The following is a 57671-nucleotide window of genomic DNA, read 5'->3' as shown; positions in this document are numbered from 1 at the left end:
TGTAAAATTAGTGAGATATATGAAGAATGTTTACCATCTCGAACGTGGTTTGAATAAACTGACTGACGGAAGAGTTAATCCAACTTATTGCACAGGTCAAGTAATTCTATATGGCGCTTAAGACATTGTTTAAAATTATAAGAGCACGTTGGGATATTGAGAATTCGATTTTTAATAACTTGAAAAGTGAATGTGGTTTAGAGCATTGCTTTGTGCATGGAGGGAAGGCAGTAGAAGCTGTGCTATATTTGATCTTCATTGCATCGAATATAATGCAATTATTTTTGATAGACGACTGAGAAAACATTTTACAACTCAACGAGAAATGGTAAGACTTTTATTAAAAGGGCTATATTTGATGAAGTATGAAGCCGAATTGGTTTTTAGCAGCTCGTAGAAATTAAACAATTCAATAAGAATATAATTGTGGGGTAGGGGAAGGTGTACCCATTTTTAATGAGAATAAGACAAATGGAAGGATAATTCGCAAAATAATTTAAATTTACAATAAGAGGCTGTAAAATTTAGACAGAGGCTAAATTGCTGCAGTATTCTCACTTGCTCACTTTATGAAAAACAGAAGCCCATTCGCCCGATTTTGAACGAATGGGCTTCTGTTTGTTTATACCTGTCTCTCCAAATATGATCAAAGTATATCCGTTCAAATTCGAACCCACAAATCTGATTGATTTTTCTCGCTTTGGAAGCGAGGAGGTTTTGCTGAGTTACTGTCTCTGATAGAGGATGATGTTGAAGCAGCCGATTAGTTTGAGGATACAGCTAACGGCGTAAGGGGAGATTTGATTTATGTGCAAGCAGTGCTTACTCGACCCAAATTATAGCTCCGGCGCCCTGAGTTAAGCCGCCACAAATAGCACAAGCCGCATAGCCACCACCATTTTCTTTGAGATTATAGGCAGCAGTCATCATTATACGTGCACCACTTGCTGTGTTTGGATGACCGATAGCGATCGCACTTCCGTTAGGATTGAGCTTTTCCTTAAGCTTTTGATATTGAGAATCATCATTATCCAAGATCGGTTGAGCTGAGGCTTCTTTGACCATCGCCCTGTAGTCACTCTTTAGGAATCGTTCATTGGATAAGAGTTTAAGTGAAACCAAGGGGACGCAGGCAAAGGCTTCATTGATTTCAATCAATTTGATGTCATCCATGGTCATTTTTGCGTCATCAAGACATTTCTTAATGGCGAAAGCAGGTGATACAGGCATAATTCTTGGTTGCAGTGCAATCGCAGAAATTGCAACCAAGGTATAAAGAATAGATAAACCCAATTTCTCTGCATTTTCTCTGGTTGTGATTATTTGAGCAGTAGCACCGTCATTCATTCCTGGGGAATTGCCTGCGGTACAGGTTGGGTTGCCGAAAATCGGTTTTAATTTCGCAAGTTTATCCCTACTGATATCAGGACGGAATTGCTCATCAATATCTAAGACTTTGGAAGAGAGGACATTTCCTCTCTTATCCTTTTGAGTTATTTCAAGGGGTCGCATTTCATTTTTGAAAAATCCGCGTTCCCAAGCTTTAATATATTTAACATGGCTGCCTAGAGCCAATTCATCTTGTTCTTCTCGCGATACACCATACTCAAGGGCTACGTTACCGGAATCTACAGCTACAGGTGCATAATCCTTATAGCCTAGGGGAATAATCGGATCTTCGATCATAAAGGAAGAATGCTTTTTTCCTTCCCAGCGAATGTCTCGGAGTAAAAAGGGAACAGTGCTGAAACTCGTTGCCCCCCCGGTCATGACAATTTCCGCTTCACCCAGTTTGATGCTTCGGGATCCATATTTAACGGTGCTCAGGGCAGAGGTGCAGGCTTGGTCATAGGCGATCGAAGGGGTCTCGGGTGAAATCCCAGCTTTTAGCATTGTTTGACGCGCGACAACGGGTGTAAACGGATCCTTTGTGCTACTGGTATCGCCATTACCCCACCATACTTCATCAATTAAAGCCGGATCAAGGTTGATCATTTCCATCGCGTTTTTCATGGCAATGGCCCCGAGATCGTAAATGTCAATATCTCTCATTGAACCACCGAATTTACCAAAAGGTGTTCTAACTGCACTAACACAAACGATATCGTCTTTACTTTTCTGGAAGCTCATGATAATTTCACCTCGTTAATTTATATAACTCGACCATACATTTCGCGGTATTGATGTTTTAGCTCAACTCTAAAGTTTGGATGGGCAATGCTGATAAGAGCTGCAGCTCTTTCTCTTTCAGATTTGCAGAATAAATTGACAGCTCCATATTCAGTAACAACCCAATGAACATCATTACGAGTTGTCGTTACAGGGGTTCCTGGTTTTAATTGACAGGAAATTCTTGAGATAGTCCCGTTTTTAGCTGTGGACTGTAGAACAATAATTGGTCGACCATTCTTGGAAGCTGCTGCGCCGCGGATAAAGTCTAATTGTCCGCCGATGCCACTGTATTGTTTTGTCCCAAGGGCTTCAGCACATACCTGACCACTTAAGTCAATTTCTAAGGCAGAATTGATGGCAACCATATTATCATTTTGAGCAATTACACAAGGGTTGTTGACGTAATCAACGGGATGAAATTGAAACATGGGATTTGTATTGATATATTCGTAAACCTTCTTAGTCCCTTCTGCAAAGGTTACGACAATTTTTCCGGGATTTAGGCTTTTTTTAGAGCAATTAACGATTCCAGCCTCAATAAGATTAATGAGACCATCGGAAAACATTTCGGTGTGAATACCCAGGTCTTTTTTATCCTTGAGGTAATGAAGTATGGCATCTGGAATAGTTCCAGCGCCCATTTGGAGTGTATCGCCATCTTTAATAAGCGCAGCTACATTTCGACCTATGGCTTGAGTAACTTCATCCATGGCTGCAAAACGAGTGAGTTCCAGAATAGGACCATCGTTTTCAACGATGTAATCAAGGTCACTGACATGAACAAAGGTGTCTCCATAGGTACGTGGGACATTTGGATTGACTTCAGCGATGACTGCCTTTGCACATTTAACTAACTCTTTCGAGTGATCGACTGACATTCCCAGACTGCAGTAGCCATGTTCATCAGGCGGGCTAACCATAGTGATAAAGACGTCAGATCCTAAATAACCTTCGCGAAAAGCCCGAGGGAACTCATGAAACATCAGCGGGAAGAACGTCCCACGGTTTTCCCAGATTGATTTTCGGGTATTTGTACCTACAAACATGGATTTTAAGATAAAATGACCTTCCATTTCAGGTTTACAGTAAGGCGAACTACCAAGGGCAACCCCTTGGATAAGGGTGACATTTTCCAATTCAAGGTAACGTTTGGCTAGAGCATTTACAAGTAGTTCTGATTCACTTGCCGCATGGCCTGGTATAACAAAATCACCTGATTTAACGACTTTTACTGCTTCGTCAGTAGTTGTTAAGCGGCTCTTATACTTTTCTCTCCAATCCATTGAGAAGATACTCCTTTCAAGATATAGAATTTTGGATTAACCCAAGCTACTGCAAAAATAATGCCAAATTGATATATGTGAATAAAAACAGAACCAACAGTAAAATTTCGTTATTTGGAATTATATTAATAGTCTTAATAATAGAATATATAGTAAATCCACAACACTTTTTGTTGTGGATTTACTATATAGGTGCACCACGCATGGTGTACCCAATTGAAAGATCGCGAACTACCTAGTTACAAAGGAAACCACCATCGACGAAAAGTGTTTGACCAGTTACATAATTTGAGGCTTCAGAACTGAGATAAATAATGGTACCCGCCAATTCTTCAGGATCAGCCATTCTTCCCAAAGGAATACGATTGAGAATGGATTCTGGGTCATTTAAAGAATCATTCATTCTTCCTTTGAAGTACCCAAGGCCTATGGCATTTACATTAATATTGTAAGGTGCCCATTCCAAAGCGAGGACTTTAGTAAATTGGATAACAGCTGCTTTGGAAGAGGAATAGGATCCTCGGGTTGGTAGTGCTTGAGACCCGATAACTGAGGTAATATTGATTACTTTACCTTGCTTATTTTTAATAAAAGTAGGTCCGACGGCCCGTGAACAAAGAAAAGTTCCTTTTAGGTTCACGCGAATAACATCGTCCCATTGCTCCTCAGTCATGTTGACACATAATTCCCGATGGTTAACCCCGGCGTTGTTGACGAGAATATCAATGGTACCGTATTCAGCTAAGGTTTGCTGTACCATGTTTTCAACGCTTTGAGCGTTACCAACGTCGACCTGAATAGAAATACTTGACCCACCTTCTCGTAGGATGGAGTCACGTACATCATTTGCTTTCGAAAGAGTTCTGCTTGCACAGACGACAGATGCTCCTGCATCGGAAAGGATTTGAGCCATGACCGCACCTAAACCTTGTCCTGCCCCTGTGACAAGAGCAACCTTTCCATTTAAGCTAAAGATATTCTTCATTCTAATTCCCTTTCGTTATTTTTTAAGGCTGCGGGATATAGAGTAGGGCCTCGCCATCTAATACGATTTCATGATTCTGATTAACACAACAGGTGTGGAGTTTGAGCATACGTTTTTCTTCAAGCTTTTCAATGATCGTTGATTCTGCCGAAACTGTATCATTCACATAAACGGGTTTCGTGAATCGAACATTTTGAGAAGCATAGATACTGCCTAGGATCTTTCCTAAAGTAGCTGATATAAATCCTAAGACATAGACCCCAGGTACAATAATGTCCTTGAATTGGGTTTTTTTGCTGTATTCACGATCGAGATGAATTGGGTTCATATCACCTGTGAGTCCGCACCACATTACAATATCCGCAGAGGTAATGGTTTTAGCATAATTAGTGGAATCACCAACTTTGAAATCTTCCCATTTTTTTATAACTGTTCCGTAATCCATCATTGTTCACCTCACAAAAATTTTTCAGGTATTTGAATACTGCAAATTTTGTACCAGAAACCGTAAGTAACTACATAAAAATGGTCTGGTCTCCTTCTGCTGTGGTGGTGGACAGAGCGTCACTGCATGGTTTGAGGCAAGATCAAGATATTTAAAAAGATGGAACAAAGCCAGTTGAGTTATACAAACACATTTTTTGTAAGTCAACTGGCTTTGTTATTTTTTGAGTATTGTAGAATCTTCTAAAAGTATATATACTTTAAATAATTTATAAATTATAATTTTTGTCAGTGAATCATTTAGCTTTTAATAATTAACAAAAGGGTGAAATGAATGATTGAGACAAAAAGGTGCCATTAAGAGTTACCCGCATTCCCTTGAAGAAGTTATGGATAATTCTTATGATTCAATTTTTGTTACCGATGCCATGGGTAATATTTTATTGGCAAATCCGACCTCAGAGCGACTTCTGAACTTACCAGCAACGGAAATGGTCGGTAAAAATATTAGAGAACTTATTGAAAAAGGTTATTGGGATAAATCAATTGCCTTGGAAGCAATTGAGAAGAGATCAACTGTGACCGGAGTACTCAAAACCCGGGATGGTGCATATCTGATGTGCACCAGTCGACCATTATTTGATGATAATGGAAATATTACGATGGTCATCAGTAATAGTCGAGATCAAGATACGCTGGTGAAATTAGCTCAAACTTTGGACAAAGAGCGAGAACTTGTTCAACGATATAAAGATGAAGTTCAATATTTGAGAAATCAAGGTCTTAAGAATAGGCATTTAGTGGCTGAGAGTCTAGCTATGAAGAATTTACTACTTAAAGCGAATAAGGTAGGACCTACAGATTCTTCTGTTCTATTATATGGTGAATCAGGTACGGGTAAAGAAGTATTGGCAAAGTATGTACATAGTATTAGTCGTCGATCTAAAGAAGCCTTTATCACGGTTAATTGTTCAGCGATTCCTGAAAACTTGATTGAAGCTGAGTTGTTTGGTTATGAAAAAGGATCCTTTACGGGCGCAGATGCTAAAGGAAAACCAGGATTATTTGAACTAGCCGATAAGGGGACGATCTTCCTTGACGAGATCGGTGAGATGCCACTTATACTTCAGGCAAAATTATTACGTGTCTTAGAAAACGGCGATGTTAGAAGAATAGGGAGCACAACTTCACGAAAAGTTGACTTTCGATTAGTTTGTGCTACAAATCGTGATTTAAAGATGATGATTGCCAATAAAACCTTTCGGGAAGATCTCTTTTACCGAATTAATGTCGTTCCTCTTCGCTTAACTCCTCTGCGCGAACGGTCTGAGGATATTATGGCAATGAGTGATATCTTCTTAGAAGAATTAAATAGAAAATATGGGTATGAAAAGGTATTTTCAGCAGAAACGCTCAAAGGATTTCTGAACTATAGGTGGCCAGGAAATGTCCGCGAACTTCGCAATTTGATTGAACGCTTAGTGATAACAACCGTGGGTCAGGTTATTGATTATCAAGTTGAGGAAATAACAAATGTACCACGAAATATTGTTACTAACCTTAATCATAACGAAAATGAGACCTTTGGTATCACTGTAAGTTCAAAAGCTCCACTTAAGAAAATAATGAATCAAGTCGAGAAGGAATATATTAAGAATATTTTACATGAATGTAATGGATGCGTAAGTGAAGCCGCGCGGATACTGCGTATTGACCGTTCAGCTATCTACAGAAAGGTTCATGTCGTCAATCTGAGGGATCAGGAATCGGAAAAATACGGATATTAATATTAGCCTCTTCAGTAGTTCTGAGGAGGCTTTGATTTAGTCCTTAATCTTATTTAGTCGAAAAAATAAGACATATTGCAAATTTGCAATATGAATTGTGGTAAATTTGCAATATGAGAAGATTTGTACAAAGTTGACTTATTTGAAAATTCTTAAAAACCATTTTGATTGTTTATTAAATAGAATATAGAAAGCTTGTTTAAAAACTGGCACATTTTTTGCAAGTTTAAAAGTATCAAGTGTCGAAAGTATATACAAAGAATCACTCGATTAATTTAATGAGGAGGAAAAATAATGGAAGATGTATCTCGCCGTAAATTTATGAAGCTTTCAGGAGCAGCTACATTAGCAGCTTTGGCTTTCCCAGCAGGCATTCTGGCAGGGTGTGGAAGTCCCCAAACTCAGTCTAGTAATAAGGAATCGGATAAAAAGGAATTTGTTATAGGGGTTATCGGTGCGATGACCGGAGCTAGTGCTCAATTAGGTAATAACGCGAAGTATGGTACTACGATTGCTGTAGAAGAGATCAATGCTAAAGGCGGGATAAATGGAGTTCCAATTCGTCTGGTTATACGCGATGATGAGGCTGATCCCACCAAATCGCTTAGTTTGGCGCGTGAACTTGTGACGAAGGAAAAAATTGATGCGTTTATTGGTCCTACAAATACAACTTGTGCCAAAGCTATTCAACCCTACCTGAATCAGAATAAAATAATCCACCTTAACGGTGGGTGTACCGGAGCGGCTCTTATCAACGAAAAGGAGTTCCCATATTCATTTAGAACCCATATCAATGACCGAGATCAGGCAATATTTATGGTCAAACGGGCTGTGAACAAGGGACGCCAAAAAATAGCCATGGTTCATGACACTTCGGCACTAGGAAGTGGAGCCAAAGCGGATATGGAAGCTGCTTTTAAACAGATGGGTAAACAGCCTGCTGTCGATTGTTCCTATAACGTAGGTGATGTTGATATGTTGCCTGTAGCGCGAAAAATTAAGGACGCTCAATGTGACTCAGCTTTGTTTTTTACCTTGGGGGTTGACGGAGCTCAAATTTCTAAAGCTTTAGAGAAACTTGATTATTTACCTCCCAAGATCGAACTTCATGGCTACACCAGTGTAGGTCAACCTGCTTACAGAGATCTCGCCGGAAGCGCTGCCAATGGAACGCTTGTTAATACACCAACTAAGTGTACGTATAAAGAAAATGAGCCACTTCCTGCCCGGCAGGCTGCGCTAGTAAAAGCTTTCGAAGATAAATTTGGTGCTAAGGTAACCAATGAGATAATTTTTGCTACGGCCGTTTCATTCTATGACTGCGCTTATATTATCAAAGAAGGCGTAGAGAAAAATAAAAGTTATGAAGCAGATAAGATAAAAGGGGCTATTGAATCAATCACAAACTACGATGGCGCGAACTCGAACTACAAATTTGGACCAGACAAACATGATGGCAATGATCCTTCCCAATTATCCGTTGGTTTGGTAACCAAGTACACTAAAGGAATGTTCCAGTTAGTTGAATAGAGATAGCATTTGGTGGAATAACTTGACGAGGTTATTCCACCAAAAAATCTAATAAGTTTTCAGCTGCCTCGAATTTTTTAAACTATAATCTAAGGAAGTGATGGGATGTTTCAAGCTTTAGAGAGTGGAATGGTCATGGGAAGTATCTATGCACTGCTGGCGCTAGCTATTAATATAATTTATTCCACGACGGGTATTATCAATTTTGCCCATGGTGAAATTGTTATGTTAGGAGCTATGTTTGCACTCACTTTTATAGTAACCAGTGGGATCCCGTTTCTTCTGGGTCTTATCCTAACGTGCATTACTGTTGCTATAGTAGCCGTTATCTTATATTACTGTACAGTACGACCTTTTGGAGACAAATTAGGCAATTCCCTAGGATGGTTAATGGCCACCCTAGGTGCAGGTATAGTGTTCACAAATATCGCCATGCTTGTCTTTGGTACCCAACCCAAAGCATTTCCGCCGATAGGTGGGTCTGAATTAGTCAAGATCTTTGGTATTAAACTACTCCCTCACGATATTTGGGTGCTGGTTATAACCTTATTAATAGCCCTTTTTTTTAATGTCGTACTGGGGAAAACAATCCTTGGCAATGCAATCAAGGCTACCTCGTTTAGCCATAGCGTGACAAAGCTTATGGGGATAAGTTCCCAGAAAATAGTTCTAACCTGTTTTGCTATGAGCGGGATTATTGCTGCTATTGCTGGTATATTAATAAGTCCTATTACCTTTGTCGGACCTCAAATGACCGCTACTATAGGTTTAAAAGGATTTGGTGCTGCCATCATTGGAGGGGTAGGAAATAGTAAAGGCGCTTTTGCGGGAGGACTATTATTAGGAATATTAGAAGCGCTGGCTATGACCCAAGTGACACCAGGGTATAAAGATGCAATCGCCTTTTTGATTATGATAATAGCTATTAGTATCAAACCAGAAGGGATATTTGGGGTGGCATATGAAAAGAAAGTATAATAAAGAGCAAACCTTAATCATTGTTTTAGGAGTATTAGTACTCATTGGATTTTTAGCTGGTCCCGCAGCCGGCTCTTACTTCTTAAGGCTTTTAAGTCTGGCGCTCATTTATTTAATCATTACTACAGGACTTAATATAGTAGCAGGATATGCCGGGCAGGTTTCCCTGGGTCAGGCAGGTTTGTATGCCATAGGTGCCTATACAGGAGGAATCCTTGCCGTAAAATTAGATATGTCTTTTTGGGTGTGCTTACCTGCCGCAATGGCAGTAGCCGGTATTTGTGGATTTATTGTAGGTATACCAACCCTGAGAGTATCGGGGCATTATCTGGCTCTTGTTACAATTGGAGTTGGAGTTATCGTTGAAAAGCTTCTAGTAGAGTGGGTACCGCTCACAGGGGGACCGGGTGGTATTTCTGTACCCCTTATCGAAATGGGGGGGCAGCCTTTAAGCGAAACACAGGTATATTATCTATTTTTGGTTATCTGTCTTTTAGTATTATGGCTTGTTAAAAATATTATGAAGAGCCCTGTCGGCAGAGCTTTTTCAGCCATCAGAGATAATGAAATAGCAGCAGGTTGTATGGGCATTAACATTATGGGTTACAAGTTAATGGCCTTTGTGTTGAGTGCAGTATTAGCAGGGTTGGCGGGGTGCCTCTATACATTTTTAAGTAGTTATATTAGTCCGGATACCTTTACCTTTAACCTTTCGGTTTTCTTCCTGTTAACCATTATTATCGGTGGGCAGGGAACCATGGCTGGCCCGATTATTGGTACTTTGTTGTTAACCATTCTTCCCGAATACTTGCAAGCATTGGAGCAGTATCGCTTAATTGTCTATGGATTATTGATGATTGTTGTCGTAATTGGTTTGCCCTATGGAATAAGTGGAGCGATCATTAGAAAGTTCCCCAAATTAATTGAAGAACAAAAACCAGAGAAAATTGAAGCTGATCCCATCGTAGACAAACAAAAGAGCAATGAAAACAATACTCTGCTGGTACTCGAAAATGTAACCAAACGTTTTGGGGGGTTGAATGCCATTCAAAACATGTCCCTGACCGTTAAAAAAGGTTCAGTTCATTCCCTAATCGGACCGAATGGCGCTGGGAAGAGTACCATGATTAATATCATCACAGGAGTATATAAGCCTAATGAGGGTCGAGTCGTATTTAATGGTCAGGAAATAAATAATATAAAACCTTACAAAATTGCCCTGGCAGGAATTAGCCGTACCTTCCAAAGCGTTCAAGTATTCGGCAAAATAAGTGTCCTGGAAAATATAATGGTAGGTCATCATGGTCAATACCGCAGCAACTTATTTGATTACACGTTTAAATCCGGCAGAGGTCGCAAGGAAGAAAAGCTGACTCGCGAACGTGCTTGGGCTTTATTAAAGATGGTGGGTCTGGAGGATAGAGCGAGCGAATTTGCCGATAGTTTATCCGCTGGACAACAAAGATTCCTGGAAATAGCTCGAGCCCTCGCCATGGAACCGGATTTACTTTTGCTGGATGAACCGGCAGCTGGTCTCAATGAGGTTGAGATCAGATATCTAGCTCACATTATCGAGCAAATAAAAAGTAAGGGTATTACTATTCTTTTAATCGAGCATCACATCGATTTTGTGATGGATATATCGGATTCCATTACTGTTCTAAACTTTGGTAAGAAGCTAGCTGAGGGTACCCCCATGGAAATACAAGGGAATCAAGAAGTGATTGAAGCTTACCTGGGTAAGAACGAGGTGGTGGAAGCATGCTAAAGGTCAATAATATTCATGTTAGCTATGGTAAGGTTGAGATTATTAAGCAGGTCTCTTTTGAAGTGAATCAGGGAGAAGTCGTTGTTATTATCGGAGCCAATGGGGCAGGTAAAACGACGATTATGAAGACGGTAACGGGTTTACTTAAACCAACACAAGGTGAGATCCTTTTTGAAGGTCAGAATATCGCCCGCACTCCGGCAGAGAAAATAGTAAAGCTGGGGCTGGCAATGTGTCCTGAAGGCAGACAAGTATTTCCTCAGCATACGGTGTATGAAAATCTGGTCCTGGGAGGATATCTTATTAGAAAAGATAAGCCAATGTTTCAAAAGAATATTGAGCAAATGTATAACCTTTTCCCCATTTTAAAGGAACGATCAAAACAGGTTGCAGGGACTTTGAGTGGTGGTGAACAGCAAATGTTAGCCATTGCTCGTGCGATGATGTCTAATCCTAAATTATTGTTACTTGATGAACCCTCTGCAGGGTTAGCGCCAATTTATGTTAAAAATATTTTTGATATGATTCAGAAACTTTCAGAACAAGGGACGACGATCTTGCTGGTAGAACAAATGGCTAACATGGCCTTAAAGATCGCGGATAGAGCATACGTACTGGAAACTGGTCGTATAGCACTGGGAGGTACAGCTGTCGAAATTATGAATGATCCAAAGGTTGTTGAGAGTTATCTCGGATCGAAAAAGTATTAAGGAAGAAGGAGTTATCTATGTCCAGGTTTGATGGAAGAATTGCCGTGATTACCGGTGGAGCCAAAGGTATTGGGGAGTCGATTGTGAGAAAGTTTTATGCTGAGGGCGCCAAGATTGCAATCATGGATGTTAATACTGTTGGAGCTCAACAATTGGCGATGGAACTTGATCCCAGTGGGGATAAGGCTATTGGGCTGGGATGTAATATCGTAAATCGCTCTGAGGTAAAAGCTGTTTTCGAAGCAATTGTAGCAAAGTTTGGTACTGTGGATATCCTTGTTAATAACGCTGGTATTACGCAAGATGCAATATTTCATAAAATGACCGAGAAACAGTGGGATGATGTTATTGCCGTTAATGGTAAAGGTTTATTTAACTGCACCCAAGAAGCTTGGATGATTATGAAAGCTCAGAAATACGGGAAGATCTGCAATTTGTCCTCGACAAATGCGAGTGGCGAAGCCGGACAGGCTAATTATGCTTTTACAAAAGCAGGTATTATTGCTGTGACGAAGAGTCTGGCTAGAGAAGGTGGAAGACATAATATTAGTGTTAACTGTGTACGCCCCGGTGTGATTGATACTGAGATGATGCGCACTGTGCCTGAGAATGTGCTGGAGGATTTAGTCGACAAGACCGCCTTTAAACGACTGGGGAAACCGTCAGAAGTTGCTGACGTAGTCGCTTATTTGTGCAGTGAAGAAGCCTCCTGGGTTACAGGTGAAGAACTTTTAGTTGCCGGTGGATTCATGTACAGATAATCTAGGAGACCTTAATTAAAAAGACTTTAACTAAAAATTATAACATTTTATTTCGATCATTAAATCGTTGTGATCATAGAAAAACCGGATGCATTAACCACCTTTTTGTGAAGAATTGCATCCGGCTTTTCAGTTGGCAGTAGGTAGACCCTAAGCATAGCCTTCATTGAAGTCATATGAGGCGGTTGGTGATGAAGAAGTACGTCTCCTTGTGCTTCTACTAATTTGGGCTTGACAAGTATAACGATATATGACTAGACTGAATATAATCGATAGAGGTGCATCGTACAATCAGTACCCGAAGTTGTTAAGGTTTACGTAAGACCGTGGCTTCGGTGAAAGGTGTAGATGCCGAAGTTGGTCCCAATTACGTGGGGACTGGGCTGGTTGAACAAAATAAGATTTGTTCAACTGTCGCGTTTGCGGAGAGCTATCTATATTACAGTATGATTAGAAAATCATATAGGTAATTTAGTAGCTGATTCCGTATCAGCTATTTTTTAATATAAAAGGAGACGTAGAATTAACATGAAAAAGAACACTGTTTTCAAAGGTATCGCCACTGCTCTCATCACTCCTCTGGACGAAACAGGAATTAATTATGAGCAGTTTGGCAAATTGATCGATTGGCAAATTGCAGAAGAGATCGATGCTCTGGTGATTTGTGGAACCACAGGTGAAGCGTCGACCCTAACTGACGCGGAGCACAGAGCAGCAATTACATTTGCAGTTCAGTACGCAGGAGGCAGAGTGCCGATCATCGCAGGCACAGGTAGCAATGACATCGAATACGCGCATGACCTCACTCGTTGTGCCTGTGAAGCAGGTGCGGATGCAATGCTCGTAGTTACCCCTTATTACAACAAGGCTACGCAAAAAGGCCTGATTAAAATGTTTACTCAAATTGCCGACAAGAGTACAAAGCCTATCATTCTCTATAATGTGCCTTCAAGGACAGGTATAAATATTGAGCCTGCAACCTACGAGGTATTAGCTGAACACGAAAATATAGTAGGGATTAAAGAAGCAAATGGCAACATTTCAAAAATTGTTGAAACGATGGCCCGTGTGCGTGGCAAGCTTGATTTGTATTCAGGCAATGACGATCAGATAGTTCCACTTATGGCGCTTGGTGGAGTTGGCGGCATTTCTGTGCTTTCCAACATTATGCCTGCACAGACTCGTGAGATTTGCACCCGTTTCTTTAATGGTGACATTGCCGGCAGTGCTGAGCAGCAATATAAATTTTATACCCTTATAGACGCACTGTTTTGTGAAGTAAACCCTATTCCAGTCAAGGCTGCTATGGCAGCTATGGGTTTCTGCAAGGATTATCTCAGATTGCCTCTCACTACTATGGAGGATACAAACCGTGAAAAGTTGGTCTCTCTTATGAGAGCACATGGATTAAACGTATGAGGAAGGTTATTAGTGACGAGACCGCTGGGGTACCTACTGTACCCGACCTACTGGGGGACAGACCTACTGGGGGACAGGTACCTTGTCCCTGTTCGCTTTTAAAATCAACTAGTTCTCGAAATATTGCAAATATCGTAATAAGAACATTGGAAATCTAAGATTGTCGATAATGCCAAAGTTTACTTAAACTTGACATGAGAATATCATTTACTGTCCAACAGCATTACTGTAAGTCTTAAAAAGATTGGTTATTTTAACCGATGTTCTATAATGAGTAGATGTTATTTTTCTGCTCAAAGGAAAAGACCACCTTGAATGTTACTTCAAGGTGGTCTTTGTAGACGATGACTTTATCAATGTAGCTGTTGATAAATTTCTTGCATTCTGGAATGTTTTTCTCAGTTGCGAATTGCTTAAACATCTTGAACATATTCTGTAGGTTGTCTAATGATTTTGAACTCAGATGAAGGACGATGTAGTGTTCACAAGATTGGCGAGATTCCTGACTTAACTCGTATATATACCTTATATGATATTTGCCTGGATACTAACTTGGGTTGTTTCATAAACAGAAGATAATAGAGCAAAATGGCTTGGTTCTATAAGTGAAGCTTTATCAAGACAGGCACAACTAAATCATAAGTATTGAAATGTCTGATGACGGTACTGAGACTTCTTTAGTAACTGATTTGGGTGTGCCATATTCAATCACATTATCTGGGACTGTTTTAAAGCATATCCGGTCTTAGGTTATTGAAGGTGTAAGTCATAAGAGGAGGAATTATATTCCATTAAAATTTAATAAAATTTGTACTAGTCATTAATGCATAGATACATACGTGGTTCTTATATTTTTGATCGCTGACATAATGTTACAATTTTCTTACAAAAAAGTGTCCTATAGTATGATATACTTGTGAATAGTAAAATAAATAAAGAGGTGGAAATTGTTATGTCATCGAAGAAAAGAAATACAAGTGTATTTTTACTTATAACCATGATTTTTACTTTGTCGTTTCCGGCATTAGCGTTTGCAAACACTTCTCCAACACTAACTAGATTGGCAGGTTTCGATCGCTACGAAACGGCATCTCAAATTGCTAAATCTGGATGGTCACAATCGGATTATGCGATTTTAGCTTTCGGTGAAAACTATCCTGATGCCCTATCCTCTGCCCCATTAGCTAAAAAATACAATGCTCCAATCCTATTAACAAATTCTAATAGTTTACCAAATACCACTAAACAAACTTTAATTGATTTGCACGTGAAGAATGTAATAATAATTGGCGGCACAGGTGTGATCTATGCGTCTGTAGAGTCTGAATTAGAATCAATGGGAGTTAATACAACACGTATTTTTGGAAATGACAAATATGATACTGCAATAAAAGTGGCACAACAAATCACGACTGCTCCTTCTGAATTGTTTGTCGTTACGGGCGAGGATTATCCCGATGCATTATCTGTAGCATCAATTGCTTGTATAAAGGAAATTCCAATTATTTTAGTACCAAATGATTCAATACCAGATTCAGTTGTAAATTATATTTCCACTATTAATGTTAATAAAACCTATGAAATAGGATATTCGGATATCATAAGTGATAAAGTTTGCAATCAATTTCCTAATACTGAACGAATTTTAGGAGCAGATAAATATGCTAGAAATATTGTTGTGAGTCAACGGTTTAATAGTGATTTCAAATCAGACAGTATATGCGTAGCAACTGGTGAAGGTTTTGCAGATGCATTAACTGGGGCAGCTTATAGTGCTAAACTATCGGAACCTATCATTCTCATTAATAATGATTCTCCGACCAGTACAAAAGGTTATTATCATCAAAGAGTATCAAATACAAGTAATGTTTATGTGTTTGGAGGAACAGGAATAATTTCAGATAGTGTGATACAAAATTTAAACATCTACAATGTTCCTAAAGAAGATACTGTTTCACCAATGAGAGTAAGATTAAATAAAAGTAGTATAACCATAAACGTAGGAGGAGTCGAAACTTTAATGGCAACGCTTGACATGTCTAAAGCCACAGTCGACCCTGTATATGGAAATGCCAATAATGTTACTTGGGTGTCAAGCAATCCAGATGTAGCAAGAGTAAGCCTTTTTGGTAATATCATAGGATTAAACGCAGGAACAGCGGTCATTACCGTAACCACTACGGATGGAAGTGAAAAAGCTACTTGTGAAGTAACAGTGAGTAACCCGAATTTTAATGGAAATCAAATTACTCTTAGTGTAAGTAATTATACAAAAGTTGAGCCAACCATAGCTACATTCAAATATAAAATACTTGATAAAGTGGGTACAGATATTACCCGAACAATTCCAGCTTCCCAGATAGGTGCTGTTACATCTATACGTTCATCGATATCCTTAGACCCATCAGAAGGAATAGGTACGATAACCTATAATTCTCTTCCAGATATCGATAAACCAATTGTAATAACCCTTGTTGACTTAGCATCAGGCATAACTGTAAGTTTAAGCTCAACTTCCAATTCTGGAAGTTCGAGTGCAACTGGAAGTCCAATTTCAACTCCAACTCTAACTGAAAATGTAAAAATCAGTAAAATTGAAATTACTTCACCAGGATTGGCAGTAGCTAGTTCAGGAGTTGGATATGCAACATATAAAATATTAGATCAAAATGGAAATGATATCACTTCTTATTTATCACGCCCTAATAATATAATATTTAAAAATGATGTTACAACGATTAATGCGGGTAATGGTATCCTGACATTAACGCCAAATACAGGTATTAATCTTGGTGAGCTTAATTCAATAGTAATAACTGCCTCTGATTCGGCTACCGGTGTTTCAACAAGTGCTACATTAACTATTGATACTAGGCAACCTGAACAACTTCATTAAAATAAAACTATAAAATAATAAAGTTTTACAAGTATTTTTGTGTCGTCATACAAGGACTGCATTAAACCGAGTGTAAAAGGGGAATCACTTGCCCTTAACCGATGAGACACACCAAACAATAGCCGACAGTTAAGTAGTTGATAGCAAGGCTGAGATTAAGAGTACACCTTTGCAACATTAGTTGATCTTTTTAGGCAATTAGAAAATGGAAGAAGTTGGAAGGATGACTATAAAGAGTCACTTGATTGAAGTATTTTTTGCAAATTCACTCTCGCGTCTTCGGACTATATTTAAAGAAATCGGATTTGTCCGAGTGCGTTTGAAAGGATGTTTTATATCATCTGAAATTAACCTTTATTGACCTCCCTCAAATATTTTTACGAAAACGCTCCTGAATATCATGTTATTGCTGCTGGATCGTTGCTCGGTGTGGCACTTCATCCGGGCACATCGTTTCCTGTTGGAAAAATCGAATTTCTAGACTTATATCCCTTGGATTTTTTGGAGTTTCTAAGTGCTACTATAGGGAGGAAGAATGGCTGACAAATGTGCCACTATATGCTATTAATATTTTGCCAGATATATTAAAGGGAGAATAACCTGATAGTTTCATTGGTTGTTAGACAAATCTCACTCTGAATACTCTGCCTGATTGTTTTAAAACAGTTTTGGCAGTTTTGTTTTCGTAATAATAGCGAGGATCCTAAAGGAATAGATTGCTTTATCATTCGAGTTTATACGGAAGACTCAAAAGGTGATGCTATAACTCAAAATAATATTGGATGGTATTTTGTCAGCAAAAACACGGGAAAGGTGTTTGAATTAAAAGATCCATATGATCAAAAATTAAAGGTATTAAAGTAGACAATTAAAAAGTAGTTGCAAAAGATCACCCACTGGGTGAGTATTGGAATAATAAACTTAAAGATATTTCAAATAGTATAAGAAAATGCTATAATTTTTTGGAAGATCAAAAATTGGTGAACGTAAACCGCTCTCCTTTCGGGGCGTCATTAAATCTCAGGGATAGGTTAACTGATGGTTGTAGGAATTTGGGCACTTAGTTATTTAATTGGGGGGAGGTCGAAAAGATGCTCAGTAAAAAAATGCTTGCTGCATTGAAAGGAAATTCAATATGATAACGAGAAGAACCTTCCTAAAAACATCTATCGGGACAGCGGCAAGTGTTTACTTTTTTGGTTTTCTCCCATTAAAAGACGAAGCAAAAATAGTACTTCATCCATCGGCATTAGTCATAGCGGACGAAGTCAAACCTCCCAACCTTTCTCATCAAATAGATAACAAACCCTTTATTAATGCATTTAATCATATAGTAACCCCAACCTATGATTGTTCCGGCCAAACGGTTCATCCGAGCGTTATTGATTTTGCAACAGAATTTGGCATTGAAACTTGGGGAGGATTTCGTTATTGGATGGCCTTTACCCCTTTTCCAAACTTTAATAGTGCCTTGGAAAATCCCAGCTTTCTAGTCAGCAAAGATGGGATGAACTGGAATAATCCACCTGGAATTAAAAATCCGTTGGTTTCAAAACCGTTAGGTTCCTTGCACGATAATTATAATTCTGACCCGGAATTGGTTTTTGACCCAGATCAGAACGCCCTGATCTTATACTGGCGTGAATATAGTAAAAATGCTTTTGAAAAAATATGGACTAAGAAATTTAGTTCGACTTTTAAACAAAGTGATAAGATCCTCTGCTTTGAAAAGGCTTGGGACTACAAAAAAACCGGGTTAGTTCTATCACCAACGGTATGGCGTAAAAGTGCTGAAGAGTGGTATATGTGGGCTACTGACGGAAATTTGACAATGTATTTATATACATCGAAAGATGGGATGACCTGGAGTTCAGGACAACCTTGCAATGCTCCTTGGGATACATGGAATGGAGGGTATATTCCTTGGCATATAGCAGCTAAGCCCAATCACATTGAACAAAAAATTGATTTTTTAATTGCTGGGTGGCCTAAAAAAGGAGCGATGAAAGATTGTCAATTGCTCTATGCGACCGCACCGATGTCTCAACCGAAAGAGCTTAGTATGCCACTTCTGGGACCATTAATTGGACCAGGTGTCGGAGATCAATGGGACAATGGTTACATTTACCGAAGCAGTTTTGTTCGGGAAATCGGAGAGGAACCTAAATTGCGGATTTGGTATTCTGCCTGTTCGAAGCAAAAAGTTTGGCATATCGGATATACAGAAGGGACCTTAGATAATCACAAATGAATAATGTACATGAAATAGGGAGTAAACGAGTCTCTTTAGGAATTAAATACTTATACCAAAATGACAGCACATTTTCAGGCTGTCATTTTCTGTTCTCTGTATATTAAGTATCGGACAATTTGGCAATTGCAGTGTTAAAGTATTAATTTTCGAACAATTTTTTACGATATACTATTGGAGGGTCTTTATGATTTGGGCAAGGAGGTTTCGATTTAGTAATCATGGGGACTTGTGGCCATGGAGCTTTTACTGGAGCAATCGTTGGTAGTGTTACACAACGTGTACTGGCCCATTCCCATTGCCCCGTACTAATTGTTAAATAACTAGCCATACCTTTCCTTTGAATGATTATTTCCATTTGCCTCCGCCATTGAAGCACTTATAAAGCAGTTCTCACAAAATAGTTGACAAACAGTAATAAAACGCATATTATAAAGTCTAATTTAATAGCTACAAAAAACCGTTGATGTGGAGATAAAAACAGATCGTGCACTTTCAGAGAGCCGGAGTTGCTGTGAACCCGGCAGAACGCAGATTGTTAAATGGACCACGGAGGGCGCGATCAAAGGCTATAGCCGAGTATTTCGCGACGTGAAGGCATACGTCAGTTGCCAGGAATATGTTAGTATTCTGATAAGCGTGCGGAAATTTCCGCAAAGCAAGGTGGCACCGCGGGTATTGATTTATCAACCCGTCCTTGACTATATAGTCATGGACGGGTTTTTTGCCGTCCAAAGGAGGGTGAATATGTACAGACCAAGCCTAGATGAAGCCAAGGAAATTGCAGTGGATTATAAGATGATTCCAGTCAGCCGTGAGATTTACTCTGATCTCAGGACACCGATTGAGGTGCTGAAGATCTTCAAAAACGTCAGCCGCCATTGTTTTTTACTGGAAAGTTTGGAGAGTGCCGAAAAGTGGGGGCGCTACACATTTTTGGGTTTTGACCCGAAACTGGAGCTGGCTTGTACAAATGGAGTGATCAACATCAATTCGGGTACAAAAACAACTGTAATTACAACAAAACACCCCCGAGAGTATATCCAACAGATCCTAGACGAGAACAAAAGCCCCCGGTTTGATTACCTGCCGCCCTTCACCGGCGGTCTTGTAGGCTATTTCTCGTATGATTACATCAAGTACAATGAGCCGTCGCTAAAACTGGACGCTGAGGATCAGGAATGTTTTAAGGACGTAGACCTGATGCTCTTTGACAAGGTGATCGCCTTTGACCATCTAAAACAGAAAATCATCTTAATTGCTAATGTGAAGACCGAAGAACTGGATACCGGCTATAACAAGGCCGTCATGGAAATTGAAGGCATGGTAAAGCTCATCAAACACGGTGCTTATCAAGAGACACAACCCGCAAAAATCACCTCTGAATTCCGCCCTTTGTTTAAGGAAACCGAGTATTGCGCTATGGTTAACAAGGCCAAGCATCATATCCGTGAAGGGGATATATTCCAGGTTGTGCTGTCCAACCGTTTTGAAGCGGATTTTGAAGGAAGCCTGCTCAATGCCTACCGTGTTTTGAGAACCTTAAACCCATCGCCATACATGTTCTATATCTCCAGCGATGATCTTGAAATCGCCGGTGCTTCTCCTGAAACTCTAGTAAAACTTCAAGATGGTAACCTCTTCACGTTCCCACTGGCAGGCACAAAACCAAGAGGGAAGACGGATGAGGAGGATCTTCAGAATGAAAAGGATTTACTCTCCGACCCTAAAGAATTGGCCGAACACAATATGCTGGTGGATTTGGGTCGAAACGACTTAGGTAGAATCAGCAAATTCGGAACGGTAAAGGTCGACAAATATTTGTCTATCGAGCGTTTCTCTCACGTCATGCACATCGGATCCACGGTTCAGGGGCAGATACGGAACGATAAAAACGCTTTAGACGCCGTGGATGCCGTGTTGCCTGCAGGAACTCTCTCTGGCGCACCCAAAATCCGAGCCTGTGAGATTATCAATGAACTTGAAAACAATAAGCGAGGGGTTTACGGCGGTGCAATCGGGTATCTTGATTTTACGGGTAACCTGGATACCTGCATAGCCATCCGCATTGCCTTTAAGAAGAACGGCAAGGTCTTTGTTCGCTCCGGTGCCGGTATCGTTGCCGACAGCGTGCCGGAAAACGAGTATCAGGAATGTATCAACAAAGCCCAAGCGGTGATAAACGCACTAAAACTGTCTGAGGAGGTTACCGACGGATGATTCTCTTAATCGATAATTACGACAGTTTTTCCTATAACCTGTATCAACTCATCGGCTCCATCAATCCCGATATTAAGGTCATTCGCAACGATGAGCTTAGTATAGCAGAAATAGAAACTTTGGCTCCAGAGGCAATTATCCTCTCCCCTGGACCTGGCAGACCAGCCGATGCGGGAGTATGTGTCGAGAGTTCAAGACATTTCGCAGGTAAAATTCCTGTGTTCGGGGTCTGTCTGGGACACCAGTCCATTTGCGAGGCCTTTGGAGCCACGGTGTCTTATGCCCGTGAGCTAATGCACGGCAAGCAGTCAAAAATAATCATGGATACCGATTGTCAGCTTTTTGCCGGATTGCCTGAAACGATTGAAGGTGCACGGTATCATTCACTGGCTGCTATCGAGAACACCATGCCCCCTGAACTCAAGGTAATCGCCCGCACGGACGACGGGGAGATCATGGCAGTTAAACATCGAGATTATGAAGTTTATGGAGTTCAATTTCATCCGGAGTCGATCCTGACACCCCAGGGCAGAACCATCTTGAAAAATTTCTTAGGAGGGAACTGAGCATGATAGTTGAAGCAATTAACAAGGTCATTAAAGGACAGGACTTGGATTTTGACACAGCTAAGGTGGTCATGGGGGAAATGATGGATGGAACCGCCACGCATGGCCAAATGGGCGCTTTCCTCGCGGCACTACGGATGAAGGGTGAGAGTATCGACGAAATCACCGGCAGCGCTTTGGCAATGCGCGAAAAGGCCATACACCTCAATCAGGAGGTGTATGATGTAATGGATATTGTGGGCACAGGGGGTGACGAGGTAGGAACCTTTAACATCTCTACAACAACTGCCTTTGTCGTTGCGGCTGGTGGAGTGCCCGTAGCGAAGCATGGCAACCGCAGTGTATCCAGTAAAAGCGGCGCGGCGGATGTCTTAGAAAAGTTGGGCATTAATATAGCCATTACCGCTGAGCATAGCCGAAAAATATTAAATGAAATCAATCTTTGCTTTATGTTTGCCCAAGCCTATCACAGCTCGATGAAACACTGTGCTCCCGTGCGGCGGGAAATGGGTGTCCGCACAATTTTTAATATCTTGGGACCTCTTGCCAACCCCGCTGGGGCTAATCTGCAGTTGATGGGCGTCTATGACGAAAACCTTGTGGAGCCTTTGGCCAAGGTGCTCTCGAATCTCGGCGTCAAGCGTGGCATGGTGGTCCACGGTTGCGACGGTTTGGACGAGGCAACTCTCACGACCAAGACGAAGGTCTGCGAAATAGAAAAGGGCGTTTTAAGTAGCTATTACCTCGACCCGGAGGAGTTGGGGCTGAATTATTGTACCTTGGCTGAGCTGATCGGGGGCGATGCTGAGGAGAACGCCAAAATTTCCCGCAGCATTCTAAACGGCACTGAGCAGGGTGCCAAGCGCAATGTTGTCGTTCTCAATGCAGCACTGTGTCTGTATCTAGCCGGTAAAGCAACGACCATCAAGAGCGCAATACCCTTTGCCAAGGACCTCATCGACAGCGGCGCGGCTGTCCATAAACTTGAGGAATTCGTGAGGCTTTCCAACGAGGTGAGGAGATGATCTTGGAAAAAATAGCTAACCGAACCGTTGAACGGGTTGCTGAACTAAAACAACGAAAACCGGCAGAGCAAGTCATCTCAGAGTCCAAAGCTTTAGACCCCAATACCGGCTTTCCCTTTGAAAAGGCGCTCAGAGTATCGGGCTTATCCTTTATCTGCGAACTAAAAAAAGCTTCACCCTCGCAAGGAATCATTGCTCAAGATTTTCCCTATCTCCAGATTGCGAAGGAATATGAAGCGGCGGGAGCCGCGGCTATTTCAGTTCTCACGGAGCCCTATTGGTTCCATGGTCAAGACCGGTACCTCACAGAGATCCGCAAGGAAGTGGGCCTTCCCCTTCTGCGCAAGGATTTCATCGTGGACAGCTATCAAATATATGAGTCGAAGATCATAGGCGCCTCAGCGATCCTTCTGATTTGTGCCCTACTGAACACCGATACTTTGAAAGACTATCTGGATATTGCCCACAGCTTAGGCTTGTCCGCTCTTGTGGAAGCGCATACAGAGGAGGAGGTCAGATCAGCTCTCGCTGCGGGGGCCAGAGTGATCGGGGTCAATAACCGCAACCTAAAGACCTTTGAGGTTGACATCACCACCAGCATAAGGCTTCGTGGCTTGGTGCCAGAAGACCTCCTCTTCATCTCGGAAAGCGGCATAAAATCCCCTGCGGATGTGGCAAGACTGAAAGCGAACAAGACCGACGCCGTTCTAATCGGGGAAAGCTTAATGCGCAGTGAGAATAAAAAAGAACAGCTTGCCATACTGAGAGGGGAACGTGGCATCCTAAGAGGTGATTGTGTTTGAGGAAGATAAAAATTTGCGGACTGTTTCGGGACTGCGATATCGACTACGTTAACGAGGCCATGCCCGACTTTATCGGCTTTGTTTTCGCAAAAAGTCGTCGTCAGGTGAGTGGGGGATGGGCAGAAGCCATGCGTCCTAGGCTTAGGTCAGAGATCACGCCAGTTGGGGTATTTGTCAATCAGCCGTTGGCGAAGGTGGCAAGGCTCTTAAACGATAACATCATCGAAATGGCCCAACTTCACGGGGCAGAGAATGAAAATTATATCCAACAATTAAAAACACTGACCAACAAGCCCATCATCAAGGCAGTCCGCGTTTTATCCCAGCAGGATATTGAAAGTGCGCAACACACTGCTGCGGACTTTCTACTGCTCGACAACGGAACAGGCGGAACAGGTGAGAGTTTCGATTGGAGTCTAGTCAGTAAGGAGAAGAAACGGCAACAGCAACAGCAACAGAAACAGAAACAGAAACAGAAACCTTTTTTCTTGGCCGGTGGGCTAACGGCAGACAATCTTGAACAGGCAATCGCAGCGACAAGTCCTTATGCTGTAGACTTGAGCAGCGGAGTGGAAACGGACGGTATGAAGGATAGAGATAAAATTTTAGAAATAGTTAGGAGAATGCGAAATGGCTAAAGGCAGATACGGCATTCACGGAGGCCAATACATTCCAGAGACCCTGATGAATGAAATCATTAACCTGGAAAAATCCTATGAGTACTTTAAAAACGACCCTGAGTTTAATGCAGAGTTGAACAAGTTGTTGTGTGAATATGCGGGCAGACCGTCTCTGCTCTACTATGCGGAGAAAATGACCAAGGATTTAGGGGGCGCTAAAATCTATTTAAAGCGTGAGGACCTCAACCATACCGGCTCACACAAAATCAATAACGTATTGGGACAGGTTTTGATGGCCAAGAAGATGGGTAAAACACGCGTCATAGCCGAAACAGGCGCCGGTCAACACGGTGTTGCTACTGCCACGGCGGCAGCGCTTCTCGGTCTGGAATGTGAGATTTTTATGGGCAAGGAAGATACGGACAGACAGGCCTTAAACGTCTACCGTATGCAGCTTTTAGGCTCCAAGGTTAACACGGTCATTAGCGGTACCATGACGTTGAAGGATGCGGTCAATGAAACGTTTCGGGAATGGACAGCCCGTGTTCATGACACCCATTATGTTTTGGGTTCTGTAATGGGACCTCATCCATTTCCTATGATGGTCCGCGATTTTCAGAGTGTGATTGGCCAAGAAGCGCGAGAGCAGATCCTGAAACTTGAGGGTAAACTCCCCGATGCTGTGGTTGCCTGTGTGGGGGGTGGCAGCAACGCGATGGGAACGTTTTATCACTTCATCGGGGATGAAACCGTCAAGTTAATTGGTTGCGAGGCAGCGGGACATGGTATTCACACCGAAAAACATGCCGCTACCATTGCTAAGGGAAGATTAGGCGTATTCCATGGCATGAAGTCCTATTTTTGTCAGGACGAATATGGACAAATTGCGCCGGTGTATTCAATTTCTGCCGGTCTTGACTATCCGGGGATTGGACCGGAACATGCCAACCTTCACGACACAGGCCGGGCAAAGTATGTGCCCATAAGCGATGACGAGTCAGTCGAAGCCTTCGAATATTTGGCACGAACAGAGGGCATTATCAGCGCCATTGAGAGCGCCCATGCTATTGCCCATGTGCAGAAAATTGCCGGGACAATGAGCAAGGACCAAATCATAATCGTGTGTCTGTCAGGACGCGGGGATAAGGACGTTGCCGCCATCGCACGCTACAAGGGGGTAAGTATCGATGAGTAAAATCGCACAGGCTTTTAAAAATGGCAAGGCGTTTATTGGATTTATCACGGGCGGAGATCCTTCCATGGAAAAGAGCGAGGAGTTTATCATGGAAATGGTCCGGGGTGGCGCGGATTTGGTGGAAATCGGCATTCCGTTCTCAGATCCGATGGCCGAAGGTTTGGTCATTCAAGAGGCGAATATCCGCGCGCTGTCTGCGGGTGCAACCGTTGATAAGATTTTTGACCTGGTGGCCTCTGTGCGCCAAAAGATTGAAGTTCCCCTCGTTTTTATGACCTACTTAAACCCCGTGTTTAACTACGGGTACCCCCGTTTTTTCGCCCGCTGTGCTGAGTTGGGTGTTGACGGCATCATCATTCCTGATTTGCCTTTTGAAGAAAAGGGTGAACTGGCTGACGTTGCCGCAGGGTTTGGAGTAGACGTTATCTCCTTGATTGCGCCCACCTCGGAACAGCGTATTCAACAGATTGCGCAGGAAGCAACTGGCTTTATCTACGTGGTTTCTTCTATGGGTGTCACGGGGATGAGAAGTGAGATTAAAACCGACTTGCCGTCGATCTTAGAGGTCGTCAGGGCATCAAGTCCTGTTCCCACGGCCGTAGGTTTCGGGATCAACACTCCTAAACAGGCTGGAGAGATTGCCAAGATCGCCGACGGCGTGATTGTTGGGAGCGCCATAGTCAAACTAATCGAGAAGCACGGCGAAAACGCTGGTTCTTATATTTATGAATACGTTAGAAGTATGAAGAACGCTGTGAGTGAACAGGAGTGAATTTAGACGACTCCATCGCCGCGAAGTATTCCTTTTAGGATTAGGCGGCTCGCTGAAACCTATCCTACGCCAGTGGGTATTACTAAATTGATAGGAGTGAAGGCATATGGTATTTGTACTAAAACCAAACGTAGCAAGGGAGCGAATTGAGGCCTTCATTCATAAGTTTGAGTCAGACGGCTTTTCCACAATCCTTAGCACAGGGACTGAGCACACTGTGGTTTGTCTTATCGGCAACACTGCTAAGGTGGATGTGGATCATATTGTCCATACCAACGACATTGTTGAATATGGCAAACGCGTAACCGAGCCCTATAAGGCGGTTAACAGAATCGTTCACCCTGACAATACAACCGTTAAGGTGGGAAATGTCAGCATTGGCGAAGGGTACTTTACGGTCATCGCTGGTCCCTGCTCAGTGGAGAGTAAGGCGCAAATCCTTGAGATTGCCAGATCCGTGCAACTCAGCGGTGCAACCATCATGCGCGGAGGCGTATTTAAACCGCGCACCTCGCCTTACGCCTTTCAGGGATTGCAAGAAGAAGGCTTAAAATTGCTTTTGGCGGCAAAACAGGAGACAGGACTTCCTATTGTCACAGAAGTCATGAATCAAACCCAGATTCCATTGCTGGAGCAAGTGGATATTATCCAGATCGGGGCTAGGAATATGCAGAATTTTGACCTGCTTAAAGAAGTGGGCAAATGTAAGAAGCCGATCCTCCTGAAACGAGGCCTAGCCAACACGATCGAGGAGCTGCTGATGAGTGCCGAGTATATTATGTCCGAGGGCAATGAACAAGTCATTCTTTGTGAGAGGGGTATCCGCACCTTTGAGACGATGACGAGAAATACTTTGGATTTATCCGCAATTCCTTTGCTCAAGCAAAAGTCTCATCTTCCGGTGATCGTGGATCCCAGTCATGCTGCAGGAATACGCAGCCTCGTTGCACCCCTTGCCAAAGCAGCCATGGCTGTAGGAGCTGACGGTCTTATGATTGAAGCCCATAATGATCCGTCTAAGGCCCTGTGCGACGGCGCCCAGTCTTTGGATTTAAAGCAGTTTGAAGAACTAATGGTCGATTTAAGGAAAAGAGCCTTATTTGAAGGTAAAAAGATGTAAGCTTATGTCACAAAATCTTCTGCGGAAAATGTAACCAAAGATTACCATTAAGTGCATAAGTCCTGTGAAGTAATGGAACGATTATACAGACCTTCACCAATATCAGTTACGTGGTTTCCAAATGGAGGTCAACGATTTAAATTCCAGTAGCCTTTCTGTAAATGAGTAGATGTTGTTTTTCTGCTCAAAAGAAAAGACCACCTTGAATGTTACTTCAAGGTGGTCTTTGTAAACGATGACTTTATCCACATAGCTGTCGATGAATTTTTGCATTCCGGGATGTTTTTTCAGTTACAAATTGCTTAAACATCGAGAACATATTCCATCCATGCGATTCGGATTGCTGCCCTAGGGGACCTTTTGCAAGACCGCTATCATGGACAGGAACAACTATGGACAGGAACAACTGAGTGATTTATACATCGGTAAGTGGGGAAGTTTTGATCATTAAAAAGGAGTTAGTGATGCCCACAATCTTTAGACGTGGAGAGTGCTGTTTTTTCAATTGTTGTCGAGGTTGAAAGGCAGGAACAGTTATAGAACACGTCGAAGGAGGTCAAGGGCTGCGACGACTATGAAATCTGGATTAATTAAGAGGGGATGTTATCTTTGGTTGGCTCTGAAAGAGGTAAGCGTTTTTTGAATATAAATATGGATGAGCGCAGATTGCCCATTGTTGTATTTTCGTTATTTTTTTCATGGCTGCTGGCGTTTCCTTTTGAGGGACAGGTTTTATATGCTCTTGCCCATCGATATAATTTAGACCCCCATACGATGATCTTCAAGTCAATCATCGCCCATTTTGTAGCCAGTTTCATTTTGCTTTGTTCGTTGCCATCTAAGAGTCCGAGGATTATAATTAGGAAATTAACGTATTTCTCAGATAAGAGGAGATGTTATGAAAGTTAAGCAGGTTATACTAGAGAATCCTCAGACCCTTCATTACAGTAAAACGTGCGATTGGTGATCATGTCTGAACAGGATGCTATTTTCTCGGACCAGTTGCCAGCGTCATTATTTGCCCAAGTAGCCTCGAGCCCCCTCCGAGTATCTATCGATAAGATCGTTCCGTTAAAGCAGGCTCGGGAGATTGTGGAAACTGAGTTAATTGTAAAGGCCTTGAAGGAGTATCACAGTTTGCGTCGTACGGGAGAAATCCTAGGAGTAGCCCATTCTACATTATTACGTAAAGCGAGGGCATTGAGGATTTCTTACACGGACTAAAGAAACGAAGTAATTTTAAAAAAGGAGAGATTATTTTATGTCACAAGTAAACATTACCTGGGAAGGAAATATGAAATTTGTAGGTACCGATGATAGTGGCTTTAAAATACCTATGGACGCGTCAGCGATTTATGGCGGGAAAAATGAAGGCGTAAGACCGATGGAATTAATGTTAATGTCTCTTGGCGGGTGTACAGGTATCGAGTTAGGTCATATTCTCAATAAAATGAGAGTCGTGTACGATCGTTTAGACGTTGAAGTTAATGGGAATAGAGTGGAAGAACACCCCAAGGTGTTTAGCGATATTCATGTGGTATATCGGTTAAGCGGGGAGAACATTTCGGCAGAAAAGGTGAATAAAGCTCTACAAATGGCTGAGCAGGTCTATTGTTCAGCGTCGAATATGCTAAAAAAAGTAGCGGAAATCTCCTATTCTATTGAAATTAATGGTAGGGCCTATAAATATGATGTGTGTGGAAGCAGTGGAAAAGAGTCCGGACAAGAATTCGGGAGTGAGCACACGGTGCTCCAGAGTGGAAGGACTGGTATAGGATAAAAAACTTACAAGGAGGAAGTTACAATGAAGGTTAAAAATGTAATGGTTTGTAACCCTTACACAGTTAGATCTGATCAAAGTCTTGCTGATGCAAGCAGAATTTATCTAGACCACGATGTTAATTGTGCGCCTGTTGTGGGGGTGAACGATGACATTGTGGGGATCATTACAATTTATAAGGTATTGGGATGTTTTCTATCTGGTTGTTCCCCAACAGCAAAAGTAGAGGAATTCATGGATGATCCGCCTGCAATAGTGGAAGAAAATTCTGACTTTGATAAAATAGCAAACACTTGCACTCAGGATATGGAACGCATGCTTGTTTTGGATCAAAATAAGAAATTAACGGGAATTCTGTCCCGATTAGAGCTAATTAAAAAGGTTACTTTGGCTTGGGAAGAAACTAGAAATGAACTGAGAGTTGTGTTGCAGTCAGTTAGTCATGCAATTATCGCTTTTGATAAAACGGGTTTTGTATACCTTTTTAATAAAGGAGCAGAGATTCTCTTAGGGGTTAGTAGTCAGGAGGCAACTGAACAGTGTGATGAAAGAATTCTACCTCAGTGGATATGGAAGCAAGTTATTGCTGACGGTCAAGCGCGGATTGGCTTTAGATTGGAGGTTAACAACAAGCGGGTAATAGGGAATGCAACGCCTATATATGTAAATGGCGACATAACAGGTACGGTTGTCGTATTGCAAGATTTATCGGAAATGGATAACTTAACTCTAGAATTATCGAGGGTCAGGGAACTGAGAGATGAGTTGGATAATATTATCGAGTGTTCCTATGACGGAATGCTAGTTGTTAATCCTGAAAGAGTAGTCCAAAGGGTTAATAAGAGCGCTTTGCAGCTTTTTGACCTGACAGATTGTAGCAAGAATTGTTTATTAAGTGATATTGAATCAGAAGTTGCTGGTTGCTTGGACGAAATGGCTATTAATATTATAAAGCAGAAGAAAACCCTCACCAAAGGTTACACGAAGGGCGATGGACAGGAGATCATTATTACAGGTAATCCTCGTTTTGCTCCGGATGGAAAGGTAATACAGGTTATATTTAATATGAGGGATATGACTGAATTGCAACGTCTTAAGTTTCAAGTAGAACAAGCGAAGGAAGAGAAATTACGTTATTCAGTCGAGTTATTAGAGCTAAGAGGAAAGTTATTAAAAGAAGATTTAATAACCAAGAGTCCTGCGATGGAGCCAGTCTTAGAGTTAATGGTGCGTGTATCGCAAGTTGAATCGACTGTTCTCATTACCGGAGAATCCGGGGTGGGTAAGGAAGTTGCCGCTAAGCGGATTCACAGGCTAAGCGGAAAGGAGAATGGTCCGTTTATCACTATTAACTGTGGAGCAATACCGGAAAACCTCATGGAATCTGAACTTTTTGGATATGAAAAAGGTGCCTTTACAGGAGCTAGTAAAGAGGGGAAAATAGGCTTAATGGAAGCGGCCAATGGTGGGAACGTTTTCCTTGATGAGATCGGAGAACTTCCTTTGAATTTACAAGTTAAGCTTTTAAGAGTTATTCAGGAAAAGGTTATTTATCGTATTGGTGGCATAAAACCTATTAACCTTGATTTGCGCATTATCGCAGCTACTAATCGTAAACTGGAGGAAATGGTAAAGAAAAAAACCTTTCGCGAGGATTTATTCTATCGTTTGAATGTTGTACAAATTAAAATTCCTCCTTTGCGCGAGCGTAGAGAGGATATTTTACCTTTAAGTGAATATTTTTTGAGCAAGTATTGTACTAAATACAGCAAACAAAAAAAATTACTCAACAAGTTTATAAAATTTTTGAGAGCTATTATTGGCCAGGAAATATCCGAGAATTGGAAAATATTATAGAAAGAGCGGTCATTCTAAGCCAAGGTAACTCAATAGAGATTAACCACCTACCGGAAAATTTGAATGTCGGGAATATTGGAAAGGCTGAGGTTGAAGTAACTGTTAGAGGAATTATCTCATTAAACGAGGGCGTTCAGATGATGGAAAAGGAATTGTTTCGAAAAGCACTAGCAACGGAGAAGAGTAGTAGAAAAATTGCTTTACTTTTGGGGATAACTCATACTACTGTGTTGAGGAAAGGAAAACAATATGAGCTGCTATAATAGTGGCACTGCGAAGTTCCAGTTGGAACCTCGGCGTTCCAACTGGAAAAAAGGAGTTTTTTGATGAATCCTTAATGTCATTTAAAATAAATAAAGGATGAATGGAACAGAAATGTTACGTTCATCCTTTATAATTTTCAGAAAAGTGCCTTTTATCAGATGTTTAAGGATTGGCATAAGTTTTGCGTATAAAATAAGAATAGGTCTTCAAGCTTTTCCAATTAATTGCTAGATTCAAGAAAATTTGATGAAAGAAGGGAGCTTATTAAACATGACCAAAAATATGGAGCACATTCGGGTTAGCGTCGGTTTTTATCCCAACTGGTGGCATAAGAATTATGGTATTTCTTACGGTAAACAGTACTACTATGACCCTGACTACCGCATTGAGGTCGCAATGAAGCAACAAAAGTTACTATATGAGCGCTTTGGAGATCTAGGGCTAGGAAACCCTGATCCCCAACCAAATCCTTTTGTCGATTATGGTATGGCTTTGGTACCTGAATTGTTCGGGTGTGAAACCACGTTCTTCGATGATGCTTTGCCGTGGGCTATTCCGGCTAACATGTCCGAAGAAACAATAAATAATCTCGTTGTACCCGATATACTGAACACTCATCCCATGACTGAAATCATCAGACAAATGGATTATTTAGAGAAAAAATACGGGCGGGTTACAGGAAATATTAATACATGTGGTATTCAGAACTTGGCCTTAAAACTGCGCGGTGATGAACTGTACATGGATTTTTATGAGAATCCAGATGTGGCACACAAGGTAATGAATCTTTGCTTGGAAACAATTATTCCATTAGCCAATTATGTTAAAAGCCGTACTGGTACATTAGCATCATCCGTTACCCCTATGGCTCCACCAGAAATGTATATTACTCCGAATTGTACTACAGCGCAAATCTCTAATGAATCCTATGAGGAATTTATTTTGCCATATGAAATGAAGCTTGCGAATGCGTTACAACCTTTTGGTATTCACCATTGCGGATCTGTTGATAATGTAATAGAAGGCTACAGTAAAATCAAAAATATGCAATTTATTGAAGTGGGGCCTTTGACTGACCTGCGTCGGGTGAGAGAACTGATGCCTACTGTCTTTATAAATGCTAGGATTTGCCCTGTCCGTATGCTCCAATGTACAGCTGAAGAAATTGAGCAAGATGTCAAACGTCTCATCGACACTGGCGGTCCTTACGAATTGCTCTCCATTGATGCAGTAGGTCTTGATTATGGGACACCGGATGAAAATGTTCGCGTTATGATAAATACTGCAAAAAGTTACAGTGCAGCAAAGATTGCCGAAGGGAAATAGTCTCTGTATTAGGAGTTCTCACCCTTTGCAGTCGAGTGATGGTTTAGTTTTTCACATCAAGTACACACAACTAAGAGATATTTTGAATGAGGGGGAAGCATGATGTCCGTATTAGAAGATATTAAAAATTCGATTATTACTTACAAGCCTGCAAAAACTAAAGAGTTTTGCCAACAAGCAATAGATGAAGGAATCGACCCACAGGTGATTTTAAGTGAGGGCTTAATCGCTGGCATGGCTGTTATTGGCGAGAAATTTAAGTTAAATAAGATTTACGTACCGGAAGTACTAATTTCCGCTCGATGCACTCATGCGGGACTAGATATACTGAAGCCCATTTTAGCTGCAGCAAAGGCAGTGGCATTAGGTAAAATTGTACTAGGGACAGTCAAGGATGACCTTCATGATATCGGCAAAAACCTTGTTGCTATGATGTTTGAGGGTGCAGGGTTTGAAGTAATAAACTTAGGGGTTAACGTTGACCCGGGGAAGTTTGTCGAGGCAATCAAAGAACATCAACCAAATATTATAGCGATGTCGAGCCTAATAACTTCTACTTTGCCTAATGTTGAGGGGACCATTAAAGCGATTATAGATGCCGGTCTCCGTGATCAAGTTAAGATTATGGTGGGTGGAGCACCAGTAACTGAAGAGTGGGTCCTGCAAATTGGCGGTGACGGGTTCGGTAAAGATGCTACAGCAGCAGTTGATGCAGCTAAGAAATTGATTGGCGTAGCTTAAAGGAGGAAAAATAATGTTTCATACCGAGGTTCGCAGCAAGAACACAATAGTCACCATCGGTAGGGATTTGCCTGCAGTTATTATTGGTGAACGGATCAATCCCACAGGGAAAAAGAAATTTGGTCAAGCGCTTTTGGCGAAAGACTATGATTATGTAAGACGCGAGGCAATCGCTCAGGTCGAGCAGGGCGCAGATATGTTAGACGTAAATGTAGGAGTCGCGGGCATTGATGAGGTTGCTATGTTACCGGAAGTCATCAAAATAGTGTCTGAAACCGTTAATGTACCTCTGTGTATAGATTCGGCTAATCCGGTTGCCCTGGCAGCAGCGCTAAAAGTATATGAAGGGAAAGCCTTAGTTAACTCAGTAACGGGTGAGGAAAAATCTCTTGAGAGTGTTCTGCCTGTGATTAAGGAATATGGGGCAGCGGTTGTTGGTTTACTCATGGATGACACTGGTATTTCCAATGATCCTGAAAAAAGATTAGCGATCGCCATGAAAATTGTCGAACGTGCAGAAAAGCTAGGAATCGAACGCTCCAATATTATAATCGATTGCTTGACTATGACTGTGAGTTCAGACCATAATGCTGCCACTATTACCCTGAAAACCATTGAAAGGATCGTAGAGGAACTAGGTACTAATATTATTTTGGGAATTAGCAATGTTTCATTTGGTTTACCAGATCGAAATAGTATCACTAAAACGATGATTGCTATGGCCTTAAGGGCTGGTTTAACCTGCATAATTATGGATCCGACGGCAGAGGGTATGCGGCGAACGGTTAAAACCTCTGATCTTCTCTTAGGACGAGATGAGTGGTCTATGAACTACTTGGCAGAATACCGACAGTACTCTGAACCACAAGCCTAGCTAGAAACCTTGCTCACTTGGGGTAAAAAGCCTAATGAAATTTATATATTTCTTACTAAAGAAAGAGCGGAACGTCAAATGCAAAAAGTAAAAATCATTGCATGTGAAGTTTTTAAAGAAGAATTCCTTAGGGGTTTAAAAATACCCAGAGAGAACTGTATCTTTTTACCCCAAGAATTGCATCGTACCCCTGATCTACTAAATGTTGAATTGCAAAAGCAGATAGATCTCCTTGATGAACAAGGAGATCTAGACTGTATCTATTTAGGTTACGGTTGGTGTGGCAATGGTGTTGCGGCCCTAAAGTCCAGCCGGAGCAAAATTGTCATCCCCAATAGTGAGGATTGCATATCTGTTTTACTTGGTCTTCGTCATTTCGGTAAATGTCAGATTAATAGAACCACAAGTTATTTTCTCAGCTCGGGGTGGATTGCCTTTGGGAGCGATGGATGGAAAGAATATCAACGTTGTTTGGAGTTATTTGATCATGAAACAGCCTATTGGGCTACCAAAGAAATGATTAAGAACTATGAAACGTTTATTTTGATCAATAATGATATGGCCAGCTATCTTGCAGACAAGGTTTATGTCCAAAAGATTAGTGAGTTCTTTGACTTGAACTATGAAGAAGTTGAGGGATCAATAGATTGGTTGGCTAGCTTGTTTGAGGATATAGAATCAAACTCCAAGATAATTGTTGAACCAGGTATCTCGATTCAAAGTAGCATGTTTACCTGCGGAACCTAATTACCCATTGGAGGTGCGAAAGTGCAAAGTTTTAAAATTAAATTTCTACCTCAAAACTTAGAAGTTTTTGTTCCAGCAGGTACCAGTGTGGTTGAAGCAGCAGACTTAGCGAGGGTTGACATTGAGCCCACCCCTTGCGGACGGCGTGGAACATGTGGTAAATGCTTAATCCTTTGCCACGATTATTCGGGAATCCCGACAATCGTTGAAAAGGAAAAGATTATCGCTGCTAAGTTGGACCAAGGCTGGAGATTAGCATGTCAAACGCTTATTGTACAAGATATGGTTATTGAAGTGCCCGGTCAATCAGCAGGTAAGCTAATTAAAGCCTTGTTATCACGGCCCAAAAGTGTCATAGAAATTCAACCAACGATTATTAAGCACTTTCTTAAAGTCCCCCCACCAACTATGACAGATCAACGGGCTGATTGGGATAGAGTTGCAGAGCTGTTACTTGATCCTCAACAAGAATTGGACTTAACCTTGTTGAGGAAACTTCCAGAATTAATGAGGAAAAACAACTTTGAAATTACTGTCGTGACTTACAGAGGAAAAGTGATTTCAGTCGAAGCAGGAGACACAACAACTGTAGGTTATGGCTGTGCTATAGACATTGGAACAACAACGGTAATATGTAGTTTGCATGATCTGTTTAATGGACAAGAAATCACAGCTGCATCAGCGTTCAATCCACAGAGAACCTATGGAGCCGATGTGCTTTCTCGTATCGACTTTTCTCTAACGGGCAATAACTTGAAAAAATTACAAAACTTAATTATCGATCAAGTTAATGTCTTAATCGAAGAAGTAATATCACAAGCGGGTATAAATAGGTCGGATATTTATTTACTTAGTGTCGTCGGAAATACAACTATGCAGCACTTGTTTCTTGGACTTCCTTCTAGGTATATTGCCACACCACCCTTCGTCGGAACTCTTTATACAGGACTTAGTTTTGATTCCACAGATTTAGGTATCAAAATCAATGACAGAGGCAAAGTAGCCTTTTTACCCAATGTGGCAGGGTATGTAGGAGCTGATATTGTGGCAGGAGTACTGGCTACGGGTGCTTATAAGTATGATGCTCCATGCGTTTTAATAGATGTTGGAACCAATGCCGAAATTGTCTTAGCGGCTCAAGGCTCTTTATATGCGTGTTCAGCTGCTGCAGGACCAGCTTTTGAAGGAGCGAACATTTGCTACGGCATGCGTGCGGAAACGGGAGCAATCGATCGGGTTTGGCTGGAAGATGGGAAGCTGCACTATCATGTTATCGGAGAGGTTCCAGCATTGGGCTTATGCGGGTCGGGTTTAGTGGATGTAATTGCCGAGTTGCTAAGTATTGGAATTATCGATTTTAGCGGACGTCTATTAACCCGTGAGGAAGCAATCCCGATCGTGGGGGATACTTTGGCGGAAAGTTTGCGAGAAAATGACGATGGTGACGAATTTGTCATAGTTGAAAATAGTGAATTTCAAAAAGTAAGTCTCACACAAAGGGATATTCGCCAAGTCCAGTTAGCTAAAGGTGCCATACTGGCCGGAATTCGAATTATGATCAAGGAAATGGGCATAAAGATTGAAGATATTGAGCTGTTTAACTTAGCAGGTTCCTTTGGCAATGTACTTAATAAAAAGAATGCTCAGGTAGTGGGTCTAATCCCGGCCACTATATCTCTGAGCAAAGTAGAATATGCAGGTAATTCAGCACATGTCGGGGCACAAATTAATCTATTGCGTGCAGATACCGAAGAGATCGTGAATTCCGTAGTTAAAAATATTAAATATATTGAGCTTTCGGATCGAAGTGATTTTACGGAAGAGTTTACAAATGCAATGTTTTTCGGTGAATGTGAAGGATAGAGGTAAAAAACAAGGGAAGTAAAAATGAAAGGAGGTGAAGGCTCTCACCTAAAGAGAATACAGTACCCGATTGCGAGAAACGAGGTTTATCTTAAATTTTCAAAATTGTGTCTTGACAAGCGGGGACATTTCAAATCCCATCCACAGCGGAATAATTCCCAAGGAGATTTATTACGTATTATTAATGTGAAGGAGGAGCACTGATGAATTCATTCGGAGCATGGATTGTAGGATTGTGGCTAACCTATACGGCTGTCCTTATTGTACTAAGCAGATATGCCAAAAAGAAAGCCGAATCCGGTGCGGGTGGTGATAGTTTTTGGGTCGGAGGCCGCAGCTTTAAACCTTGGATGGTCTTCGTATGTATTACGGGTTTATTTTCTGGATCTTCGTTTATTTCTGTTTTAGAATTATCCTACAAAGTGGGTATTTCGGCGGCCTGGTATGGCGTGGCTGAAATGGTTCATGTCTTAATCATTGCGCTATTATTAATTGTCAATCTCCGTAGACTGAAAATGGTTACTGTTTCCGGATTAATAGGGGATAAATTCGGGCGCCTAGCACTGGGTGTGAGCGGTGCGATTACAGCCTTTACCTTTCCCATGTGGTCGGTAGCAACCGCCCTTGCTTTTGCTTCTGCTCTTCACGTATTTACCTCGTTAACACTTCCCTTTTCCATCGCGATTACAAGTATCACGCTTCTGATTTTTCTGCAATCAGGTGGGATGTGGTCAATTGTTGTTACTCAAACGGCAAATAGTTTTGCTTTTGCAGCAATGTTTATCGTCGGGTGTATTGCCTTCTTTATAGAACCTGGTTTCGACGGATTAGCCCTGTTAGCAACCGCTAAACCTGCCATGTTTTCCCCGACAAATGCAGGGTTGCAAGTGATCATTGCTTGGTTCGCTACATTTTTGATCAATGTGTTTGTAGCCCAAGCAGCATTTCAGATGGCCTTATCCTGTCGTACTCCTGAGGAAGGAAGAAAAGGCTTATTAATGGCCTTTGGAGCAAATATTTTCTTCGTTGTTTTCGGTGTTTTGTTCGGTTTGTCAGCCGCTGCAGTTGTGCCAGGCGGAGCTCGTGGTATGATTGCTATACCACAATATTTGGCTCAAGTATTACCAGCTCCATTAGTAGGTGTGTTTTTCCTTGGAATTTGGGCCGCAGCGTTGGGATGGGGTGCCCCCTGCCAATTTTCTGGTGCGACAAGCCTTGGGCGTGACGTAATGGGTGCAATTAACCCGTCCTTAAGTGATGAACGCAAAGTTAAGTACACAAAGTATGCACTGGTTGCGCTAACCTTAGAGATGATTTTATTAGGGCTAATGCGTAGCGAAAACGCTTCCTGGTGGAATGTTTTAGCATGGACGTTACGGAACGGGTCGACATTCGCTCCAGTGGTTGTGGCCTTGGCTTGGCCTCTGGCAACACGTCGTGGAGCAATAGCTGCTCTGCTCGGAGGATTTATTTCTGGTTTGTCTTGGTACGCCCTAGGTGGTTGGGACCCAGTTAAGTTTTTCTTTAATATTCATCCTGTGTTTATCGGTATGACCTTTAATATCTTATTGATGGTGGTAGTTTCAATGGTGGACAATGCCGGACAGTGGAAAATTAAATTTGATCAGTCATCCGGCAGAAAGACTTTAGGGCTTGTCTCTACGGCAGCCATGATTTTACTGGGGTTCACAGCATTAACCCAATTTAGCTGGCTCTTCCAGAAAGGGTTGATCGGATTAAACCTCTTCCTCATTGTAGCTGCCATTTATGTGAATGTAATAATCTATGTGGTACCTAAAAAATCAGAGGTTACATCGACCGGGAAAGAAGTTGCTTAAGCCTTAAAACGTTGAATATGACCTTTAGGTTTAAGCCACATAAGCTGGCAATGCTTCAAACGTTGCCAGCTTATGTACATATGAACAGCAGAGTAGTCAATAAACAAGTGAGTAAAAAGGTAACAAAAGTTACTAAAACGTAACAAGCGTAAGAAGGTTTAATAAATAAACTTTACGGCCAAAGCTCGATCATCATCACCTCTAATAAAGGCTGATCATATTTATTACTGTGGTGTCCATCTGGGTGTTCTTAATGAGTTTTGTAAACGTCACTGAGAATAAGCAATTAGCCGGGGCTAAATAGTCACCAACTGATGTAAAGATATAAAGATCGACGAAGTTCTTTTTATAGGTTAGAAAGGCTCTTGCAACTATTGTAAGAGCCTTTCCTTGAGAATTATTATACGTTTTTTCAAGAAGAAGCTATTAAAATATCATTAGAGTAGAGGTGTTTAACGTGTTAATTTATTTGCTAGTACTACTAATACTAGGATTGACGGGCGGATTTTTCTCAGGTTTATTGGGTTTGGGTGGGGCTATATTAATGGTGCCTTTGCTGCTTTATGTACCCCCATTACTCCATCTTCCAGCCTTGGACATGAAAAGTGTAGCGGCCGTCAGTACCATACAGGTCTTTGCCAGTGCAACATCCGGTGTTATAGCCCATCGAAAAAGGGGAGCAGTCAGCATACCCGTTTTGTTGGCTATGGGTATCCCGGCTGCTACTGCCGGTTTTCTGGGAGCTCTCTTTTCAAAATATGTCGAGGCACATTTTTTGTTAGCAATTTTTGCTGGTAGTTCTACCTTAGCTACTTTATTAATGTTAATACCCAAAAAAGAACATGATACTGACCAAAGTCAGGAAGAGTTAAATGTCGATAAAGTTCAGTTTAATCGTGTACTGGCGGCTTTATTAGCTACAATAATCGGTTTTATTGGGGGGATGATAGGTGCGACGGGGGCTTTTATCTTTGTTCCAGTTTGTATTTATATTCTAAAAATACCTATGCGTATTACCATTGGTTCAACTTTGGGTATAGTTTTAATGACGGCCTTTACAAGTGCCGTGGGTAAGATTGCCAGTGGACAGATGCTTTGGCTGGTTGCGGCGGCATTGGTGTTAGGATCTGTACCAGCTGCACAATTAGGTTCACGGGTGTCACATCGAACTCCGGTAAAACTGCTGTACTGGATTATGACACTAATTATTGCTTTATCATCTTTAAAAATATGGTTAGATGTAATTTATTAATACGGGAAGAAATCACCACGAACTTCTATTCTATGTGAAAGAGAGGAACTATAGTGGAGAATAGAGCTACAGATAAGTATGAGAGACATATACGGTACACGAAAGAGACTTTAAAAATCTGGGAAGGCAAGATTGATTGGCGTTTACAGTATTTGATTAGCCTGGCGCCTTTGTTAAGACAGTTAACAGTGGAAGACCTGGGAATAGCCATCGCAGATAGAGAAAAATTTTTAATTTATCTGGCAGGAGACAAGCTAGATATTAAGATCAAACCAGGCGATACTATTCCGCCTCAATTGCCAATTCAAGAGGCTATGAAAGAGGCAAGGCGAGTTCTAAAAGTAGTGGATAAAGAATCATTCGGCATTCCATATATAGCCATATCTATCCCGATTCTTGGAGACGAAGGGAAGGTTATAGGTGGTATAGCGGTACAACAGTCTATGGAACACAAAGAAAATTTACGGGCTATGTCCCGGCAAATTTCTGAAACACTCTCTACGCTCACTGCAACTATCCAAGAACTTACAGCCCAGGGTGAAGAGCTTAGTGCAACAAGTCAACAATTTGCAGCTATTGCCCAAACATCGCAAGAAGGTGTTAAGGAAACAGACAAGATTGTACAGACAGTCAAAAGTATCAGCGATCGTAGTAAAATATTGGGGATAAATTCAGCCATAGAAGCTGCACGGGCAGGTGCGGAAGGCAAGGGATTTTCGATCGTAGCTCTGGAAATAAGAAAGCTTGCAGAGCAAAGTGCAAGTTCTATTACAGAGATTAAAGTTATCATAGAGGAATTTTCTCAAGCTATCGCTCAAATTGCAACATCGGCAACGGAATTAGATCAGGTTGCAGGTCAACAAGCCGCTCATTTATCACAGTTTACAACAGCCATAGAGAATTTATCTGAGTTAAGTATAGACCTTGCGAATATGGCAGAAGCGCTTTCTAGAGAAAACTAACTAGCTTATTCGGAACACGGAGAGGTAACGATCCGTGGTGCACCCGGACGAAAAAGCCACGGCGGCCCACGTTGGTAACAATAATACTAAAAGAAGGAAAATCATTGCTTTGTGTTGAATTTTATTCGGAAAAGAGTTTGGATAGGAGCAACAACGCATGGGATTCTTTCAATTGCAGCATGTGACAGATTACTACGATAATGCTATCGAGGGGATTCTAACGATGGATAATTTTAATCGAACCAGAAAATTATCCATCGTTTTGTTCATGTGCAACTTTATTCTGCTATTTATTGACTATATCAATAACGTCAAGGGTCTCTGGATTATTACCGATGGTTATAAGTATTTATTCTATTCTCATGTCGTTTTAGGTTTGGGAACACTACTTTTTATTTTGAGTTCCTGCAGAATTATTGCCCAGTCCCCAAAAGAAGTAACTTTAGCTCATAACTTCTTTGGAATCCTATTTGCTCTCTTTTTGCTAAACCATGCAGCTATAACATCGGGTTGGATCGATCAAAAAATTCATAGTCAACTTACGGTTTACGTTATAACCTGCATTATTATCGCTGTTATGTGTAACTACAAGCCGAAGGTTGCAGTACTGTTATATGGATTATCCTGGGTTACTATTATGATTTCCGTAGCAATTAGTCAAGAGGATCCCGCTCTTCGCCAGGCGCACTATATAAACGCATCTATTTTATTGATAGTATCATATTTTCTCTCCATAGTACTTTATCAATTTAGACGACAGGATTTGCTGCATAAACATTATTTAGAGGATTTAGTCACAGAGCGAACAAAAGAATTACAAACAGCTAATGATTTACTTTCAAGAGAAATATTGGAGAACAAACGAGCTGAGATAGAGATGGCGAAACTAGATAGGTTGAACTTAATCGGTGAAATGGCAGCTAGTATTAGTCATGAAGTCCGAAATCCAATGACAACAGTAAAAGGTTTTTTGCAATTACTTAGAGACAAACAAGAGTCAAAGGATAAGGAATATTTTGACCTAATGATAGAAGAACTTGATCGTGCAAATTGCATTCTCTCAGAGTTTCTTTCCATTAGTAAAAACAAACCAACTATGTTTGAACTGCACAGTATAAATGACATAGTCACTTCCACCTTGCCGCTCGTCCAAGCAGACGCCCAAGCCAATGATAAATTATTAACGGTTGAACTTAATAATGTGCCGGATTTACAGCTCGACATTCAGGAAATACGCCAACTGTTATTAAATCTTGTTCGTAATGGGTTAGAAGCAATGTCTAGTGGCGGACATTTAAGAATAAAGACGTTTTTTACTAACAGTGAGGTAGTCTTAGTCGTTTCGGATGAAGGTAAAGGAATTGAACAGGGTATTTTAGAAAAGTTAGGCACACCATTCTTTACAACCAAAGAACAAGGAACAGGTTTAGGATTAGCAGTGTGTTACGGTATAATTTCACGCCACAACGGAAGGATAAGTGTTGAAACTAGCCCTTCAGGTTCTACATTTAATGTATACTTTGAATTAAGTAATTAGGGAGCGGTGGCAAGGGTTGCGCGTCGAAATTCCACCTGGTCTCGTTAAAGGTGGACCTAATAATTAACAAAAAATAGTTATGTCCTAGTTAACACCTGCTTTTCTCTACTTGATTCAGAGAAAAGCAGGCTTTTTTAGTTATAGAATATTAGTGAATTATTTTTCATCTAGGTTTGAGACTCCTCATCTATAAGTGGGTGTTCCATGTTTTGCTCGGTAGGGGTAGAATCCTCTTTTTGTCGCTAAGTATTCCTTTTGGGATTAGCGGCTCGGCGAAACCAATCCTCCGCGCAATAGTATCGTTAATGGCTGTGGGCTTTTGAAGAGAGAGGATCTATTGAATTATATGTCGAATATTTAAGAGGTTGAACTTTATTGAAGTCGTATGAATGAAGCAATTCCTGGAAAATACTTCAAATATTATAAGAGTTTTAGATAATTGGGTTTTAAGTAAGGAGGATAATGAATATGTACAAGTTATATCCGTTAACAAATGCCCAGAAATCTATCTGGGTGGCAGATAATTTATACGCTGGTACGAGCCAAGCTGTTTCATCAACGACTGCGATAATCCGTGAAGTAATCGACTTCACTTTAATGAATGAAGCCATAAATATAGTGATTAAACACAACGATGCTCTTCGTATTAGATTGGTTAATCAGAATGGTACGCCACAACAATTTTTTTGTGACTTTGTCAAAAAGCAGTTTGATGTTTTAGATTTTAGCTATGATCATGGCGAAAAAGATTATAAACAATGGGAAAAGAAAATGGTTCAAACCCCATTCAACTTAGTCAACTCAGAGCTTTTTTATTTTGCCTTGATTAAGCTAAGTGAGAAGAAAAATATCTGTTTCTTCAAATTCCATCATACGATTATCGACGCCTGGGGAACCGCTCTAGTAATAAGAAAGATGCTGAAAGAATATTGGCAACTGAAGCACAATAGCCTTTCAGAAAATGATGATGATGAGAAACTTTCCTTTGTTCATCATATCAATGATGAACTTCAATATATGGCTACCCCACGCTTCGAAAAGCATAAGGAATTTTGGTCAGGTGTTTTTGGGACAGTTCCTGAGTTTACATCGTTTACTGATAATAAAGGGATTACCAGCTTAGTCGGAAAAAGGAAAAGTTATATTCTATCCGAGTTAATAAGTTCTAAATTGAATAGTTTTTGCGAGCTAAATAAAGTGTCGGCGTTTAGTGTCTTCTATGCGCTGCTTGCATTATACCTGTCTAAAAGAAGTAATAAGAAAGACATAGCGATTGAAACTCCTATCTTGAATAGATCGGGCAAGACGGAAAAAAACACAGTGGGTATGTTTATGCATAATATACCCGTTAGAATTTATGTTGAGCCAAGCCTTGACTTTCTAGCCTTTGTTAACGAGGCTTTCCGAGAGTTAAAGAAATTCATGAGACATCAACGCTATCCATATAGCAGCATATTAAAAGATTTTCGTGAAAAACAACAATTCTCTGGAACCCTTGTGGATGTTACCTTAAATTATCACAATCTCAAGCTAGATTCGGTAATTGAATATGAGGCAATCTGGAATTATCCCGGAGCACAGTCCAACTCGCTGTCAATATGTGTGAGTGACAGGGCTGATACCGGCTTGCCAGAATTGGATTATGACTACTTACTTGAAGTCTTCAGTGAGAAAGATATCGATCAAATGCATAACAATCTATGCAATCTGTTAACCGACGCCCTTGGAAACCCAAGCAAAAGGCTATCCGAACTACAAATGTTATCTCAGGACGAGTTGAATAAGCTCTTACTAGGGTTCAATCAGACAGAATTACCGTATGAAGCAAAGTCTGTGTCCGATCTATTTGAAGATCAGGTTATAAAATCATTAGATAGTACTGCAATAGTCTTTGGCGACAAAAAATTGACTTATCGGGAACTCAATGAAAAGGCTAATCAGCTTGCCCGTTATATCCGTGGTAAAGGGATGTCTCAAAATTCGATTGTCGGGTTGCTGGTCGACAGATCTTTGGAAATGGTAGTAGGTATTCTGGGGATTCTTAAGGCCGGAGCAGCCTATTTACCTATAGATCCGGGTTACCCTAGTGAAAGAATTGCCTATATGCTTAACCAAAGTAATACCCGCTTAACTCTTACGGATAAAATTGATCCTGATAGTTTTACATATGGGAATTGTGAGTTTGCCAACATTTCGCTGAGCAACATCGCTGTCTATGATAATGACACGGCTAACTTAGAAAAAGATATAAAAGCTAATACCGATGACTTAGCCTATGTGCTTTTTACTTCGGGTTCGACAGGTAAACCCAAAGGGGTTATGGTTCACCATAGGGCTTTATGTAATCTCATTAACAGCGTAGCACGGAATCTGAACTTTGAGAGTCAAACGATTGTTTCGTTAACAACGATCTCTTTTGATATTTTCTTCAGTGACACGATTTTGCCCTTGACCAAAGGGATGAAGGTTATTATAGCCAATGCGGAAGAGCAAACAATTTCAAAGTATCTCTTTGACCTTATTATCAAACACCAAGTTAAAGTTCTGCAAGCCACACCGTCAAGAATGAAGCTAATTTTGAGTGAGGAACAGGGTAGGGAGTGCTTGAATGATTTATCCCACATCTTAATTACAGGGGAGAGTTTTCCTCTACCATTATTAACCCAACTGAAATCCGTTACTCAAGCAGAAATCTATAATCTATATGGCCCAACAGAAACGACGGTATGGTCAACAATGACAAATGTTACCCATTCCGAAAAGATAACGATCGGTAAACCAATCGCCAACACACAAATTTATATCCTTGATGACCATCTATCTCCTGTAACGATGGGGTCAGTAGGTGAAATTTTCATTGTCGGGGATGGAGTTTCTTTGGGCTACTTATCTAACCCCGAATTGACCAAAGAACGTTTCTTAGCTAATCCCTATATATCGGGTCATACAATGTACCGAACAGGGGATTTGGGACGATGGCTTAAAGACGGTGATATAGAATGCTTGGGTCGAACTGATAACCAAATAAAGATCAGGGGATTAAGAATAGAGATGGAAGAAATCGAAGTCTGCCTGTTAGAACATACCGCGGTTAAAGAAGCAGTCGTAATGGTTAGAGAAGATAAAGCGGGCAAGAAACATCTATGTGCCTACTTAACTGGTGAGAAAAGGCTAAGCAATGAAAATTTAAGATCTCATATATTAAAGTATCTGCCAAATTATATGGTTCCTGCTTGTTTTATCTGGCTCGATGCTATACCGCTGACTCCGAATGGCAAGATCAACCGCCAAGTTTTACCTTTACCAAACGAACTAGAATTTGGACAGTTAACACATGCTTATCTTGCTCCCAGAAATGATGTGGAATGGAAACTGGCCATGTTGTGGGCTGAAGCTCTTGAAGTGGAACGAGTTGGAATTGATGACAACCTATTTGCGTTGGGGGGAGATTCATTAACAATCCTAGAAATTATGTCTGGTGCCTTATCTTACGAATGGAAACTTAACGCTCAGGATTTCTATGAATGCCCAACCATTAGGCTGCTGTCCTCAAAAATCACGGGGTGTATCCAAGAAGATAATGAAAATGAAGAAGAGATTCTTCTCTCTGGCAGGGTATGGCCTACGGAAGTGATTATAAAGCCAGTGGATACAGGTAATGTCCTCTTGACGGGTGCGACGGGCTTCTTAGGAATACACCTCCTTTGGGAGTTACTGGTTCAAACAAATAACGGAATCTATTGCCTGGTACGGGGGAATCAGGCTAAAGCAAAATTGGATAAACTGCTAAGCTTTTATTTTCCCTCACTTTCTGTAACCTTGAAAAACAGGATTATTGTGGTTAACGGGGATATTTCCTTAGAACAATTTGGGTTAAATGATAATTCTTATGAAGATCTAGCCCAAAAGGTACAGACAGTCATCCATAGCGGCGCATTGGTCAAACACTATGGTAATTATCCTGAATTTGAGAAGAATAATGTTCAAGGGACAAGGGAAGTCATTGATTTTTGTCTAAATTTTGACAAGAAGTTTAATCATATTTCAACTATTAGTATATCAGGAGATTTTATTGTCGACCTAAGTAAAGGAAAGACAGTTTTTTCAGAAAAGGATTTTTATTTAGGACAGGATTACAAAACCAACGTCTATGTACGAAGCAAATTTGCTGCAGAGAATCAGGTGTTTCAGGCTGAAACTGAAGGTTTGCGGTTTGCTGTCTTTAGAATTGGCGTCTTAACCGGACGCTACCAGGATGGTAAGTTTCAGCACAACATCGCTCAAAATTCCTTCTATCGAAAAATTAAGTCCCTTGTGGCTTTAAGGGCTGTCCCTGAGAGTTTCCTTAATCAAAGTATTGAGTTTACACCGGTAGACTATTGTGCTCAAGGGATTGTGAATATTATTCAGGTCAATCAGGCGAGCGGTCTGGTGTTTCATATGTTCAATCATCAAGAGATTAAGGCAATCGAACTCCTTAGTTATTTAAGAGAGCTAAATATACCTGTTCAAACATTATCTAACCTGGAATTTGATTTTTATATTGGGCAGCTCTCACAAACAAAAGAAGGAAAGCAAACACTAAGTGGTCTTGTTTCCGATCTAAGTGTCAATAAGAGGTTGAATTACAGTAACGTCATCACGGTTGACTCAACGTTTACTATTAACTATTTGATTCAAACAGGTTTTGTTTGGCCAGAGATAGATGTCGAATATCTTTCTAATATTGTAAGATATATGCGTGAAGTTGGCTTTATTAATGATTCAATAAGTTACAACGCTTAATAATTACGTAACAGCAATATTAATCTTTAAATTTATGGACAAAAATGTAAAACAAGGGAGTTGTTGACTAAGCCTAATTCTCTATTGAAGTTTGTTAATCTGACATGTAGAATAAGAATTAAGAATAATTTTGCTGAAAAGCAAAGATTTTGTAGAATTATGCTACCTGGGAGAGCATGGTTCTTATTTAATTTGGAAAGCTATGGTGCAAAAAATGTCCATTAAGAATACACTATCAGCTGGCTGCGACCAATTATAAGCTCCATGAATCGCTTTCCGCACTGGACGAATCCCAGAACATTATTTTCACACTTGCGCTCGCACTTGAATCAAAAGATGCGTATTTACATGGACATTCAAAACGGGTGACGGATTATGCTGTGGAGCTTGGAAGGTTCCTGAATCTAAGTGAAATTGATCAAGTAAATATATACCGCGCGGCAATTTTACACGACATTGGGAAAATTGGCGTTCCTGATGCGATTTTGAATAAGCCAAGCGCTTTAGTAAGCGAAGAATGGTCAATCATGAAATCTCACCCAGAGCGGGGGGAAGCTATTTGTTCTAAGCTGAACTTTGCCAGAGAGATTTTGTCGATCATTAGGCATCATCATGAACGTTACGACGGAAAAGGCTACCCAGACGGCTTAAGTGGTGAAGACATCCCATTTATTGCTCGTCTCATTAGTATCGCCGACACGGTCGATGCAATTACTTCCAGTCGCCCTTATCGTTTAGCAGGAACGTTTGAACAGGTATTAGAAGAATTGCAAAAAAGTGCCGGCACTCAATTTGATCCTGTTTTAGTAGCGACCTTTATTTCTTTATATAACAGTAAAAAACTAACTAATCGAGCATACGTAAGCTAAGCCCTATCCAGGAGGTTAGAAACAAGAAGCACGTTGAAATTCTTGTCAAAAAACCTGTGCTAATAGGGCTGTTTTTAATTTTTAAGTGAAGGGTTACTTAACATATTAGTAGATGCGCTTCACTCCGGTAACTTCGGCGCTCAAAGAATCCAAGGCGACAAGGTCATCAGCGTTAAGCTCTTTCAACGCTGTCTTTCCGAGAGCGCGCATTCCTTCTTCCATTTCTAAAACCATGGAGGTTATGGTGTTAACAACACTAGTGGCAGCTTGATCAATATCAAGTTTACCCTTAGCGGGAGAGTCGTAAAACACTAATGTCGTAGGAGGTTCCCACGGTATCACTTTACTAACTTGGTTATGGGTCAGGGCAAAAAGCGGAACAGTTGCCATATAAATGGCATCTGCCCCTAAAGCAATTGCCTTAAGACATTCCCCAGGAGTAAAATAGCCTCCAGCCACGACCAAACTAATCCGGTCTCGAACCCGTTGTTTCGTTAGAAAACGTACGGCTCGAACCAAAGCGAAGAGACTGGGGATGCCAAAATCATCTTGTTTAATCGGGGTAGTTGCATGAGAACCACCTTGCGCTCCATCAATAATGACGACATCAAAATCCAAATTAATCGCAGCCGCCAAGTCAGCTTCCAGATTCCCAGTCGCCATAAGTTTTAACGCAATGGGTACCCCTTTTGACTGCTTCCGTAGATTTTTCATGAAACCAGGCCAATCACTTTGTTTTTGTATGCCGGGAGGCGCTGGAAAGGAAATGGCCATTTCGTCAGGGGCTAATCCTGAGAGTTCTTGCGCCCGACCTTCGAATTCTACAGCTTCGATACTAACGGAACCCATATCAGCACCTTGCCCCATTTGAACTTCTAACATATCAGCCAAGTCAATTTGTTCCTGAGTTCTTGACCCCCATGCCCAACGTGAAATTTGTAAGGTGTATTTGCCTGCTTCCGTGCGTTCTTCAGGTAAGAAAGGACCTTCTCCGGAACAGGTGGAAGTCTGTAGGGTTTTGGCTGCTCGGGCCAAAGCCCTTTTCGCTTCTTCGCTGAGTGCGATTCCATAGGCCATTGCACCAATCATAATAGGAATGTTGATAATCATCGGCTTGTTGGCTTTTGGACCAAGGGTCACCTGCATGTTCATCTGGGCATTTTGAGGCAAAGAAAGTCTTGTCATTAATTGGGGAGCAAACATAAGGTTATCAAAACCGGGAAAATGCTTAGGTGAACCGATCGGACGTGTAATAATTTTTCCATTCTCCGCTCGCATACCAATTTCCAGAATGTTTAATACCGAAATACGCTTTCCGGCTGGCCACACTTCTATGAGGTTCTGAGTGTATTTGTCTGAGAGTAATTTACCGAGGAAATCTCGAATCTGTAGCCCCATAAGATAACGCAAAACTGGTTTAATCATCATTATGAGGACTAGGAACAACTGAAGGGCTAACAAAACTATTAATAGAAACAACCAGAACGAGCTCGTTATCGTAATCTGCATTTCGTGACCTCATAACATAAAATTTCATAGCCGTACTAACTATTTAGCATTTGTTGTCCGCCAGGTTCTATAGATATGCCAAGAGAGAAGAAGATCCCCTAGCGTAAAGACCATTCCACCCAGTACGCGCAGAATCAAATAAGGATTAAGGGATAAACGCACTTCCATAAAATCCATTCCTAAGATTCGCCAGAAATAAGCCTGCATCAAACCAGCTACCATCAGGGCTGAGGACATAGCGATTAGTCCACTATTCAGTAAGATTACCGCTAAAACCCCTCCTTTGTAGCCTTTGAGTGTGGGCTCGCTCCCTTGGCTTAGGACGTAATAACACCCGGCCAAAACTACAAAACCTAGGCTGCCAAATAAGGCCAAATGCGCATGACCCGATGTAAAAAACGTGCCGTGCATGTAAAGATTGACCCAGGGCACGGTGATAATTAAGCCCAAAAGGGATGCGCCAGTAATATGATAAAATACGCTGCTCAGTAGTAACCACAAAGTAAGTTTTTCTCGATTACTCCGAATCTTTTTATGTTTTAGGCCTTTATAGGTCATATGAACCAACAAACCCACGGGGACTACCTCGACCAGGCTGAGCAATGAACCAAGAATTAACCAGACCGCTGGAAAACCGATCCAGTAATAATGATGTCCGGTACCATACAAGCCTCCGATAACAGCCAAAGAGGCCTCTAAGTAGAGCCACTTTTCTATTTGGGCTCGTGAAGCTAAGCCGGAAACAACGTAAAAAGTGGCAATAAAGCCTGCTGAAGTTAACTCAAAAGCCATTTCCTCCCATAAGTGAACGACCCAGAACTTGGTTGCTTCATCTGCGATTGGATTAGTATAGGTTAGTGTGTTCGGTAACAATAATAACAAGAGAAAGGTCATTCCTACGGTCATGGTAGCAGCTGCAGGCGTTATATTTCGTTTATCGGTCAGTAAAGTTTGGATAAGGTTATAGGAAGCTAGGGCTAAAGCTAAACAGATACCTACATAAAAAATAGGCATTCCTTCAAGAAATTCTCGGCCATTACCAATCCGAAGGGCCAAGCTCCCTAAGATTAATAAGCAAAATAATATCACTATCCAAAATTGCCAGCGGGCAAGGCGGGGGGAATAAATTTCTCGATTAAGCTCAGCAGTGATAAAGAAGTAGATCATACCCATAGTTCCGATAAGGGGCCAAAAAGTGGACAAACCCAGATGAATCGCTCTACCGTATTCAAAGGGGATCGGAGAGGGTAAATCGGGTATCACCAAATCAACAGCGCCCAACAAGGCAACAATACCTTGGAGGGAGAATAAACTTATTGCAAAAACACAATACCTTCGGCTAATTTTCTGGGCAATAAATTGCTGCTTGGGAGCCATTAATTGATTGACCTTGCCTGTAAAACCAAAATACTCAAACAGCTTCATAAGTCCTTCTCCGCATCTTCTTCTTGAGGCGGCCACCCTAAAGTCGGTATGGTATCCACAAACTCCAGGTAGTTCACTAAATTCTCGGCATCTACTTCGTCGAGTGCTGGGTGATGAGTGTAGTTGTTGGGACGCATCACGGGAGGCTGGACAAGATAGTCAATCAAGTATGACAAAGCCCTTTTAGTGGTAATATTCGTTAAATCATCCGCATCATATCCACCGTTTCCAAATAAGGTATGACAGCTTATACAATTATGCCTTTGCCAGACTAGTTTTCCAGCCACAGCCGATTCAGGGATAGGGGACGGAAGTCTTGAGGAAATTATTGTAATCGCTATAAATAGGGCCAAAGATATAGTGCTTAGTAACAACAATGTTTTTAACTTCAATAGACTACATTCCAATTCTATTAGAATAATTTATTTATAGTAGTGTTTACCGGGGTTATAAAAATATACAGTTATTAAAGAAGAGGCATCAGTTTATATCAACTGATACCTCTTCTTTAAATGGGTGTTCCAAATTCTGCTTCGGAAATGTTTAGCTTTAGCAGAACGTTTGACTTGTAGCTTTTCCTCACAGAGATTATTTGAGATTTTGCTGAGCATTGGCTTTAGCAACATAACGTTCCGCGGTCTTGTACATAGCAGCTATCTCCATATCAGTGAGTTCTCTCACCACTCGTGCAGGTACCCCCATCAACATAACGCGGGGGGGAAAGGTTTTATTTCCTGGAACAAGACTCCCCGCAGCAATGGAGGTTTCTTCAGCGATTATGGTACCATCCAGAATAATCGCGCCCATTCCCACAAGAGACCCTTTACCAATCTTACATCCGTGAAGAATAGCGGAATGCCCGATCGTGACATAGTCTTCGATCGTTACGGGCTGATTTTCATTGACATGGATAACGACCAAGTCCTGAACGTTTGTGCTGTTTCCAATACTAATCTTAGCTAGGTCACCACGGATGACTGAGTTATACCAAACACTGGATTGTTCACCGATTTCTACGTCGCCCACTATTTTACAACCCTCGGCAATAAAAACACTTTTCGCAAGTTTAGGCTTTTTAGCTAGTTCGTTAATCATGATGTTTTACCCCCACATATTATGCTGTTTAAGTATTGTTGATGTTCATTATACACAATCCGGTGTGATTTTTCTCACACTTAAAGAATCCTTAGAATCACAGTAGTTTAAGCGTATTTGATTTAAACTAACCTTAGTCAACTTGAGAAACACAAACTTATAAATAAGAATATAGGGGGAAAACAAAAATGAGTATGTTTTGCTATCAATGTCAAGAAACTGCTAAAGGAACCGGTTGTACAATTAAAGGGGTCTGTGGAAAAACTGAAAACGTGGCTAATTTACAAGACCTGTTGATCTACACATTAAAAGGGATCTCTATTTATGCGGTCCAAGCACGTGCTATGGGCATTGTTCGTCCGGATGTTGATAAATTTATCATGGAAAGCCTCTTTAGCACGATTACAAATGCTAATTTCGACAGAAGTCGTTTTGTAGATAGAATCCAAGAGGGTCTTACTCTTCGTGAAATGCTCAAACAAGAAATCATTAAAGCAGGCGGCACAATTCCAGCAAACTTAAATGATGCGGCTATTTGGTCCGCCCCTGCCGTTGATTTCGAGAAAAAAGCAGTGGCTGTAGGCATTTTGGCTACGGAAAACGAAGATGTTCGTTCACTCAGAGAATTGTTGACCTATGGTTTAAAAGGGATTGCTGCCTATGCTGAGCATGCCTATACTTTAGAACACAAAGAAGCTGGCATCTTTGCCTTTATCGAAAAGGCTTTAGCAGCCACCCTGGATGACACTCTTGCCGCTGGTGATCTCGTTGCTTTAGTCTTAGAAGCAGGAAAATACGGTGTTGATGTAATGGCACTCCTGGATACGGCAAACACCACCACTTATGGTAACCCAGAGCTCACAAAAGTCAACATCGGAGTTCGAAATAACCCCGCCATACTGATTAGCGGTCACGATCTGAAAGACCTTGAAGAATTGCTCATCCAAACCCAGGGAACTGGAGTGGACGTTTATACCCATGGTGAAATGCTTCCAGCTCATTACTATCCTGCCTTTAAGAAATATGACAATTTTGTTGGTAACTACGGGAATGCTTGGTACAAACAAGATAAAGAGTTTGATTCCTTTAACGGTCCAGTTTTCCTAACGACCAACTGCCTTGTTCCTCCTAAAGAGTCCTACAAAGATCGTGTCTATACCACAGGTGTTGTAGGTTTCGAAGGAGTTAAGCACATCGCAGACCGTGAAGATGGAAAGGCTAAGGATTTCTCGGCACTCATCGCCCATGCCAAAAATTGCCCTGCACCTACAGAAATCGAAACAGGTGAAATAATCGGAGGATTTGCTCACAATCAGGTCCTAGCTCTTGCGGATAAAGTTGTCGCTGCTGTTAAGTCTGGAGCCATTAAGCGCTTCTTCGTCATGGCAGGCTGTGACGGTCGCATGAAAAGCCGTGATTATTACGCTGATTTCGCTAAGGCATTGCCTCAAGACACTGTCATCCTCACGGCAGGATGTGCAAAATACAAATATAATAAACTGAACCTAGGGGACATCGGTGGAATTCCAAGAGTTCTTGATGCTGGACAATGTAATGACTCCTATTCCTTGGCTGTCATCGCCTTAAAACTCAAAGAAGTGTTCGGTTTGGAGGATATCAACCAACTCCCAATCTCATATAACATCGCTTGGTACGAGCAAAAGGCAGTCATTGTTTTATTAGCGCTTCTCCACTTAGGTGTTAAAAATATTCACTTAGGACCAACTCTGCCGGGCTTCTTGTCGCCGAACGTCGTTAAAGTTTTGGTTGAAAACTTCGGTATTGCAGGCATCACAAATGTTGAAGATGATGTCAAAATGTTCATGGCCTAACAGCTCGAAAAAATTACTCAGACCTTAGAGGCTACCTTTCACAAGGTAGCCCTTTTTTTATACAGTGTCTTCGGGCGCCAGCCAAGTTTTCTTTATACTTACTTATATTAATTCATGAATCATGGAGAAAAGTAGAACTATAAGTTTAAAAAATGGTATAAATTATGGAAAACAAAGAAGAAAATTAAGAGTTTTAACCATGTTGCCCGAATGTAGGAAGGAATACATCATTAAACGTCGAAAATACTTTAGTGCAGTATAAAGTAAGGATATTATTTAAAAATATCGAGGAGTGTTTTCATGTCAGAGATGCCTTGTTCAATCCATGACTTGGAGCAGGCTATTAAGCAAATTAAATCTGTCATAGCTGCTCGAATTAACGTTAATAGCCTAGGGGAAATTGAAGAAGTTCACATTCTTTCCCATTCAGGAAGGGCACCTAAGCAAATCGTGAGGGATGTTGAGTCAATCTTGATAGCCCAATATGATGTACAAATCGACCATAAGAAGATTAGTGTTGCCCAAGTGGACGATGAAGAGGAAGTACCTATTGCATCAGTAAGATCAAATCGCCCCAAACTAGTCGGATTGACACTTAGGACGGTTAATGGACTGGCTGAAGTTAAGGTGGAATTGCAAGCTGGGGATAAGCTAATTGAAGGGGTGGCGCAAGGCCCCTCCTCTTCGAATAATAAGTTGCGTCTTTTTGCTGAAGCAACTCTTAATGCAATTAATCCTCTAACCCCAGATACACTTCTCTTCGTCACCGACGATGTTGGAGTTACACAGCTTGCTAAGCAACAAATTGCCTTAGTCTCTATAACGTTAATTGCCCCTCCAGGCGAACAAACACTGACAGGCTGTGCTTTGGTTAGAAACGATGATCGGGAGGCTGTCGTTAAGGCTACTCTTGATGCAGTCAATAGGAAACTAAAGTTTCTCAGAAACGATTAATTTGCAGACTTTGGCCGACTTACCTAACAATTAGATTTGAAACTCTGTTTTAATTCCCTACTTAGCGAAGCGGAAAAAACAGCGGAACGGAATAAGAGCGAAGCGGTTAACTGTACCTTTGAAAAAAAAATCAAGGAGGTTACCGCAAATGAGTAAATTATTCAAAGCTATTACTGTTCTTGTCACTCTCGTTCTCGCCGGTGGAGCAGCCTACAGAATCTAATTTAAAGTAGTCGGCCAATATTTATAGAGGTGGATAATGGAAAATTTGCCCAAAAAATTTAAATTATTTTTTGCTTTAGTGACTGCCTCAGCTACAATTGTTTTGGGATGGAATATAATCCATACTGATTGGAGTAATATACAATTAATTCATGTAATTGTCTTTGGGATTTTAGCGATTGCTAGTGAATCATTACCAGTTGCCCTACCGAAAGGAGGGTACGTAACGGTTAGTTATGCTATTTTTCTTTCTTCGTTGATATTGTTTCCATTAGGAGTGACGTTGACAGCCGTGGCTATATCGGGCCTAATTATTTTTGGCAAAGTGGCCTCAGAGCAACCACTCTATAAACGAGTTTTTAATGCTTCACAATACGTACTGTCTTTAGCTGCCGCATATAGTGCAATTAATTTTTTTGACCCTGCTTTGTTTCAATTTGATTGGAAATCGATGCTTCATTATTTGGCTGCTGCATCTATTTTTATGATTATCAATATTACTATACTATCGTCTCAGTCGCCTTAGGAATGATGTTCAACAAATCCCCCTGGACGATATGGCTCGGCAATATTCGTTGGTCAGTGCCTAACTTCATAGCACTTGTTCCACTTGGATTTTTATTGGCTTTGCTTTACGATAAGTTCGGTCCAATGGGCGTTCTATTACTCTTTATACCTCTTTTGGCCTCTCGTCATTCTTTTCAACTTTATGTCGACATGCGAGAGAATTATCTCAGCACGGTTGAAGCCTTGGTTCAGGCCCTTGAAGCTAAAGACACATACACCAGTGGACATTCTGAAAGAGTCGGGAAACTGGCAGTTGCTATTGCGGAAGGACTCGAAATGAGTGACGACAAGATTCAGTCCCTTAAATACGCCGCGGTGTTGCATGACGTAGGCAAGATCGGGGTAAGCGAAAATATCCTCAATAAAGAGGGTAAACTGCTGGATTCGGAGTGGGAAATCATTCGCAGTCATCCGGTTATGGGGCAAACAATCATTAAAAGTATCAAATTTTTGTTTGATATAGGACAAGTGGTACGCCATCACCACGAACGTATTGACGGGAATGGCTATCCGGATGGAATTAAAGGGATAGAAATCCCATTAGAATCCCGGATCATTGCCGTAGCAGATACCTATGATGCGATTACATCGGATCGAAGTTATCGTAAAGGCAGTACACATGACGAGGCCATTGCTGAGCTTAAGAGAGTCGCTGATACCCAATTGGATCCTGAAATCGTAGAAATATTTTGTAAAGTGGTCACAAATGAAATGATAGAGCGGACTGCCAGTACTGAACCAGGGCAAATTGCTTTCATTGTTTAGGTTGTTTAAGAGGGTTAAAGCAGCAGTCTAAACCATATAAAAGTTTACAAAACACTATTGATAAAACGGAACAAACATTGAGGAACTGGGACAAAAATAATACCTTAAAGCCCCACCATATTGCTCCAAGTGGATACCGATACTATTCTCAAGAACAACTTAATCATTTCTTGGGCATTAAAAACACTTTAAGACTAAACAGGAAAGTAATCGGTTATTGTAGAGTTTCCTCTCACAAGCAGAAAGATGATCTCATTAGGCAAGAAGATAATGTAAAGACTTATATGATTGCTAAGGGTTATCAGTTTGAGATTGTTTCTGATATAGGGAGTGGAATTAACTATAATAAAAAGGACTAAATCATCTTATTGATCTAATTACCAATTCAGAGGTTGATAAAGTAGTTATTCTTTATAAAGATAGGTTGCTGAGGTTCGGGTTTGAACTGATTGAAAATCTATGCGATAAATACGGAACGACTATTGAGATTATTGATTCAACTGATAAAAAGAACAGGAATTGGTAGAAGATTTAGTTCAGATTGTTACTGTATTTAGTTGCAGGTTGCAAGGTAAACGTGCCAATAAAGCTAAGAAAATGATAAAGGAGTTACTTGAGGATGATGCTCGGAAAGAAAGTTAGACTAAAGCCCACTGAAGAACAGGAACGTCAATTATGGAAGTCTGCCGGAACTGCACGGTGGGCATATAATTGGGCATTGGACAGACAAGAGAACAATTATTCCAGTGGTGGGAAATTCCTCTCGGACAATGATCTAAGGAAAGAACTGACACAGTTAAAGCAAACAGAAGAGTTCTCTTGGCTTTATGATGTCTCCAACAATATCACGAAACAAGCCGTTAAGGATGCCTGTGAAGCCTATATGAAGTTCTTTAAGCATCTTGCCGAAAAGCCTAAGTTTAAGAGTAGAAAGAAATCAAAACCATCCTTCTACAACGACAATGTGAAGTTAAAAGTAAAAGCTGGAATTGTTCTTATCGAAAAGGTCGGATGGGTTAAGACTTCAGAGCAGTTACCGATAGGTATAAAATACACCAACCCTAGAATTTCGTTCGATGGGAAGTATTGGTATCTATCTATAGGAATTGAGCAAGATCAAACCTTAGACCAACTGACAGGTGAAGTAGTTGGAATTGATGTTGGGATAAAGGAGCTTGCAGTCTGCTCTAATGGCATTAAATTCAAGAATATCAATAAGTCCCAACGTGTCAAAAAGCTAGAGAAACGGCTTCGCAGGTTGCAACGTAAAGTTTCTCGTAAATATGAAATGAATAAGGAGGG

General features: G+C 41.1%; 47 protein-coding genes, 3 pseudogenes and 1 riboswitch. Of the genes and pseudogenes, 41 read left to right on the top strand and 9 right to left on the bottom strand.

The window, feature by feature from the left end:
- Positions 1-110 precede the first annotated feature (110 nt).
- Positions 111-299, top strand: a complete 189-nt coding sequence (locus tag UF75_RS26840) for a transposase (RefSeq protein ID WP_242860124.1) — start codon at positions 111-113, stop codon at positions 297-299.
- 523 nt (positions 300-822) lie between these two features.
- Here UF75_RS26840 and UF75_RS05410 read toward each other — a convergent pair.
- The 4 genes from UF75_RS05410 to UF75_RS05395 all read right to left on the bottom strand — a co-directional run bounded on the left by UF75_RS05410 (position 823) and on the right by UF75_RS05395 (position 4888).
- Positions 823-2130 carry a thiolase family protein gene (locus tag UF75_RS05410; RefSeq protein WP_045573581.1) on the bottom strand — a complete coding sequence of 436 codons (1308 nt, stop codon included), beginning with the start codon at positions 2128-2130 and terminating at the stop codon, positions 823-825.
- A 20-nt stretch (positions 2131-2150) separates the two neighbouring features.
- Positions 2151-3455 (bottom strand): acetyl-CoA hydrolase/transferase C-terminal domain-containing protein, encoded by a 1305-nt coding sequence (locus UF75_RS05405; protein ID WP_045573580.1) that lies wholly within the window; start codon positions 3453-3455, stop codon positions 2151-2153.
- A gap of 235 nt (positions 3456-3690) precedes the next feature.
- Entirely contained in the window at positions 3691-4440 is a 750-nt protein-coding gene (locus UF75_RS05400) for a 3-oxoacyl-ACP reductase family protein (RefSeq protein ID WP_045573579.1), read from the bottom strand.
- 22 nt (positions 4441-4462) lie between these two features.
- The gene (locus UF75_RS05395) at positions 4463-4888 is read right to left on the bottom strand and encodes a MaoC family dehydratase (protein WP_242860123.1); all 426 of its coding nucleotides are present in this window, start codon (positions 4886-4888) and stop codon (positions 4463-4465) included.
- Between the two features lie 385 nt (positions 4889-5273).
- Between UF75_RS05395 and UF75_RS05390 the strand changes: the two genes are divergently transcribed.
- From UF75_RS05390 to aroF, 19 genes and pseudogenes are all read left to right on the top strand, one after another.
- A complete protein-coding gene (locus UF75_RS05390; protein ID WP_045573592.1) occupies positions 5274-6671 on the top strand; it encodes a sigma-54-dependent Fis family transcriptional regulator in 1398 nt (465 codons plus the stop codon).
- A 294-nt stretch (positions 6672-6965) separates the two neighbouring features.
- Positions 6966-8201 carry an ABC transporter substrate-binding protein gene (locus tag UF75_RS05385; RefSeq protein WP_045573578.1) on the top strand — a complete coding sequence of 412 codons (1236 nt, stop codon included), beginning with the start codon at positions 6966-6968 and terminating at the stop codon, positions 8199-8201.
- A gap of 105 nt (positions 8202-8306) precedes the next feature.
- Positions 8307-9179: a branched-chain amino acid ABC transporter permease gene (locus UF75_RS05380; protein ID WP_045573577.1), complete on the top strand. Its 873-nt coding sequence runs from the start codon at positions 8307-8309 to the stop codon at positions 9177-9179.
- On the top strand, positions 9163-10947 hold the full coding sequence (locus UF75_RS05375; RefSeq protein ID WP_052693018.1) for a branched-chain amino acid ABC transporter ATP-binding protein/permease: 1785 nt from the start codon (positions 9163-9165) through the stop codon (positions 10945-10947). Before UF75_RS05380 ends, UF75_RS05375 begins: the two co-directional genes overlap by 17 nt.
- Positions 10941-11657: an ABC transporter ATP-binding protein gene (locus UF75_RS05370; protein ID WP_045573576.1), complete on the top strand. Its 717-nt coding sequence runs from the start codon at positions 10941-10943 to the stop codon at positions 11655-11657. Before UF75_RS05375 ends, UF75_RS05370 begins: the two co-directional genes overlap by 7 nt.
- Before the next feature lie 17 nt (positions 11658-11674).
- A complete protein-coding gene (locus tag UF75_RS05365) occupies positions 11675-12418 on the top strand; it encodes a glucose 1-dehydrogenase (RefSeq protein ID WP_045573575.1) in 744 nt (247 codons plus the stop codon).
- A 265-nt stretch (positions 12419-12683) separates the two neighbouring features.
- A riboswitch (Lysine riboswitch) is annotated at positions 12684-12859 on the top strand.
- Between the two features lie 87 nt (positions 12860-12946).
- The gene (dapA, locus tag UF75_RS05360) at positions 12947-13837 is read left to right on the top strand and encodes a 4-hydroxy-tetrahydrodipicolinate synthase (protein WP_045573574.1); all 891 of its coding nucleotides are present in this window, start codon (positions 12947-12949) and stop codon (positions 13835-13837) included.
- Between the two features lie 952 nt (positions 13838-14789).
- A complete protein-coding gene (locus UF75_RS05355; RefSeq protein ID WP_045573573.1) occupies positions 14790-16733 on the top strand; it encodes a cell wall-binding repeat-containing protein in 1944 nt (647 codons plus the stop codon).
- A 357-nt stretch (positions 16734-17090) separates the two neighbouring features.
- Positions 17091-17252 (top strand): annotated as a pseudogene (locus UF75_RS05350) (AAA family ATPase); the annotation flags it as partial.
- 616 nt (positions 17253-17868) lie between these two features.
- Positions 17869-18984 carry a hypothetical protein gene (locus UF75_RS05345; RefSeq protein ID WP_045573571.1) on the top strand — a complete coding sequence of 372 codons (1116 nt, stop codon included), beginning with the start codon at positions 17869-17871 and terminating at the stop codon, positions 18982-18984.
- A gap of 206 nt (positions 18985-19190) precedes the next feature.
- Positions 19191-19307 (top strand): annotated as a pseudogene (locus UF75_RS26835) (universal stress protein); the annotation flags it as partial.
- Positions 19308-19731: 424 nt separating this feature from the next.
- On the top strand, positions 19732-21204 hold the full coding sequence (gene trpE / locus UF75_RS05340; RefSeq protein WP_045573570.1) for an anthranilate synthase component I: 1473 nt from the start codon (positions 19732-19734) through the stop codon (positions 21202-21204).
- Entirely contained in the window at positions 21201-21770 is a 570-nt protein-coding gene (locus tag UF75_RS05335; RefSeq protein WP_045573569.1) for an aminodeoxychorismate/anthranilate synthase component II, read from the top strand. The genes trpE and UF75_RS05335 overlap by 4 nt, the downstream gene beginning before the upstream one ends.
- Before the next feature lie 2 nt (positions 21771-21772).
- Positions 21773-22795 (top strand): anthranilate phosphoribosyltransferase, encoded by a 1023-nt coding sequence (trpD, locus tag UF75_RS05330; RefSeq protein WP_045573568.1) that lies wholly within the window; start codon positions 21773-21775, stop codon positions 22793-22795.
- Positions 22792-23598, top strand: coding sequence for an indole-3-glycerol phosphate synthase TrpC (gene trpC, locus UF75_RS05325; RefSeq protein WP_045573567.1), 807 nt, complete (start codon positions 22792-22794; stop codon positions 23596-23598). Before trpD ends, trpC begins: the two co-directional genes overlap by 4 nt.
- Complete coding sequence (locus tag UF75_RS05320) at positions 23595-24236, top strand: phosphoribosylanthranilate isomerase (protein ID WP_045573566.1); 642 nt, start codon at positions 23595-23597, stop codon at positions 24234-24236. Before trpC ends, UF75_RS05320 begins: the two co-directional genes overlap by 4 nt.
- Complete coding sequence (gene trpB, locus UF75_RS05315; RefSeq protein ID WP_045573565.1) at positions 24229-25413, top strand: tryptophan synthase subunit beta; 1185 nt, start codon at positions 24229-24231, stop codon at positions 25411-25413. The genes UF75_RS05320 and trpB overlap by 8 nt, the downstream gene beginning before the upstream one ends.
- Positions 25406-26185, top strand: coding sequence for a tryptophan synthase subunit alpha (gene trpA, locus UF75_RS05310; RefSeq protein WP_045573564.1), 780 nt, complete (start codon positions 25406-25408; stop codon positions 26183-26185). Before trpB ends, trpA begins: the two co-directional genes overlap by 8 nt.
- 106 nt (positions 26186-26291) lie before the next feature.
- Entirely contained in the window at positions 26292-27305 is a 1014-nt protein-coding gene (gene aroF, locus UF75_RS05305; RefSeq protein ID WP_045573563.1) for a 3-deoxy-7-phosphoheptulonate synthase, read from the top strand.
- Positions 27306-27895: 590 nt separating this feature from the next.
- Here aroF and UF75_RS29600 read toward each other — a convergent pair.
- The gene (locus UF75_RS29600; protein ID WP_207642468.1) at positions 27896-28123 is read right to left on the bottom strand and encodes a hypothetical protein; all 228 of its coding nucleotides are present in this window, start codon (positions 28121-28123) and stop codon (positions 27896-27898) included.
- A 151-nt stretch (positions 28124-28274) separates the two neighbouring features.
- Here UF75_RS29600 and UF75_RS05300 point away from each other — a divergent pair, with 151 nt between their 5' ends.
- The 15 genes from UF75_RS05300 to UF75_RS05230 all read left to right on the top strand — a co-directional run bounded on the left by UF75_RS05300 (position 28275) and on the right by UF75_RS05230 (position 48000).
- Positions 28275-28529 carry a hypothetical protein gene (locus tag UF75_RS05300; protein ID WP_197079326.1) on the top strand — a complete coding sequence of 85 codons (255 nt, stop codon included), beginning with the start codon at positions 28275-28277 and terminating at the stop codon, positions 28527-28529.
- Positions 28530-28566: 37 nt separating this feature from the next.
- The gene (locus tag UF75_RS05295) at positions 28567-29085 is read left to right on the top strand and encodes an OsmC family protein (RefSeq protein ID WP_045573561.1); all 519 of its coding nucleotides are present in this window, start codon (positions 28567-28569) and stop codon (positions 29083-29085) included.
- A gap of 24 nt (positions 29086-29109) precedes the next feature.
- A complete protein-coding gene (locus tag UF75_RS26125) occupies positions 29110-30942 on the top strand; it encodes a sigma-54-dependent Fis family transcriptional regulator (protein WP_052693015.1) in 1833 nt (610 codons plus the stop codon).
- Complete coding sequence (locus tag UF75_RS26120; protein WP_052693014.1) at positions 30927-31205, top strand: hypothetical protein; 279 nt, start codon at positions 30927-30929, stop codon at positions 31203-31205. Before UF75_RS26125 ends, UF75_RS26120 begins: the two co-directional genes overlap by 16 nt.
- Positions 31206-31476: 271 nt before the next feature.
- Positions 31477-32532, top strand: coding sequence for a uroporphyrinogen decarboxylase family protein (locus UF75_RS05285; RefSeq protein ID WP_045573560.1), 1056 nt, complete (start codon positions 31477-31479; stop codon positions 32530-32532).
- A 99-nt stretch (positions 32533-32631) separates the two neighbouring features.
- Positions 32632-33273: a corrinoid protein gene (locus UF75_RS05280; RefSeq protein WP_242860121.1), complete on the top strand. Its 642-nt coding sequence runs from the start codon at positions 32632-32634 to the stop codon at positions 33271-33273.
- A gap of 13 nt (positions 33274-33286) precedes the next feature.
- A complete protein-coding gene (locus UF75_RS05275; protein ID WP_045573558.1) occupies positions 33287-34147 on the top strand; it encodes a dihydropteroate synthase in 861 nt (286 codons plus the stop codon).
- A gap of 78 nt (positions 34148-34225) precedes the next feature.
- Entirely contained in the window at positions 34226-34894 is a 669-nt protein-coding gene (locus UF75_RS05270) for a DUF1638 domain-containing protein (RefSeq protein ID WP_045573557.1), read from the top strand.
- A gap of 21 nt (positions 34895-34915) precedes the next feature.
- A complete protein-coding gene (locus UF75_RS05265) occupies positions 34916-36757 on the top strand; it encodes an ASKHA domain-containing protein (RefSeq protein ID WP_045573556.1) in 1842 nt (613 codons plus the stop codon).
- Positions 36758-36960: 203 nt separating this feature from the next.
- The gene (locus UF75_RS05255; protein ID WP_045573554.1) at positions 36961-38595 is read left to right on the top strand and encodes a sodium:solute symporter family protein; all 1635 of its coding nucleotides are present in this window, start codon (positions 36961-36963) and stop codon (positions 38593-38595) included.
- 469 nt (positions 38596-39064) lie between these two features.
- On the top strand, positions 39065-39847 hold the full coding sequence (locus UF75_RS05250) for a sulfite exporter TauE/SafE family protein (RefSeq protein ID WP_045573590.1): 783 nt from the start codon (positions 39065-39067) through the stop codon (positions 39845-39847).
- Between the two features lie 53 nt (positions 39848-39900).
- The gene (locus tag UF75_RS05245) at positions 39901-40809 is read left to right on the top strand and encodes a methyl-accepting chemotaxis protein (protein ID WP_052693009.1); all 909 of its coding nucleotides are present in this window, start codon (positions 39901-39903) and stop codon (positions 40807-40809) included.
- Positions 40810-40966: 157 nt separating this feature from the next.
- Positions 40967-42346, top strand: coding sequence for an ATP-binding protein (locus UF75_RS05240; RefSeq protein WP_045573553.1), 1380 nt, complete (start codon positions 40967-40969; stop codon positions 42344-42346).
- A gap of 468 nt (positions 42347-42814) precedes the next feature.
- Entirely contained in the window at positions 42815-47131 is a 4317-nt protein-coding gene (locus UF75_RS05235; protein WP_052693007.1) for an amino acid adenylation domain-containing protein, read from the top strand.
- Between the two features lie 227 nt (positions 47132-47358).
- On the top strand, positions 47359-48000 hold the full coding sequence (locus tag UF75_RS05230) for an HD-GYP domain-containing protein (protein ID WP_082075018.1): 642 nt from the start codon (positions 47359-47361) through the stop codon (positions 47998-48000).
- A gap of 105 nt (positions 48001-48105) precedes the next feature.
- On the opposite strand, the gene UF75_RS05225 is transcribed toward UF75_RS05230, so the two are convergent.
- The 4 genes from UF75_RS05225 to UF75_RS05210 all read right to left on the bottom strand — a co-directional run bounded on the left by UF75_RS05225 (position 48106) and on the right by UF75_RS05210 (position 52029).
- The gene (locus tag UF75_RS05225; RefSeq protein WP_045573550.1) at positions 48106-49509 is read right to left on the bottom strand and encodes an FMN-binding glutamate synthase family protein; all 1404 of its coding nucleotides are present in this window, start codon (positions 49507-49509) and stop codon (positions 48106-48108) included.
- 39 nt (positions 49510-49548) lie between these two features.
- Positions 49549-50934, bottom strand: a complete 1386-nt coding sequence (locus tag UF75_RS05220) for a cbb3-type cytochrome c oxidase subunit I (protein ID WP_082075017.1) — start codon at positions 50932-50934, stop codon at positions 49549-49551.
- Positions 50931-51326 carry a c-type cytochrome gene (locus UF75_RS05215; RefSeq protein WP_045573549.1) on the bottom strand — a complete coding sequence of 132 codons (396 nt, stop codon included), beginning with the start codon at positions 51324-51326 and terminating at the stop codon, positions 50931-50933. The genes UF75_RS05220 and UF75_RS05215 overlap by 4 nt, the downstream gene beginning before the upstream one ends.
- A gap of 196 nt (positions 51327-51522) precedes the next feature.
- The gene (locus UF75_RS05210; RefSeq protein ID WP_197079325.1) at positions 51523-52029 is read right to left on the bottom strand and encodes a gamma carbonic anhydrase family protein; all 507 of its coding nucleotides are present in this window, start codon (positions 52027-52029) and stop codon (positions 51523-51525) included.
- 188 nt (positions 52030-52217) lie between these two features.
- Between UF75_RS05210 and hcp the strand changes: the two genes are divergently transcribed.
- The 6 genes and pseudogenes from hcp to UF75_RS05185 all read left to right on the top strand — a co-directional run.
- Positions 52218-53861 carry a hydroxylamine reductase gene (gene hcp / locus UF75_RS05205; RefSeq protein WP_045573547.1) on the top strand — a complete coding sequence of 548 codons (1644 nt, stop codon included), beginning with the start codon at positions 52218-52220 and terminating at the stop codon, positions 53859-53861.
- Positions 53862-54161: 300 nt separating this feature from the next.
- Positions 54162-54815 (top strand): hypothetical protein, encoded by a 654-nt coding sequence (locus UF75_RS05200; protein ID WP_045573546.1) that lies wholly within the window; start codon positions 54162-54164, stop codon positions 54813-54815.
- A gap of 259 nt (positions 54816-55074) precedes the next feature.
- Positions 55075-55563, top strand: coding sequence for a hypothetical protein (locus tag UF75_RS29860; protein WP_242860120.1), 489 nt, complete (start codon positions 55075-55077; stop codon positions 55561-55563).
- Positions 55479-56369, top strand: coding sequence for an HD-GYP domain-containing protein (locus UF75_RS05195; protein WP_242860119.1), 891 nt, complete (start codon positions 55479-55481; stop codon positions 56367-56369). Before UF75_RS29860 ends, UF75_RS05195 begins: the two co-directional genes overlap by 85 nt.
- Before the next feature lie 56 nt (positions 56370-56425).
- Positions 56426-57011, top strand: a pseudogene (locus tag UF75_RS05190) (IS607 family transposase).
- Positions 56989-57671: RNA-guided endonuclease TnpB family protein (locus tag UF75_RS05185; RefSeq protein ID WP_045573545.1), on the top strand; the 683-nt coding region annotated here is incomplete at its 3' end. The pseudogene UF75_RS05190 and the gene UF75_RS05185, both read left to right, overlap by 23 nt.

This window comes from Desulfosporosinus sp. I2, from assembly GCF_000960765.1.
In the GTDB taxonomy this organism is placed as follows: domain Bacteria; phylum Bacillota; class Desulfitobacteriia; order Desulfitobacteriales; family Desulfitobacteriaceae; genus Desulfosporosinus.
The sequence above is the reverse complement of the archived record's forward strand: the minus strand, read 5'-3'. Positions and strand labels throughout refer to the sequence as shown.

What these genes read in the sequence shown, in the direction of transcription:
- UF75_RS26840 (WP_242860124.1), top strand. Translation starts at nt 111, where the DNA reads ATGGCGCTTAAGACATTGTTTAAAATTATAAGAGCACGTTGGGATATT.
- UF75_RS05410 (WP_045573581.1), bottom strand. Translation starts at nt 2,130, where the DNA reads ATGAGCTTCCAGAAAAGTAAAGACGATATCGTTTGTGTTAGTGCAGTT.
- UF75_RS05405 (WP_045573580.1), bottom strand. Translation starts at nt 3,455, where the DNA reads ATGGATTGGAGAGAAAAGTATAAGAGCCGCTTAACAACTACTGACGAA.
- UF75_RS05400 (WP_045573579.1), bottom strand. Translation starts at nt 4,440, where the DNA reads ATGAAGAATATCTTTAGCTTAAATGGAAAGGTTGCTCTTGTCACAGGG.
- UF75_RS05395 (WP_242860123.1), bottom strand. Translation starts at nt 4,888, where the DNA reads ATGATGGATTACGGAACAGTTATAAAAAAATGGGAAGATTTCAAAGTT.
- UF75_RS05390 (WP_045573592.1), top strand. Translation starts at nt 5,274, where the DNA reads ATGGATAATTCTTATGATTCAATTTTTGTTACCGATGCCATGGGTAAT.
- UF75_RS05385 (WP_045573578.1), top strand. Translation starts at nt 6,966, where the DNA reads ATGGAAGATGTATCTCGCCGTAAATTTATGAAGCTTTCAGGAGCAGCT.
- UF75_RS05380 (WP_045573577.1), top strand. Translation starts at nt 8,307, where the DNA reads ATGTTTCAAGCTTTAGAGAGTGGAATGGTCATGGGAAGTATCTATGCA.
- UF75_RS05375 (WP_052693018.1), top strand. Translation starts at nt 9,163, where the DNA reads ATGAAAAGAAAGTATAATAAAGAGCAAACCTTAATCATTGTTTTAGGA.
- UF75_RS05370 (WP_045573576.1), top strand. Translation starts at nt 10,941, where the DNA reads ATGCTAAAGGTCAATAATATTCATGTTAGCTATGGTAAGGTTGAGATT.
- UF75_RS05365 (WP_045573575.1), top strand. Translation starts at nt 11,675, where the DNA reads ATGTCCAGGTTTGATGGAAGAATTGCCGTGATTACCGGTGGAGCCAAA.
- dapA (WP_045573574.1), top strand. Translation starts at nt 12,947, where the DNA reads ATGAAAAAGAACACTGTTTTCAAAGGTATCGCCACTGCTCTCATCACT.
- UF75_RS05355 (WP_045573573.1), top strand. Translation starts at nt 14,790, where the DNA reads ATGTCATCGAAGAAAAGAAATACAAGTGTATTTTTACTTATAACCATG.
- UF75_RS05345 (WP_045573571.1), top strand. Translation starts at nt 17,869, where the DNA reads ATGATAACGAGAAGAACCTTCCTAAAAACATCTATCGGGACAGCGGCA.
- trpE (WP_045573570.1), top strand. Translation starts at nt 19,732, where the DNA reads ATGTACAGACCAAGCCTAGATGAAGCCAAGGAAATTGCAGTGGATTAT.
- UF75_RS05335 (WP_045573569.1), top strand. Translation starts at nt 21,201, where the DNA reads ATGATTCTCTTAATCGATAATTACGACAGTTTTTCCTATAACCTGTAT.
- trpD (WP_045573568.1), top strand. Translation starts at nt 21,773, where the DNA reads ATGATAGTTGAAGCAATTAACAAGGTCATTAAAGGACAGGACTTGGAT.
- trpC (WP_045573567.1), top strand. Translation starts at nt 22,792, where the DNA reads ATGATCTTGGAAAAAATAGCTAACCGAACCGTTGAACGGGTTGCTGAA.
- trpB (WP_045573565.1), top strand. Translation starts at nt 24,229, where the DNA reads ATGGCTAAAGGCAGATACGGCATTCACGGAGGCCAATACATTCCAGAG.
- trpA (WP_045573564.1), top strand. Translation starts at nt 25,406, where the DNA reads ATGAGTAAAATCGCACAGGCTTTTAAAAATGGCAAGGCGTTTATTGGA.
- aroF (WP_045573563.1), top strand. Translation starts at nt 26,292, where the DNA reads ATGGTATTTGTACTAAAACCAAACGTAGCAAGGGAGCGAATTGAGGCC.
- UF75_RS29600 (WP_207642468.1), bottom strand. Translation starts at nt 28,123, where the DNA reads ATGAAACTGGCTACAAAATGGGCGATGATTGACTTGAAGATCATCGTA.
- UF75_RS05300 (WP_197079326.1), top strand. Translation starts at nt 28,275, where the DNA reads ATGTCTGAACAGGATGCTATTTTCTCGGACCAGTTGCCAGCGTCATTA.
- UF75_RS05295 (WP_045573561.1), top strand. Translation starts at nt 28,567, where the DNA reads ATGTCACAAGTAAACATTACCTGGGAAGGAAATATGAAATTTGTAGGT.
- UF75_RS26125 (WP_052693015.1), top strand. Translation starts at nt 29,110, where the DNA reads ATGAAGGTTAAAAATGTAATGGTTTGTAACCCTTACACAGTTAGATCT.
- UF75_RS05285 (WP_045573560.1), top strand. Translation starts at nt 31,477, where the DNA reads ATGACCAAAAATATGGAGCACATTCGGGTTAGCGTCGGTTTTTATCCC.
- UF75_RS05280 (WP_242860121.1), top strand. Translation starts at nt 32,632, where the DNA reads ATGATGTCCGTATTAGAAGATATTAAAAATTCGATTATTACTTACAAG.
- UF75_RS05275 (WP_045573558.1), top strand. Translation starts at nt 33,287, where the DNA reads ATGTTTCATACCGAGGTTCGCAGCAAGAACACAATAGTCACCATCGGT.
- UF75_RS05270 (WP_045573557.1), top strand. Translation starts at nt 34,226, where the DNA reads ATGCAAAAAGTAAAAATCATTGCATGTGAAGTTTTTAAAGAAGAATTC.
- UF75_RS05255 (WP_045573554.1), top strand. Translation starts at nt 36,961, where the DNA reads ATGAATTCATTCGGAGCATGGATTGTAGGATTGTGGCTAACCTATACG.
- UF75_RS05240 (WP_045573553.1), top strand. Translation starts at nt 40,967, where the DNA reads ATGGGATTCTTTCAATTGCAGCATGTGACAGATTACTACGATAATGCT.
- UF75_RS05235 (WP_052693007.1), top strand. Translation starts at nt 42,815, where the DNA reads ATGTACAAGTTATATCCGTTAACAAATGCCCAGAAATCTATCTGGGTG.
- UF75_RS05225 (WP_045573550.1), bottom strand. Translation starts at nt 49,509, where the DNA reads ATGCAGATTACGATAACGAGCTCGTTCTGGTTGTTTCTATTAATAGTT.
- UF75_RS05220 (WP_082075017.1), bottom strand. Translation starts at nt 50,934, where the DNA reads ATGAAGCTGTTTGAGTATTTTGGTTTTACAGGCAAGGTCAATCAATTA.
- UF75_RS05210 (WP_197079325.1), bottom strand. Translation starts at nt 52,029, where the DNA reads ATGATTAACGAACTAGCTAAAAAGCCTAAACTTGCGAAAAGTGTTTTT.
- hcp (WP_045573547.1), top strand. Translation starts at nt 52,218, where the DNA reads ATGAGTATGTTTTGCTATCAATGTCAAGAAACTGCTAAAGGAACCGGT.
- UF75_RS05200 (WP_045573546.1), top strand. Translation starts at nt 54,162, where the DNA reads ATGTCAGAGATGCCTTGTTCAATCCATGACTTGGAGCAGGCTATTAAG.
- UF75_RS29860 (WP_242860120.1), top strand. Translation starts at nt 55,075, where the DNA reads ATGGAAAATTTGCCCAAAAAATTTAAATTATTTTTTGCTTTAGTGACT.